Raw genomic sequence first — 54,662 nt, 5'->3', positions numbered from 1 at the left:
TCGCCAGCCTGCTTAGGGGTCACGGCCAGCCTGTCGATGCGGGGGAGCAGTTCCCGGTAGACCTGGCCGCCGGACTTGAGGTCGATCACCCAGATGATCAGGTCTGGGCAGTGGGCGTACAGCATGGCGATCAGCCGCATGAGGTTGCTCTTTGCTGAGCCGGTCATGCCGCCGAACGCGGCGTGCAGCCCGCCGTGTCCCTTCACGAAGGGGTTGAGGTAGAACGGCTGGTCCCCCTCGGTGTTGCCGAGCCATACCCGGTCGTATGCGGTGCGGGGCGTCTCGGGAGGGTCGAACGCGACCGTCTGCGCGGTGATCCTGGTCTCGTGCTGAATCAGGATGACGCGGGCGGCGGAGTTGTGGCGGGGGTCCTGCACGATCTCCTTGATGGAGCCTGCGGGCCAGTGCATGCCCGACTCGATCTCGGCGATCTTCTTCTCCAGGATGCGGCGGGTCACGCCGACCGGGAGCAGCAGCGGGTACTCCACGCGACCGCTGCCGGAGACTGTGGGGCTGCCCTTGACGATGATGCGCGGGAACCCTAGTTCGGAGAGCACCTTGGGCAGGGTTTTGACGGCGACGCGGACACGTTCGCGGATCTTGCGCCAGTGGCGGGCCCGCCGGTCGAACCCCCACCCGCACGTGGTGGCGAGGGTGAGCACGCCCCACGCGATGGCGGCCGGGCCGGTGAGGGGGTCGGTCTGGATGGCGGCGGCGGCCCACGTGGCGAGAGCGGCCGCGGCGCCGGTCGCCGTGGTGGTGGTGATGGGTAGGAGGTCGTGCTTGGTCAGGTAGCGGTGGATGCCGGTGACGGCGGCCGCGAGCACGGGCATGGTCGCCCACCACGGCACTTCGGCCACGTGGGCGATGGTGGCGGCGACGTAGGTGCCGGCGGCTGTCCACCACGGGGTGTGGAAGTCGCGGTGCCGCCACATCCGCTGAGCTTCTTTCGTGGCGGCCCAGCGGATCGGCGTCCACACGACGTGGTAGGCGACAGCTCGGACGGCGCGCTCCAGCAGCCCGCGGCGCGGCTTGGCGGGCGCCTGGGGTGCCTGCTCGGGAGCCGGGGGGAGCGCGGCGTGCTGCTTGCCGAACACGGGGCTGGTCCTTCCTGCGGTGGCGGGGGGTGGTGGTTAGGCGGGGTTGGTCTGGGTGGCGGCCTTGTCGGCCGGGGCCGCGTCAGCGTCGGGCTGGTCGTCGAGGTCGGCGGTCATCTGGGCGCGACGCTGGTGGATCTGTGCGCGCAGGGTGAGCGTGTCGCGCAGCGCGAGGATCGTGACCAGGGTGAGCCCGCCCGCCACGACGACGATCACGAGCAGGGGCAGGACCAGGGGGCCGACGTCGAGGGCGGGCCCCAGCGAGGTCATGCGGATGTCCACGTCCATGGCGGCGGGTGTCCTTTCAGGCGGTGGCGAGCTGGGGGGCGTTGGACGGTTCGGGGGTGGCGGTGAGCTGGTCGATGTGCCACACCAGCCACTTCGCGGCGATCCATAGGGCGGCGAGCAGGAGAATGGCGGCCTTGATCACGTGGGGGGTGAGCTTGAGCGCCATGTGGGCGAGCCCGGCGAGGATCCACGCGGCCAGGCGCAGCGCCCACCAGAGCGCCACGGCGCTGGTGCGGACGGTCGGCCAGGCCAGGAGGAACGCCCACCAGATGGTGTTGCCGTGGCTGGCGAGCGCGGTGAGCGAGACCTTGCGCGGGGTGATCTTGCGGGGGTGGGGGACGTGGCGGGTCCAGAACGATGCGAACGTCTCCTGCTGGAACCGCTTGTCGGGGCGGGCGGGAACGATCACCGACAGGGTGAGAAGTAGGGCGAGGGCCCCCAGTTCAGCCACGGCAACCGCCTCCGTTGCAGGTGCAGGGGGAGACCCGGTTCTCCAGCACAGACGGCGTGGTGCCGTCCGCGAGCTCGACGGTCACGAACGCGCCGTCGCGAGCCAGCTCTGTGGCTGGCTGCTGCCCGTCGACGCACACCCGGGACGGGCGAGGAGCCTGCTTGGGCTCGTCGCCGCGGCGGGGGCGGATCCGGATCATTTGCACTTCTCCCTCTTGGCCAACTTCTACCTAGAAGCTAACTTATAGGTAGAAGCCATGCAAGAGGAAGTTGTTGACGATGACTGTCATTGCCGATAGGTCTGTGCCAGCAGGGGGCGTGTCCGCGCTGCCTGCGTACGGTGCGGCGATTCGAGTGGGAGTGATGGGCGTGGTTGAGTCGATGCGGTATTTGGAGATCGCCGCCGCTCTACGCGATCGCATCGACTCCGGCCAGTACGCCCCCGGCGACCAGCTCCCATCGGAGGCAGAGCTACGGCAGGAGTTCGACGGAGCCTCCGCCAACACCGTGCGCCAGGCGCTGGCGGTGCTCACGAACGAGGGCCTGACCCGATCCGAGCGCGGCCGCGGCGTGTTCGTCCGCTCCTACGACCGGACGCCGGTCGACGTCGGCCCGGCCGGTGGAGAGCGGGAGTTCGGAGCGGAGGTGGAGGTGCAGATCATGCGCACCCCCGCGCACCTCGCCGATCTGCTGCCCGGCGTGGCCCGGGTCGTACGACGACGGGCGCTCGGCGGCGCGCTACGCGCCTCCTACTACCCGCGCGAGCTGGCCGACGTGGTGCCGGAGCTGGCAGAGCCGGAGCCGCTCCCCGAGCTTGATCACGTGTTGCTGACCCGGGCCGGCGCGGGCGTGAGCGAGGGGCAGACCGATGTGGTGGCGCGGATGCCGACCCCGCAGGAAGCGGCCGCGCTCGCCCTGCCGCCGGCCACGCCCGTGCTTGAGTACCTGGCGACGCTGGTCGACGCAGACGGCGCGGTCCGCGTGGTGCGTGAGGCGCTGTATGCGGGGGACCGGCACAAGCTGCGGATGCGGCTGCGCTGAGCTCGGTCGGGGAGAGTAGTGTTGGGGTGTAGTTGTGCTTACATGGCCGACTTCAGCAGGAAGCCCCGGGGTCTGGAGGCCAGCCGTCACCCGGGGTTCTGCTTACTGGATGATCACGGGCCTGGCCTCGTTAGAGGTTGGGCCCGTTCCGGTTGAGCAGCCAGTCGACCACGATGAGCGCCCCGCGCACGGCGAGCGCCGCCCAGTCCCAGAATTTCTGGCTCCTCTTCCCGTCGTCGTCATTGGGCATGTAGTCCTCCCCTGGTTGGGGCCCCCGTTGGTGATGTTGGGGGTGGGGGCTGTAGACCCCCATGGGTGGATCTACAGATCCCGGGGAGGAATCCCGTCGACGATGACGAGGACAAGCCTACGAGGCCCGGTCGTGCGCCGCGTGAGGACTCTGGCGGGCGTTGGGGGCCGTGAACGCAGGAAAACGTACGGTCATTTAGCGCCAGAATCGCAGCTAAGTACACGTGCAGTGCTCGGCTGGAGTGACCTCGGGCGATCGGCCCATCCGGTGTTCGCCGGGGAGATCGTTAGGCCGTTATCGGTGTGACGGGACGCGTCGGCAAAATCAAGATCCACAGACTCATGTCACGATTTCATAACGAACAAAGGGGCGTCGTTGCCCGCCTCCGAAGCCCGCGCCGCTGGCTAGCCTCACACCTCCCCGGGTACATTGCCGGTATGACCACCGAGACCCCCGACTCGCCTACCCCCGAGCAGGAGCAGCCGTATCCGGAGGAAGCGCGCGCCGCCGCGCTGGACTCGCTGCGCCGCATCATGGGGGAGCCGTCCGCCGAGATGCTCCAGGTCGTCGCCGCCCGCGACGAGGAGATCGTCGCGCGCCGGGCGCACGCCGCGTGATCGGACGGGTTCTCGACTCCAGCTCCCTGGTGGCCTGGGGACGGAGGACGTCCCCGTTCGTCGACGCCACGATCTGGGCGCGGGCAGAGCACGCCGGGTACGTCGTGCCGCTGGTGACCACGGGGCCGGCCGTGGCGGCGGCGCTCGCGCAGCTCCCCGAGTCGGCGGCGCCGGTCGTGGACGCGCTGCTGGGGATGGACGTGACCATCGTGGACGACCTTGGCCGGGAGAGCGCGCCCGGGGTGGCCGCGCTGCTGCGGCCGCAGCACGCGGCCTACGCCGAGCAGGGTGTCACCGCGGCGAGCGTCGTCCTGGCGGCCCGGCGGCGCGGCCTGCCGGTCGTGACCGCCAGTCCGCTGCCGCTTGTGGCGTTGTGGCCGGACGTCGAGATCGACCTCATTCCTTAGCTGGTCGGCGGGTCCGGCAGCAGGACCAGCTTGGCCAGGCGGAGCCCGGCGTCCTCCAGGTGCCTGACGGCGCCCCAGTACTCCCGCTCGCCCTCAGCCAAGTCGAGATCGGCGTAGCGGCCAGGGCTCATCCACCGTGCGGTCTCGGGCTGGCTGCTGGTGGCCACCACCACGTACCCGACAATCTCCTCCTCCGCGGCTGCCGTCTGGCTGGTCTCGTCGATGCTGGTCATAGAGTGTTTCCCTTTCAAGGGGCGGGGCCGACACCCCAACCTGCGGGGGTGCCGGCCAGACGGGTTAGGAGGCGGCGGGCACGCTTTCGCGCTGCAGCCGCTCGGTCAGGGTGGCGAGGACCTGCTTGCGCTGGCTGCGCCAATCGGCGGGCATGAACCCGGTGTCGGGGTCGACCAGCTCGGTCATCCGGTCGACCAGCCACGCGTACTCACATCGGTAGTCCTCGGTGAGCTCGTCGATGGCGCGGTTGGTGGCGTCGGCGAGCACCGTGTGGTGCCGCTGCGCGGCCAGGTGCTTGAGATCCCGCTGGAGATGCTGCTGCTCGATCCAGCGGGCGCGGACGCTGGCCAGGTAGCGGAGCTGGCGGAGCTTGCGCTCGGCAGTCTCGAGGTCGAGCGCGGCCAGGTTGAGCGACAGGATCGGGACTTCGTCGCCCGGGTCGACGTCGATGCCGAGCATGGCGCAGGTTTCGCGGTGGATCTGGGCGAGGGCCTGCCCCCACAGGTAGACGATGATGGGGTCGCGCAGGGTGCCGTCGATGCCGTCGTTGCTGCGTACGTCGACGCCGACCCGGTCGACGAAGTCTTCCCATTCGACGTCGAGCGTCCGGGCTGCGTCGTCGTACGTCGGGGTGAGCAGGCCGCGCCGCGTTGCCATGGCGAAGAACGCGTCGTCTCCAGTGGGGGTGCGGTCGGCGAGCTCGGCGCGGCCTTCGTCGGCCAGGAGCTGCCGGCGGATGTCGGTGACTTCCTTGCCGTGCAGGCCGGCGAGGGCCCACCGGGCGGCGCGGGTGACGGTGATCGGGGCGGGCGGTTGGTTCTCGGCCTGGCGGGCGGCGCGGCGCTCGCTGTCGGTGACGGCGCGGGCCACGATGAGGCGGTTGGAGACTTGGCGGGCCCGCTGCCAGGCGGCGCGTGCCTTGCTGCGGTGGCCGCGGATCTCTGCGCGGGCTGTGGCGACCCGTAGCATCCCTTCCAACGCGATCAAGGTATGGAGCCAGTCATCGGCCCAGTCGGCGCTCCTGAGGAGCTTTGAGGCGCTTGTGGGGGCTTTCCCAGCGGCGTCGGCCAGGACGACCGCGGCGAGGTTGGGCTGGCTGGCGTTCATGATCTCGACCATGCGCTCGGCGGGGGTGTCGGCGGGCATGGCGGCGATGTCCTTGGCAGTCACGTGCCCGGCGGCGGTGGCGGGGTCGACGGCGGTCACGGGTTCTCCTGCGGGGGCTGGTGGTGGAAGTCCATGTAGTGCTGGTGGAAGGTGCCGGTCGTTTGGCGGCGGCGGCGGAGCGGGCAGCGGGGGATGAGACACCGCCATCCGGCGCCGGTGGGCGTGGTGCGGGGGAGGCGGCGGGCGGTGCCGGGGGCGCGGGCGGCCGTGGCGGTCCCGCCGCGGCGGTGGCGGGTGCCGGGCCAGGGCCCATCTCGACCGACTGGCAGCGGTCAGCGCGCGGCCCGGAGCGGCGGCACACCCATGCGCGGCCGCCGGCCGGGGCCGGCTGGTAGAAGTACTCGACCGGGTAGCTGGTGAGCTTCGCCAAGGCCTCGACCTGCGCGGGGGTGGGGCGGCGTTTGCCCTCTTCCCATTCGTCGACCATCGGCTCTTGGCCGCCCAGCGCGATGTCGACCTCGGGCCCGACGAGCTTGCGGGAGTCGAGTGCGGTGGTGATCCAGTACGGGACGGGGACGGCGGTCCCGGCGGCGATCTCCTCGCGGAGTCGCTGCCGGGCCGCCGCCGCGTCGCGGGCGGTAGTCACCACGGTGTCGGCATCCGGTGCGACTCGCCGATTACGCGCACCACGGTGGCGTCGTGCATGATCCGGTGGACGATGCGGCCGCCGTACAGGTCGATCAGGTTCGGCTGGACGGGCCGCTGCTCGGCCGGGGTGTCGGCGAACCCGCGCTCGTCGTAGGGGAGGTTCGTCGTGATCACGGTCTTGCGTCGCTGGGGGTTGCGCACCCGGGCGTCGATGAGCTGGTACGTCTGCTTGCGCACCGCTTCGCTGACCTTCTCCGCGCCCATGTCGTCGTAGATGAGCAGATCGCACCGCTCGGCGTACTCATAGGCGCGGGGGTTGCCGCCGGGGCGGAGCGCGTCGTGGAAGTCGGCGACGTTCCAGGCGACCACCCACAGGTCGCGTTCGTGCGCGGCGTGGTTGCCGAGCGCGAACGCGGTGTGCGTCTTCCCGCGTGAGTTCTCGCCGACGAGGATCAGGGTGCGGGAGCCGGTGTCGAGCCAGTTCGACACCTTGCCGTCCGGGTCCTGGTTGGGGTGCAGCTCGGACAGGTCGGCGGCGACGTAGTCGGCGTAGTCCTCTTGCAGGCACCGCTGCCAGGCGTCTTTCCGGAACTGGCGCTGCAGGGCGAGCGTTCCGGCCCGGTGCTCCTCGCGCGCCTGCACGCAGGCGGGGCAGGTGCCGATGTTGCGCAGCAGGTAGTCCTTATCGCCGGGCCGGGGGCAGGTGCAGCCGGTGCTGAGCTGGCCGCGCAGGTGAATCACGTTGTCGTGCGCGCGTGCCAGGCCAGCGGTCGCCCTCTTGCGCACATCGGTGGGCAGGCTCTGCAGCCAGGCCGGGTTGCCCAGGTCAGCGGGAGGCGTGTCAAGGCTGTCCCGGTTGCGGTTGCGCGCCTGGGCGAGCAGCTGCTGGTCCTCGCGGTCGCCAGCGTTCGGGGCAGTGACGGTCATCCGAAGGCCCTCCGGTTCTGCTCGTGGGACTCGTCGTCGGAGTTGACGGGCAGGTGGTTGCCGGGCGTGCCGCCACGGGCGCCGCTCCCGCCGGGGGCGTACTTGAGGGTGTTGCGCATCCAGGTGCGCCATGCCGCCACCCAGTCCCGGAACTCGTTGTCCTTCGCCCGGTGGTGGTCCAGGAACTGAGCAGTCTCCATCACAAGATCGGCTGTGATGCCGTTCTCGCGCGCCCATTGGCGCATCGGGAGCGTGACCTCGATCCGGTCCGGCGCGGGCGTCATAGGGGCCCTACGGCGCTTCCCGGGAGTCTTCGACGACTTGGAGGCGGTGATCTCGCCTGTGCCGAACAGCGTGCCGTCGTCGTCGGCTGACGTCTCCGCGCCAGCGGCCGTGGCAACCGATGCCGCGTCAGCGACAGGGTCTCCTTCTGGTTTTTCTCCCTTCCCGTTCGTCTCATTCTGTTCATGTGCAGTTTTCTGCTCAGGGCTCGTGCAGTTTTCTGCCTGGGGCTCTGCGCAGTTTTCTGCCCGGTCCCCCTGCGCAGATTTCTGCTCGGGGTCCTGACCTGCGTTCTTGGGTGCGTCGGCTGCAGGGCGGGGCTGGCGCTGCTCCGGCAGGAGCGGCTGAGCAAAGAGCCGGTACAGGCTCGATCGGCGGCCGCCGTTGTCGTGATAGCGCGCGACCACCACGAGGAACCCGGCCGCGATGAGGCGGTTGATCGCGTCGTCGATCGTCCGTATGGACTTCTTGTGGATCTTCTTCGCGAGGGCCTTGCGCCCCGGGAATGCGCCGTTGCCTGAACGGGCGAACCACACGAGCGCGATGAACAGCCGGACGTCCACGTCCGAGAGCTCGGGATGGAAGGTGACAGCGTCGGGAACCTGCCGATAGGGCGGCTCCTCGTAGACGAGTTCGTCGCCGGCCTCGTGCTGGTCGTTCTTGGTGCTCACCGGGCCGCCCCAGCGGGCACCGTGAGCGGGGATGCAGCGTTACCGCGCGCAGCATTAGCTACGCTCATTGCGGCCTCCTCATGTTCAGTGCAAGGGATGAGCGAGGCAGCCGTGGGGCAGGGCGTTCCCGCGCCCTCCCGTTGGCCGCAACGGCGGCTCCGCAAGGGGTCGCCGTTGTCGAAAGCATGTTCGATTTGTTTACACTCTATCGCCTGATGATCAGCTGTGACGCTGCTGGTGGAGGGCTGTTTTCCGGCCTTGGCGATGATCAGCGTCACGGGTTGCTCCGTACTCGTCTCCGGGGTTCCTGCGCCCTATCCGGCGGGTCGGTCGCTGCCGTGGCGGCGGAAGCGGCCGGGCCCCTCGGATGAGGCGCGGGGAGACAAGCACGTGGGGGAGTTAACGTCTAACCAGCAAGATCATTTCGGTGGAGGGCCTTTCTCCGGATCCGGCGGCGCCGCTCCTCGCGCTGCTCGTCCGGCATCAGCCCGCCGTGCACACCCCACGTGTCGTTCGCACGCAGCGCCCAGTCCAGGCACTCCGTACGGACAGGGCAGGGATCGCACACAGCCCTTGCCCTGGCCTCGCTGAACGGGGGACGATTGCCGTCCTTGTCGGCGTCGGCCTCGTTGTCCGGGTACATCACGTACAGCGGCACGCCCTTGCAGACGGCCCGCTTGGGCCACTCGGCGAAGACGATCTCCATCCGGGCCCGATGGGTCTGGCGACGGAACTCCGCCCCTGAGGCAATCACCTGCACCTCGTTCACTGGTCGGGTCCTTCCTCAAGCTGGGGGGTGGGGGTGCTGGTGAGGATCTGTGCAAGGAGCGCCTGCAGTTCGCCGGACTCCCACGCCGCGCGCAGCACTTCGGTGGCGTCCTCAGCCGCCTCGAACGTGGGCGCTGGCTGGTCGAGCGTGACCGCCACACCGGGGATGTCGATCATCTCCCCGGTCCTGGGGTGGACCATCTTCAGGTCCTTGCGCGCCGCACCGCTGGAATCGGCGGCCTTCTTGAGCTTGTCGTGGAACGACTTCTGCACCCGGTCGACAGTCACCACTTCGGTGGGAAAGTGCTCCTTGGCCCACGCCGCGTACGCGTCGTCGTCGACGATCGTGATCCGCAGACGGCGCTTCGGCATGTGGATCGCTCCGAACCGGCGGCCGCCGACGTAGGCAGGCTCTCGCGCGTCCTCACCCATCACAGGGCGGCCGTTGGGCTGGGTGGCGAGGAGCTGAGCCTTGGCGTGGTCGTCCTGGGTCTTGATCGGACCCTTGGTAGATGTGAGCCAGCGCAGCAGGGCGAGCAGGTCGCACATCTTGGCGCGGTCGATGAGGGCCGCAGCCCCCTCGGAGGGGGCCGGGCTTTCATCGGGAGCGGTCACGTGTCCGCCCCCACACTGGTCGGCATCTCGGCCTGGTTCAGCTCGGCCATGCGCGCCTCGTACACGCCGCGCAGGCTGGTCTTCTCCGGGTCGCGCAGCTTCCCAGCGTCGATGGCGGCGATCATGTTCTCGCCGACGAGCTGGAGCGCGGCCACGGTGGGCGCCTGCCCGATGGCCTTGGTCACGTCGGCCACCACGCGCGGACTGGACTGGCCGCGCTGCAAGGCGGCCGCCTCCTTCCACCGGGCCCGGATCAGGTCGACCAGCGGGAGGATGCTGCCGTACTCGTCGACGACCGGCAGCGTGTGCATGCCGCGCTGCTCGGCCTCGGTCTTGACCGCCATCAGCTCGTCGGTGGTGACGTCCTCGGCCAGAACCCGCGTGCGGTAGTCGAGGATGGACGCCTGAGGGATGCCCTCGGCCAGCCACTTGCCGATCAACTCACCGAACTCCTCGCCTGGCAGGGGCACCTGCATGCCGACTGCGGCCTCGGGCACGTCGTGCAGCCGCGACTTGGTGATCGTCATCGTGTGGGACAGGTCCAGCGTCCCGGCGAGATCGAACTCCGACTCGAAGTTGTCGCGCTGGTCCGGCTTCAGCCCGATCTTGACGGGGGCGGGCCGGCCCTTGTCGTCCTCGCCGATCGTCCACTCCGTCTTCACGCGCAGCGTCATGATCAGGTGGCCGGGGTAGGACAGGAGCGCTTCGAGCATCTCCTGCTCGACTGGCCGCACCTGGTCCCAGCCGCCGAACGGGCCGGACTTCTTGGACTGGGAGACCCGGTCCAGCATGCCGCCCTTGCCGGACCAGAACAGGGAACCGGAGTCGACGATCAGGCAGTCGATGCCCTGGGCGGCGGCGGCCGCCGTGGCGGCGGTCAGCGCCTCGGGGGAGTAGTGCGTCACCTTGACGGTCTTGAAGGGAACGAACCGGGAGTACTTCGACGCCGAGCCGCGCTCGGTGTCGATCACGCCGATGATGCCGTCCGGGCCGACCAGCCCGCGAGCAATGCGCAGCGCGGTCATGGTCTTGCCTGAGCCGGAAAGGCCATCGAGCACGATCCGGGCCTTCTCCGACGCGGGGGTGGCGTCCTCGAATACGAAATGCATGGGAGCTCCGTCCTGGAATCTGCCCGGGTGAGGGCCGCAATCCCTCGCCCGGAGCCATGCGCCTGCCATGTCCCAGGAAGGGGTACGGCCGCGCAGCATAGGCCACACGCGCCGTAACTTCCTGGAATATTACAGGCTATTTATCTCCAGCCTAGTGGTAAGCCCACCGACCGGTCAACCCACACCCACCCCCACCCGGTCGCGACGCAACCACCCACCAAAAGCGCAGGTGAGAGCCCACCACCCATAACGTTTGCTGAATTCGCCCTTACGGACCCGCGTTGCGATCTCTAACCTTGGCTTGGAAGCGGGTACCCACCCGACCGCGAGAGCCGCACATGGCGAGCACCCGCCGCGAGCCAAGGAGCCTTCCCCCTCATGCCAGACCCAGAGATGCACGACCATGACGCCGAGAGCCCAAACGGCCACCTCAGCGCCGACGATTTGAACGGCGCCCAAGTAGGCAACATCGCCTACGCCGCCGTCCTGGCGCTCCTGGCCGACACCGCCACCATGCTCGTCCCCACCACCGTCCAACGACGACGCGGCACCGCCGGCCGCACCCGCGCCGCCGTCGAGCTCCGCCGCATCCTCAACGAGCTACTCGACCGCGCGATCACCGCCGACCGGCTCGACGGCGCCACCTGGCAAGAACTCGCCGCCGCGTTACGCCTCCCAGACCCGGACGTCGCCGCCATCCACTACGCACACCTCGACTGGCCGCACCTCGCCGACGACCCGCGCGGCGCATGGGAAGCCTTCCACCGGTCATGCCCCGAGCAACTACACGACTTCTGCCCCACCGACCCCGCGGCCGCCGCCCGCCATCTCGATGACTGGTACTACAACCATGCCGACCCGCGCGACCCCGCCCCACCGCCAACCCGAGCCGTCACCGCCGGCCTCTAACTCCGCAACGATGCGGGAAGGGCCCGCACCCTGAACGGGTGCGGGCCCTTCGCCATTTTGGAGTCTGGGGCGTGTGCGGGCGCCTGGCGGATCAGACGGGGATTGCGGCCCCTACCCGCTGGCGCCCGGCACACCACAGTCGGGACCAAGGTCCACGAGATTCCAGGAAGAATCGGCCCACCAAGGGGCTCACTGTGCCCCTATGATGACACGCCCTATACGGACCTGTAACCATCGCCCCGAGAATCGGCGTCGTACGGACCCCCGAACGACTCACCTGAGTCCGGGTCAGCCATACCCTCCGCGGCGGGCCCGCTGCCGTCCACCTCGCCTGGCTCGCTGTCGCTCCTGCGCGGAGCCACCAGGTTGTACACGTACGACACCACACCCGCCAGACTGGCCTGCGCGCCCGCCAGACCCAGCGTCTTCAGATCGGCTGTGCCGCCCTGGGCGACGACCGCGACGGCAGGAGCGCCGGCGACGATCGCCGCCGCCAGGATGTTCTGCCACACGCTGCGGCCCGCCCGGAACGTCGCCTCACCCAGCGCGCCCGCGGTGGCCGGCTTGAACCGGGTGTAGAGGAAGGCCAGCACCGCGGCGAGCCCGGCCTGCCCACCGGCCAGGCCGAGCGCGCCCATGTCGGCGGTGCCGCCCTGCGCGGCGGTGACGATGGCCGGGCCACCCGCGATGATCGCGACCGAGATCACGTTCTGGAGCAGGGACCGGCCAGCGCGTACCCACGCGTCCGGCACGAGCTTGTCGAGTCGATGAACCATGGTTCCCCCCATGGGTCGGAAATGGATATCCGCCCGCAGGGTGACGTGTTCGCCCGCTTACGTCCTGCCGCAGGTCAGCCCGGCAGCAGACGGTCCAGATTCGAGATGACCACGCCGAGCACCGACACGCAGATGGCCACCCACGTGGAGAACCGGCGGGCCCCTGCAGCCGTGGTCTCCGCTTTGGTCCGCTCCTGCGCCACCTCGGTCTGGAGCCCGTGGATCTGCTGCTCGTGCTCCTCCAGAATCTCCATCACCTTCTGGTGGTGCTCGCTCTCGACCTTGGCCAGCGCGTCATGCCGCTGCTCGGCCTGCTGCAACTGCAACGCGATCACGTCCAGGCGGCCGTTCGTCCGGGTGAATCCCACCTCGAGGAGGCGGATCACGTTGGCGAGCTGGCCAGTGAGCCCTGGTAGATCAAATTCCTCGGCCACACTGTCCCCCTGCTCATCCGGCCGTCCCCTTGTCGCCGCGCACGATAGGCGGTTCGCCCGGTTGCGTCCGGTTGTGAGCGGTCAGCGGTGCCAGCCGCCGAGCGCGACCGCGCTCACCGCCCCCGACCCGGACGGCCGGCGCGCCCGCACCTCGACCCGCTTGCGGTCACCGAAAGCCCACGTCTCCGGCAGGAACCCCGTCACGGTGACCGTGCCGGCGCCGGAGGAGGAGACGCTCGGCCCGAGCGGCACCCCGTCGACGGTCGCCTGCACCTCCAGCGCCCCGCCCACGTTCACATCCACCGCCAGCGAACTGCCAGAGCGGGGGAACACGGTGAACGCGACCGACTCGAACGCCGTGCCCGACACCGATGCGGCCAGCGGCGAGAACGTGATCGCTCTCATCCCGATCTGCAGCTCCAGCCGTTCGACCCGCGCCCGCAGGTCCTTGATCCACTGGACCAGGTGGACCTCGTTCAGGTTGCCCCTGTTGATCCGCGGCATCACGCCTCCCCGGTTACCGACGTGGACAGTTCGGCGGTGGTCACCGTCACCCGCTCGCCCGCCTCCGTGGCCGGCTCCACCTGAATGCTGATGATCTTCATGGGTCGGTCGAGCCCGGCCGACCCGTCCGGCTGCTCCGGGTACTTGTGGTCGGTGATGACGACCTGCGCCTCTGACCCGAGCTCCCACTCCCACCAGCGCGTGTCCGGTGAGATGTTCAGCTCGAACTCGAACACCTGCTTGGAGCCCCTGGTGGTCTCGGCGGCGCGCTGCGTCTCGGCGTTGAGCGCGGCCTGGCTCGTGAGTCCCTCGAACTGGAAAGCATCCTCGGTCTTGGGCCAGCCTTGCGCGTGCAAGTCGTCGTGGACCACCTTCCCCAGCAGCACCCCGCCGGAGGGGATGGCCAGCTTGCCGTACACCACGGTGGCCAGCCCGCGCCGGGTCGAGACCCGGAACTTGCGGACGTTGCCCGGAAACTCCAGCACCAGATCGCTCGAGGGCGGATCGTCTCGGTTCACCCGCCGCAGCTCCACCTGCGGACGGTCGTTCACGTTGTCCCAGTCCGGTTTGCCCCACCACTCGAACCCGCCCGGCGCCGCCGCGATGTCGGCCGCCGTGTCCAGCACCCGGGTGAAGTCCTCGCTGCGGTACTCGCGGTCGACCGCGATCGTGCCGGCCACCCCGCTGGTGCGCATCCAGCGTTTGTCCGCCGGCTGCGACGCGAGATCGAGCAGCCAATCGATCTCCGTATGCGCCAACGTCGCCGCGCGGGGCCCGGTGAACGACACGAACCGGCGGCTGTAGATCACCATGATCTCTTCGGCGGTGATCCGCTGCACCCCCGTCTCGCTGTCGTAGTCCTGCGGGTCGATCACCCGGCCGATCCACACCGGCCGCTCCCCGCGGTACACGACGACGATGGTTCGCTCCGTCAGGGTGGCCGCCTCCACCCGCCCCACCGAGTAGTTCTCGTCATACAGCGGGATCTCCGCGCCGAGCTGGCCGCTCCCGCCGAGCGTCAGCTCGAACGACACCCCCTGCAGGGGGAGGCTGTCGATGGGTTCGTGACTCATCCAGTCGTAGAACACGTACTCGAACGGCGGCGCGGCGCCGCTGTTGTCCGGCAGGGTGGTGGCCTGCACCACCTGCTTGGCGGACCGGTTGCCCAGCTCGTCCACCGCGTCCACCGCGAGCGGGTACATGATCCCGGCCGTGAGCCCGACGAACGTGAACACCTGGGAGGGCACGGTGGCCAGGAGCCGAGTCCCGAGCCACAGCCCATACCCGGCCAACCCGACGTTGTCGTCGGTCGAGGCGTCCCAGGCGAGGGTGACGGCGGTCTGCGACGTCGACACGATGCGGACGTTACCCGGCCGCGTGGGCGGCGTCGTGTCCACCTGGGCCTTGACGGTCTTGGTGCCGATCTGGCCGCGGTTGCCGAGCAGGTCGACCGCGTTGACCCCGACCGTGTAGAGGCCTCCCGGCGTGAGCCCTGAGAACGTCCGCGTCCTGGCGGTCTGGTCCGCGCCTTGCTTCTGCCCGTTCAGGTAGATGCCGTACGCGACGACGGTCGTTTCGTCGTACGGCTCATCCCACGCCACGCTGATCGTGCCCGCGCCGAGCGCGGTCACCCGAACGACCGGCGGCAGCGGCGGAGTGGTGTCATTGATCGGCGTGATCGTCAACGAGCTGGACTTCTCGGACCGGTTGCCCATGCCGTCGACGGCGTCGACCTCGAACACGTACGGCACGCCGCTGGTGAGCCCAGTGAACGTCTTCGACCGCCCGCTCTGGTCGCCGCCCTCCTGGACGCCGTTGCGATAGACCCCGTACCCGGCCACACCGGTCCCGGAGTCGGTGGACGCATCCCACGCGATCGTCACGCTCGTGGGAGTCATCCCGGTCAGCCGGACGTTGCCGGGCACACTAGGCGGTTCCTCGTCACGCGGCGGCCCCCAGATACCGCCGGCCCACGCGTACTGGCCGCCGCTGGCCAACCCGGTCACCAACTGCTTGCTGACGCTCAGGCTGCCGGACAGCCACTCCTGGCTAGAGGTCGAGGCCCACACCCGCTTGACCGCGCCGTCGTTCCAGTCCCTGAAGGTGTATCCGCGATGGCTGAACCCGGAAGGCCAGGACACGGCAGTGTTGTCGGTGCCCTGCACGTACACGGCCGCGCCGAGCAGCGCCACGCACCCGGCCGGCAGATCGCTTCCGGACAGGAACGCGCTGCCGGACGTCACCCCAGACGCCGACCCGTAAAACTCCTGCGCGCCGTCCAGCTCGTACATCCAGATGAAAAGCCGGTCAGTCGAGTCGGTCGTGGAGACGGTGACGGAGGAGTCGCCAGCGGAGATCTTGGACAGCATGCGCAGCCCGAGCGTGTTACGCGCCCACTCGTGCTCGACGTACCCGCCGGACACGCCGGACACGGACGAGTAACTGTTGACGAACAGCACGATCCTGTTGCCGGGCGTTGCCGTCCCGAACGAGTAGGAGTGGCTCGTCCTCGGTGTTTGCGTGGTGTACGGCGTCGCGAACCGGACAATCCCCATGACCCGCCCCCGGATGCTGCTGTCTGCTCAAACCGGGGCGGATCATGCCGTTTTGCTCCGCTAACGTCCCCCGGACAGGGTCAGGTCCAGGCGTCGTACGCCTCCAACGCCAACCGCGGCGTGCCCGGCTGACCCGGCACAGGGGCCCCCGCGACGGTGATGGTGTTGGTGCCGGGGATGAGCATCCACCACGCCGGCCGACCGGCCAGCGCGGACCGGCCAGGCCGCGGCTCCGGCCACACCTCTGGCGGGACGTGCGCCCACATCTGCCGCACCCCCAGGTCGATCGTGTACGAGTACGCGGTGTCGGCCGGGACGAACCCGCCAGGCTTCGCGCGCATCACCGTCCCGGACTCCTCATGGGTGATCGTCCAGTCCTTGATCGGCCCGAACAGGCGGAGCCGGGCGGGGATGGTGCGGTAGGTGCCTTCCATCGTGACCGTGATCTGGGCCTGCCCGGGCAGCGACCCGATGACCGCGGTCGCCCGCACCGGCGTGAGGGCGTACCGGCGCGGATCGGATGCCTTCACCGTGATCCGCCACGTGAACACGTTCGCGGACCGGTCAGTGATGGCGGGCGGGTCGTTGTCGAGCCTGACCCGCACCTGCCGGGCCATGCGCGCGTCGATCACCCGCAGCAGCGCCTGCTGGCGAGGATGCAGCAGCCCGACCAGCCGCTGCTTGGCCGCCAGCATCGCCATCCGGGACGGCGCGATCGCCGTTCCCTCCAGCACGATCAGGCGCTGCCCGTACCGGCCGGCGCCGTCCTTCTCCCCGTCCACGCCGCCGAGCGGCGCCGACGCTGGCGCGACCGGCGGCGACGACGACCAGCCCTGCACTCCCGTGACGACCCAATCCACCCCGAACAGGTCGCGGACGTTGCCCGCCCACCCCAAGATCCGGTACACGGGCGTCTCGATCGGCACGTACGGCAGCGCCGTCGTGGCCACCTGCTGGGTGTTGTCGAGGGACCGCTGCCCGATGGTGTCCACCGCGGCCACCCGCACCCCGTACGCCCGCCCGGGGGCGAGACCGGTGATGGTGTGCCGGCGGGTAATCACGCCGTCCACCGTGTAATCCACCCCAGGGGTGGTGTGTACGGTCTGCCCGTCCACCCGGATCTCGTACCCGACCACTCCGAAGTCGTCGCTGCTGGCGTTCCACGCCACCTCGATCGAATCCTCCCCGGCCGCCGCGGTGAGGACGGGCGCGGTGGGGTCGACGTCGTTGAGCGTGCGCACCGTCAACTGTGCCGGGGTGGGGGAGCGCTGGCCGAGCTGGTCGACCGCCCACACCCGCACCACGTGGTCGGTGTCGTCCGCCAGCTCGGATCGGGACACCTGCCGCACCGTGGTCCCGGTCGCTGCCGTTGTGCCGTCGATCGTCACGTCGTACCCCGTGACGGCCACGTCGTCGGCGGCCGCGTCCCACTCCACCGTGAACGAGGTGTAGGAGACGGCGGTGGCGCGCAGGTTCGGCGGCGTGCCAGGCGGCACATCCGGCGGAGTCATGTGGGTGAGCTGCGCCTGGCTGGACCGGTTGCCGGAGACATCTACCGCGTCCACGGCCACCTGGTAGGTGGTGGCCGCTGACAAACCAGAGAACACGTACGACAGGCCAGCCTGGTCGCCGCCCTGCTTGACGCCGTTGAGGTAGATGCCGTACCCGGTCAGCCCGCCCGGGTCGGTGGAGGCGTCCCACACCACGGTGAAGCCGTATGGGCCGCCGCCGGTGACGCGCGGGTTGCCCGGCACGGTCGGCGGCGTGGAATCGACCTCCGCCTGCACTTGGATGCTGGCCGCCTTCGCGGACCGGTTACCGGCCCCGTCGACCGCGTCCACCGCGATCGTGTATGTCTGGCCGGCCGTCAGCCCGGAGAACGTCCACCCCAGGCCCGGGTGCGCGGCCACCACCTGGGCGCCGTCCAGGTACACCCCGTACCCGGCGACCCCCGTCAGCGCGTCCGTGGACGCGTCCCACGCCACCGAGATCTGCGTCCCCGCGGCCGCGGTCGCGTGCAGGTTGCCGGGCACGGTGGGCGGGGTGCCGTCCGTCGTCACCACCAGCTGCGCCTTCGCGGACCGGTTGGCGGCCGCGTCGACGGCGTCCACCGCGACCGTGTACGCCTGGCCGGCCGTGAGCCCGAAGAACTTGCGCATCCCGCCGCTGGCAGGTTGGGCTGGCGTGGTCTGCGAGATCGCCGTCTGCGGGGATCGGTTGCCGCTGGCGTCGACGGCGTCGACGGCGAGCGTGTACGAGGTGTTGGGCGTCAGCCCGGTCACCTGCCCGGTCAGGGTGGTGACGTCGCCGCTGCGCTTGACCCCGCCGACGTAGATGCCGTATCCGGTCACGGCCACGTTGTCGGTGGCGGCGTCCCAGGCAAGGTTCATGTCGGTGGGCGAGGTGGAGGTGACACGCACGTTGGGTGGCGCGGTGGGCGGCGTCGCGTCGGTCGTGCCGTAGCCGACCACTGCGAGCGGGGTGGCGTTGGTCGCGTGCACCGGCAGGTTCGACACGGTCCAGGTGCGCGAGCCGGCGGCTGGCATGGCGCCGGAAGCGAAGGCCGAACTGGACGAGGCGGCCGTGGCCGTGTGGTTGGCGGCCATCCCCTGGTTGTAGGACAGGCCAGTCAGCGCATTGCCCGTGGGCGAGTTGACCACCAGGAAGACGCGGCCCGCCGCGCCCGCGGGGACCGTCCCGCTCGCCGACACAGTGTTGGCGTTCGTGGCCTGCCCCATGGCCGTGAACAGCCGGGTCGGGCAGTCGTCCCGCTCATACACCACGGCGTGGGTCTTGGCGTCGGTCGAGGCGGTGATGTCGACGGACGTCTCCGCCCCTGTCGCGATCCGGCTGTAGACGGCGACGTAGTTGTACGCCAGGAAGCTCGCATCCTGCGTCCACGCGACCCCGCCGGTCGCCGCGTTGGTGATGGAGGTGAAGCTGCTGATGACCACGATCAGCCGCGCCCCTGGCGTGGGCGCGGTGAAGGTCACCCGATGCGCGCTCCCGACGATGTTGCCGCCGCTGTAGGTCGCCGCGACCCGATTCGCCACCGTGCCCCCCGCATCCCCGACCAGCCCCTAGCAAGCGGGCATCTTGCCGAGTCGGGCGGCTACCGTCCCGTCACTGCCACGCGTCGCTCGTCTCGATTACCAGCCGCGGCCCGCTGGCCTGGCCCGCGACCACCCCGCCCGACAAGGTGATGGTGTTCGGGCCCGGTCCCAGAGCGAATCGTGCAGGGAACAAGCCCAGCAGTCGCCGGCCTGGCCGGGGCTCCGGCCACACCTCCGGCGGCACGATCGACCACACCACCCGCGACGCCAGGTCGATCGTCAGCTCGTACCGCGAATCCGGGAGCACCGTGCCGGGCCGGGCCCGGATCTCCAGCCCGAGCTGCTCCAGTCGGATCACCGGGTTGGCGACCGGTCCGATCAGCCGCATCTTGGCCGGGATGGTCGGGTAGTCGCCGGCCAGCGTGATCGTGGTGGAGCCGGTGGTCTGGCCTGGCGCGAATTCGACCTCGGCGTACATAGGCCGCACCGCATAGCGGCGTGGATCCGGCGCCTTCACCGTCAAAGCCCACGCGAAAGCCCGCGAACCCCGGTCGGTCACCTCAACGCCGCTCTCAAGCCGCACCCGCGCCTGCCGCGTCATGTGCGCCTCGACCACCCGCAAGACGGCGACCTCCTGCGGGGAGAGCGCCTGCGTCAGCCGCTCCTGCGCGGCCAGCATCGCCACCCTGCTCGGAGCGATCGCCACCCCCGACAGAATGACGATCCTGCCGCTGTACCGGCCCGGACCGGAGAAACCGCCGTCGTCGCTGTCGGAGTCCGCCGACAGCGCGATCGTCTGCGCGCCCGCCGACCAGCCCTCCTCATCCTCGACGACCCACTCCACCCCAGAGCTGTCGCGGGCGTTGCCGACCCAGCCGCCGAGCTCGAAGGTCGGGCTGGCCAGCGCCATCCAATCCGCCGACAACACCGTGACGCTGGTGGTCGAGGCGGGACCGCGCGCCGATCCGGTGTCGACCGCCCGCACCGCGACCTCGTACGTGGACCCGGCCTCGAGGTCCTCGATCACATACCCGAGCGCCGTCGTCGACGTCAGCACGCTCCCGTCAAGGAGGACCTCGTAGCGGGCGATCGGAAGCCCACCCGGGTCGGATGGCCCCCACGCCACGGTGATCTGCTCTCGGCCGGCCGTAGCGGTCAACCCGGGCGGCGCCGAAGGGTCCGCTCCGGCCAGCGTGGACGCCGTCAAGGACGCCTTGACTGACCGGTTCCCGGCAGCGTCGGCTGCGTCCACGGCGATGGTGTAGGCGTGGCCGCGAGCAAGCCGGGTCACCATGTAGCCCAGCTCGGCCTGATCGGGGCCCTGCGGTACTCCGTCCAACCAGACGCCGTACCCGGCGACGCCGACGTTGTCGGTGGAGGCGTCCCATGCCACCTGCAGAGAGGTGAGCGTCGCCGTCACCAGGCGAAGGTTGCCGGGCGTCGTGGGCGGGGTGACGTCCACCTCGGCCACCACGGTCAGTTGCGCCTTGGGGGAGCGGTTGCCGGCGGCGTCGGCCGCGTCCACCGCCAGCACATAGCTCTGCCCGGCGACCAGCCCCGCGAATGTGTAGGAGGTGGCGGTCTGGTCGGCTCCCTGCTTGACGCCGTTGCGGTACAGGCCGTACCCGGCCACCGCCTGGTTGTCGGTGGACGGGTCCCACTCCACGCTGATGGCCGTACCGGTGATGCTGGTGGTGCGCAGGTTCCCCGGTGTGGTGGGCGCCTGGCCGTCTGTTGAGCCGTACCCGACCACGGCCATCGACGCCTGGTTGGTGCTGACGACCAGGTTGCTGAGGGTGAAGACGCGTGAGCCCGCAGCGGGCATGGGGCCATGCGCGAACGCGGAGTTGGACGAGGAGGCGTCCACGTAGAAGTGCCTGACGAGCCCGTTGTTCCACGTCGCGTCGGATGCGCTGCCGTTCGGGTTGTTCACCGCCCCGAACACGCGGCCGCTGGCGGAGGCCGGGACCGTCACCGCCGGCCCGGACATCGACGATGTGGTGGTGCTGGCCTGCGTGGTGAACAGCTTGGCCGGGCAGTCGTCCCGCTCGTGTAGGACAGCGTGCAACCGGGCGTCGGTCATGGTCAGCGCGACCGACGTCTCCGCCCCAGTAGAGATCTTGGAGTAGACGTAGACGTGGTTGAACCCCAAGGCGTGATGGTCTTCGGTCCAACCGGCAGGTGCGGACATCGACAGCCACGATGTGACCACGAGGATCAGCCGGGCGCCCGGCGTGGCCGGGGTGAAGGTGATCGTGTGTTCGCCGTTGCCGGTCGCGCTGCCGCCGTCGTAGGTTGCCGCGATCCTGTTCGTCATGCTCCCCGAGCCCCTCTTGTGCCTTGTCTGCGTGGGCCGCGCACGTCAGGGACCGGCCACCTTGGCGCCGTCGAGGTACACGCCGTAGCCGGTCACGCCGATGTCGTCAGTCGATGGGTCCCAGGCGACCGTGAGGGTGGTGCCGGTCACTTCGGTCACCCGCAGGTTGCCGGGCACGGTGGGCGGGCCCGCGTCAGCGGCGAGGATCTCCAGGGCCGCCCACTCCCACGACGGTGTCTGAATCCCCGCGGGCGCGTCGGCGTTGAACGTCACCGACTGCCCGGCCGCGCCGACCGGCGCGGCCTTCCGGATCGCCAGCCCGGACCCCGCTGTGCCGTAGACGTCCTTCATCGAGAAGCCCTCGGCCACGTCGCTGCTGGTGGGCAACACGCCGGGATTCCCAGCGATGTTGTTCTCGTAGGCGGCGCAAAACCCGAGACTGCCGGACGCGGTGGACGAGTACCCGCTGATCGTCGTGGGGTCGGTTGAGGAGGCGCCGGTGTTGGACGCGCCGACCGGAGCAGCCAGCACCGCACCGGTCACCACCCACGCCTTCAACCCGCCATAGGCGAAGCCGGCAACTGACAGAGCCACCGTCATCCCGGTCTTTGCTGTCGGGCAGGGCGCGGTCCAGATCCGCGCATGCCCAGAGGAGTGCGCGGCACGCGACGTCCACGTCAGGCTGCCGCCGGCGATCGCCGGAGAGCTGGCTGACCCGCTCCACGCGGCCACCAGCAGAGACTGGGCAGGGGCGTTGAACGCGTCCGTGGTGATGGACGCGGCCGCGCCCGTCTTCAGCGCCGGGCTCGTGATGGTCTGGAGCGCCACTGCTACTCTCCCGCCCCGTGAAAGATCACACCTCTGGCGAGTCCGGGATGGTACGCGGGAACATCGCTAACGGCCCGGCGGCACCGGACAGCCCTGATCGGCTGCTCCAAAGCCCCGTGATCGTGCTGTCGCCGCCCCGCTCCGGCTCCACCCTCCTGAGAGCGATCCTGGGCAGCCACACCCGGATGCACGCCCCCCACGAACCCCTGCTCAGCCAGATCACCGTGACCGTGCCCCTCGGGCCCGCCGCCGCCGCCATGACCCTCCTCGGCCACGACCAGGAGGCGCTGCAGCATCTGCTGTGGGACCGGCTGCTGCACCTGGAGCTCACCCGATCCGGCAAACCCACCCTCGTCCTCAAAAGCCCCACCGACACGCTGGTCTGGCCGCGGCTGGCCGCGTGCTGGCCGGACGCACGATTCGTGTTCCTGCTACGCCACCCCGCCGCGATCCTCGCCTCCTGGCGCGAAGCCACCGGCCTGCCCGCCGAGCCCAGCACCCACCTGCTCGGCCAGTTCACGCGCGCCGTCGACGAAGCCCGTCAGGAGCTGCCCGGCACCACCGTCCGCTACGAGCAGCTCGTCGCCGACCCCGCCACCGTCATGGCCGGCGTGTGCGAGCGGCTCGGCGTCGCGTACGAGCCGGGCATGCTTCACTACGGCCACCACGTGACCGGCCCGTTCGTGCGCGGCGTCGGCGACTGGCTCGACAAGATCCACACCGGCCGCATCCAGCCAGCCCGCCCCACCCCGGCCGCCGAGCTGCCGGAGCCGCTCGCCGGCATCGTCGCCGCCTGGGACTACACGTAGCCCCAGGCGGATTAGGACACCTCGGAGCCGAGCCGCCGCCCCGCGGCCCGCCCGATCGCGAATTCGCTTTGCCCCGGCTGCGGGTACACGTTCACGATCCGATCCCCGCCGCCGTCGCTACGGCGAGGTGACACCTGCACGGCCCGCGCCGAGCTGCGCCCCGCCCGGTACAAGCCGGACACGCCGCCCTCGTTCAGCGCCTGCACCGCGCGCGGCCCGCCGAGCGCCGCCACCGCGCCGGGCGTCAACACCCACTCGTCTTTCCCGGTGGCGTTCAGGACGCGGGAGCGGCCCGGCGGCAGGACGCCACCCCGGTCCCGGTTCAACTCCTGGTCCTTCTTGTCGAACCGCGCGATCACCTTGTCGATCAGCGACGCGGGGAGCTTGCCCATGAGCTGCTGCACCTGCGTCTTGGTGCCGATCGCTGACGTGATCGCGTTCTTCACCGGAGTGAGCACCTTCCTGGCTCCGGCGCCGAGTCCCTTCGAGAACATGCTCCGCACCGACGCCGACACCGTGGCGAGGATCTTCTCCAGCGGCGTCTGCTCCTTCTTCTTCCCGCCGGCGCTGCCCTTCGCCGTCGACCCGGACCCGCCGCCGGGCACGCGGCCGCCGCTGGCGAAGGCGAGCCCGCCGGACAGGAACCGGGCCGCGCCCGGGACGCCACCGACGCGGGCCGCCCGGTTGGCGCCGTCGATGAACCCGGGGCCCAGCGCCCGCGCCAGCTCCGGCCTCAGCCACGCCTCCCCGGGCGACACCGCGGCCAGCATCGTGTCCCGGCCTGGGCTGTAGCCGGGCTGCACCCCGTACGCCCCGGCGGGCACCACGCCGCCCGCGGCGAAGCGCAGCTTCGGCAGTTCGGGGAAATTGACCGCGCGGGCGATCGAGTTCCACACCTGCTCGATCTTGCCGTACGCGGTGTTGACGATCCACGCCAGCGGCGTGCGCAGCGAGTCCGGCAGAGCACCCCAGATCTTCGCGATGCCGGACTTCGCGGTGCCGAAGGCCTTCTCCATGGCGGACGTCGCCTCGGAGACCTTCTTCTTGGCGGGCGCCAGCCCGGGGTCGACCCCGGCGGCGATGTCTGACCACGTCTTCTTCGTGGTCGCTGGGGCGTCCTTGGACAACTTGAGGAAGGAGCCGCCGCCGGCCTTGATGAACGCGTCGATCTTGGCCTGGCTGGGCTGCTTTCCGGCGTCGATGTCGCGTTGGATGTCCGCCCACATCGAGCGGATGTTCTTGGGGGCGTCCGTGCGGATCCGCAGGAACTTGCCGTTCCCATCTGTGACGAACTGGCCCAGCTTCAGGCTCGCCTGCGCGAGGCCGGTGCCGAGATCGCGGTTGATGTCGGAGAGCGCGTCCCGGATGGCCTGCGGGGTGTCCTTCCTCAGCTTGAGGAAGGAGGCGCCGCCGCGCGCGATGAAGTCGTCGATCTCCTTCTGCGAGATCGGTTTCCCGGCTGCGATCTTGGCCTGGATGTCCGACCACATGGACTGGACATGCGACGGTGCGTCCTTCTTGAGCTGCAAGAATTTGCCTGACGCGCTGTTCACAAACCCGCTCAACTTGTTGGCCGCGACCCCGGTGAAGGTGTCCAAACCAAGGTTGACCTGTCGCCACCCCTCTCGCAGGTCCGCAGGCGCGTCCTTCGACAGCTTGAGGAACGCGCCACCCCCGGCCCGAATGAACGCGTCGATCTTCTCCTGGCTTGGGGAGATCCCCGCGTCAAGATCCTTCTTGATGGACGCCCACATGGCCTGCACGTTCTTCGGCGCGTCCTTCGCCAGCGACACGAACTTGCCGCCCGCCACGTCGAGGAAGCCGCCCAACCGTGACGACAGCCCGGCCGAGCCGCTCTCGGTGCCCTTGTCCAGGCCGCGCCACAGGTTCGCCCACTGCTCCGTGATGGAGGCTCCGGCGCCGCCGAACAGCTTCTGCGCCTGCTTGAGCGCGTAGGCGATCCCGTCCAGCGAGAACGCGTTCTTCACCCCGGCCCCGGTGATTCTCTCGCCGAAAAATCCGGCGATGCCGCCCTTGATCCCGCCCAGGGCGGCTCCGATCGCGCCCCCCAGCGCGGTGCCGATTACGGGCACGACGCTGCCGACGAGCGCCCCGATGCTCGCCCCGGCGGTGCCCTCCTTGAGCGCCTGGCCGAGCGCGCTCTCCAAGCCCTTGTTGTTGCCGCCCGCGATCGCATCGCCGATCGGATCGGCCAGAAGAGCGGCGATCGTGCCGATGATGCCGCCCTTGCCGACCTTCCCGAGCACGGAGCCGATCTTGCTGCCGGCCCCGGACGCCTTGAATTCCTTGCCCCAGTCGATGTTGCTCAAGAGCTCGATACTGGCGTCGCCGATGAAGTTGGCGAGACCGCTGCCGAGCCCCCTGCCGCCGGTCTTCTTGGTTCGCTTGCCGCCCTTCGTCTCCGGCGGGTTGGGCACGTTCCGTGCGCTGGTCTTGCCCTGCCTGCCGCTGCGGCCGTCGTCGTCGAGGTTGACCTTGTCCGCGTCGATGTTGACCGTGTCGACGTTGGCGGCAGGGCCGCCGTCCTTGCCGTCCTTGCCTCCGCCGAACAGCTTGGACAGGCCGGCCAGCTTGGACAGCCCCTTGGCCGCCTTCCCGAGCAGCTTCAGCCCGCTGATCAACCCGCTGATCTTCTGCGTGATCAGCCCGATCGCCGTGGCGGCGAGCGCGAAGATGGCCAGCCATTTGGCGACTTCCCCGACCACGGGGTTGTCCAGCAGGTCCGACATCCAGTTGACGACGTTGCGCAGCCACCCCAGGAAGTCGGTCAGGGTGCCGTCCACGACGATCGCCTCAACGAGCTTGCCCAGGAACCGCACCACGGCGCCGATCAAGCTGCCCGCCGTACGCATCAGCGGCACCAGCTCGTCGAAGAACTTTTTGAACCGGGCCTGGACCTCGGGCTTGTCCAGCCACTTGTTCAGGTCCTCGGCTCCTTGGGCGAGGTCTTCCAGCAGCGTCGCCCCGGACGGCAGCGCCAGCTTGGACACCTTGAAGATCGCTTCGCCGACGTTGGAGAGGACTCGCCACAGCCGATCAGCCGCCGCCCAGGCGTTCTGGAAGAACTGGTCGAGGCTGCCGTCGCTGCTGGCCCGCTTGCTCCACTTGTCGAACCGGTCCGCCAGGCCGGCGACCCGGTCGGCGAACTTGACGACGTACGGCATGGACACGTCGACGACCCGCGTGATCCCAGAGAACGCGGAGATCCCGGCCCGGCCGAACAGCGCGATGGCCTGGTTGTTGCGGCCCATGATCCGGCTGACGTAGCCGGAGAATGCTTTGCTGCCGATCAGCTCGCCGAAGTCGCGGGCCAGGTCGCCGATGACGTCGCCTGTGGATGACAGCCCTTGCTTGAGCGTGCCCAGCAGCGGCATCGCCGCCTCGACCCCGTCACGCAGCCCAGGCGCGAGCGCCTCCTGGGTCGCGACACGGATGTCCTTCAGCGCCGGCCGTACCGTGTTGTGCAGGTAGAGCACAAACTTGCGCATCTCGGGCGACAGGTTCGCGAGCGCCTGCGCGGCCGGATCGATCCCACCGCCGCCGGTCTGCCCGGCCTTGGCTGCGTCGCGCTTGGCCTTGGCCAGCTCCTTCTGCGCGTCCTTGAGCCGCTCGACTGAGAGCATCTGATCCCACAACGCCTCACGAAGATCGCGAGCCGCTCTGATCTGATCCTTCTGGGCGCGTTTGACGTCCTCCTGCGCGTCCTTGACGCCCTTCAGCGCATCCGCGACACCCTTCTGCGCTTCAGCGATGGCCTTCGCCCCGTCAACGGCCGCCTTCGCCGCGTCCTTACGGGCTTCGGCGAGGTCGTATTCGGCGTCCTTCTCCGCCTGGATGGCGTCGGAGACCCGCTCCTTGGCAGCCTCGACTTCCTTGGATCCCTCGACTCCGCGGGCGTTGGCGTCGGCGGACTCTTCGGCCAGGTCGCCGTTGCGCTCGCGGACCTCCTTCAACCTCTGCAGGGCCTGCCGGTACGCGAGATCGGCCTCGCGTTTGTCGAGGTCCTTGGCGAACGGGTCCTTCGTGACCGCTTCGAGCCGTTCCTTGGCCCGCTCGATTGCGAGCTGCGCCGACTCCTCGTCCAGTGCCCCGCCCGACACCGCGAGCGCAAGATCCTCCAGGCGTTCCTTGGCCTGCTTGCGCGCCTCGTTCAGATCGTCCTGCGCCCGCTTCGTGGCGCGCTGCGTCTCCGCCACCCGCCGCTCGGCCATCTCGACCTGCCGGGCGGCCTGAGCCTGACGCTCCGCTGCAGCCTCGGCCGCCTCAGCGACTCGCGCCCGCGCCTCCGCGACCCGGGCGACCGCCTCACGGACGCGTTCCTCCGCCGCCTGGACGGCCTTGGCCGCCTCCACCACGCCGTCCCGGGCGTCCTGCACTCGCTCATCGGCCAGCATCCGGGCGTGCGCCGCGTCGCGGATGGCCCGCTCAGCCTGCTTGATCCGCTCGGCCGCCGCCTCGCGAGCGGCGGCCGCCGACGCCGCCGAACCGGCCGACGCCTTGTCCGCCTGCGACAGCGCACCCAGCGCCGTCCCCACCCCGGACATGCCCACGAACAGGGCCGCCAGCCCCTGCACCGCGGCGCCGGCGATGCCGGGCAGCAGCGCCAGCACACCGACCGCCTGCGACGCGGACGCGGCCATGCCGAGCAGCCCCGACCCGGCGACGCCGGCCGCCACCGCCAACGCGCCGTACTTCAACGTCAGCAGGCCCACCGTGGTGGCGAGCTGCCGAAGCTTCGCCTCGACCGGCTGCAGGAACTTGTCGTCGACCTTGACGGCGAGGTTGATCAGCCAGCCACGCCCCCCGCCGCCGCCGCCGCTTTTGCCGCCGCCCGCGACAAACTGGCCCAGCGCGTTCCTGGCGGGCAGCGTGTTCGCTTTCACGTCCACGGTGGCCGGCGACGCCTTGGCCGCCCTGGCGACCTCCTGCCGCATCTGCGCGGCGTCAACCTCCGGCGTGACCTTGACCGTGGTCGACTGTCCGGACACGCTCGCGAGAGCTTCCTTCAGCTCCCGCGACAGCGTCGACCGGTCAACCCTGACCTTGATCGTGGCCGCCCGCTCCGCGGCCTGCGCGGCCGCGCGCGTCTCGGTCGCCAACCGGCGGGCGTCCACCTCAGCCTGGATGCGCGCCTTGATGGCGGCGACTCGCCGCTCAACCTCCCGCTTCAGCTTCCGCTCGAACGTCGCTGGTACATCGGCGACGACCTCGAGTTCGATCTGCCCGCCGTCAACCGCCTCTTCGGCCATACGCCTGCACCCCCGGCGGGGGAGGGTTCCGGAAATGGCCGCTTACGTCCCCGCAGCACGAGAAAGGGGCCGGGCGAGGATCACCCCGCCCGGCCCCTTCTCCGCGGGTCAGCCGATCGTCTTGGACGACGCCATCAGCACGTTGAACGCTCGATCGATCGCCGCCTGCGGCCCGCCCTTCGACTTCGTCACCCACGCCGGCCGCTTGACCTTGATCGGCTTCGGGAGACGCCACTTCTCCGTCGCGACCACGCTCGTGGTTTCGATCTGCTGCGCGAGCAGCTCATCCGTGGCCGTCCACGGGTTGGCCCGCTCCTCCGCCGTCGTGTTTACGAGAGCGGAGGGTGGGAGCCGCTCACAGTAGGCAAGGAATCGGCGTAGCCCGATGAAGCCGGGTTCGCCAGGATCGGCCCAGACGCCGTAGATGTCGAGCCCTCCGAGATGGTCTCGGAAGTCGGAATCGAGGTCATCCCACCGGGCGAGCCATCGGCGGGCGAGCTCGATTCCCCCAGGACATCACCGGCGTCCCCCCACCCGTACTTGCTGAACAGGAACGTCACGAACGCGGCCACGTCCTCCCGGGACGGCCGCTGCGCGATGAACGCGTCATACCCGCCCGGGCCGATCAGCCGGCGCAGCATCTCCTTGGCCGCCGTCAGCAGCTCGGCCGGAAGCTGCGGATTCATGACGATCATGTCCACAGCCATGGACGCCACCGCGGCCCCCGACTCCTGGCCGTCCTGCCCCTGGATGGCGTCGAGAATGGTCCGCGCCAGCATGGCCATGTTCACGTTCACGCCGCTGATCAGCGGTTCCAGCACATCCAGCGGAAACTCCGCAGGCAGGACCGCGATCTCTCTCCCGCCGAACACGAGCGGTTCCGGGCCGCCCTTCGTCGCCTCTCTGGCCCTGCGCGCTGCGTCGAGATCCATGCCTACCCCCGTGATCCGCGTGTGGTCGCGGCGGAACGTAGCCGAGCGCAGCGCTTACGTCCCCGCCCCCGGGCCGGGCATGGGAAAGGGCTCCCGGCGAGATGCCGAGAGCCCTCCCGAAGCCCCGTCTCAGGTCAGGGGGTCGACTCGAACGCGGCCCAGGTCCCCGAGATGAGGTCGTAGTAGGGTGCGCCGACGTCGCCGCCGAGCACGGACAGCCGCAGGGGCAGCGTGGACGGTGCGGCCCGGTCGAACCCCTGCTCCACACCCTCCGCCTGCTCGCAGCGCGGGATGATCCGCCGGAGCCGCTTGGTGCCGTCGCCGAGCTCCACGCACGCCGACACCTCCGTGCGAGAGCCGATGGCTGGCGGCGTGAACTTGAAGTACGCGGGCGGAGCCGGGTCGCCGGTCGGCGTGATCTTCTCGATCACGCCACCGCCGTACACGGCCTGGAACGACTTCAGGGTCCACTCCATCAGGTCGACTTCGAGCGTGGCCGCGTCTTCGGTCTGCCAGCGCCTCACCGGGTAGTTCGACTGCGCGGCGCGCGCCTCCTCGAACTGCGGGTCGGTGCTCCAGTTGAGCGAGTCCGGGGTGAAAAGGCCGATGTCGTACCAGCCGCTCGGCATGACGCCGGTGGGGCCGGTAGGCGCGGCCGTACCGACCGGCGCCAGCCAGACCCGCTGTACCTGTGGGACAAAAACGTTCTCGGCACCCACGTGGGCCCCCTCCAACGTCCGCCAGCGCCTCCCTCAGCGAGGGGGCGCGGTGATGGGTTGGGGACCCGAACGCGCAGAGTAGGGAGATCGCAGGCTTACGTCCTGCCGGGCTGGCCTGGCGAGACGTAAGCGCCCAGATGGGTTACACACCGCCCCTGTGACGACTCACCCCAACTCGCGGGGGCGGCCGTGACCGGGCAGTGGCCGGCGCTCCTGGTGACGGGCGCCGCGCTGACCCTGGTCGTGCTTCTGGCGCTGCTGTGCGATGCCCGCCGACACGCCCGACACGAGCACGGCGAGAACCTCCGCCTGCGCGCTCGCCTGGCCACGTTCACGCGCATCCTCGCGCCGCTCCCGGAGGCCGTACGCGCCGACCGCGCCGCCGTCATTCCGCCTCACGACCTGGTGGTGCTCGCCCTCCTGATTGAGCAGGAAGGCCCGGACGGCGACGAAATCGCCGGGCTGGAACGCCTTTTGCACCAGCCGCCGGACACGCTGGACATCAGAGATAAATAGACTGTAATATTTGGCTATCGAGTTAGGGGATTGCGGCCCCTCGCTCGGTGAGACCAGGAGGAATTCACGTGGACTTGCGGTACAAGAACCGGCTCGCCAACGAGCTGGCAGAGATCGGCTTCCCCGAGGGAAAGCGCGACATCGAGCAGACCGGCAGCATCAGCGACTTACTCGTCCGCACCACCCGCCACAACGGCGTGCAGGTACAGGTCAACGAGGACAGCGGCGCGGTCACCGTCTCCGCCCACGGCGCGGACGACCCCCTCTTCCTGTTCGGCCACCTGTGGGAGACGACGTTCACCCCGGGCGCGCCCGCCGACGTGATCATCGCCACCATCCGGCAATCCATGCTCGACGCCAACCTGCACCGCGCCGACGAGCGCATCGCCGCATCCCGCTTCTTCGCCTAACTCCCTGATCTGCCTCCCGCCCCTGCGAACCCCCGGGGGCGGGACGGCCCCACTCCCTTCGGAGCACGCCCATGAGCACCGACAAGCCCGTACGCCACCGCGCGCCCGTCCTCCCCCTCCACAAGGACGGCAGCGAGTGCAAGCACCGACAGAAGCCCGTCGACCCCGAATGCCCCGGCCGCACCGGCTACAGCACCACCTGCAGCGCCGGCGACTTCACCCTCACCAACGGCATCCGCGCCTACGTCGAGGAACAGGCCCGCCACCACGTCCACACAAACGACCCGAAAAAGGTGACCCGATGACCGTGACACTCGACCGCCCGACCGTGAAGGGCATGACCCCCGACCACGCCCGCGCGCTCGTCCTGCTCGTCGACGGCAAGACCGCCCAGGAAGCCGCGCGCGAGACCGGTGTCCCGCTCGGCCGCCTCGCCCAGCTCGTCCGCCTCCAACGCGGGCACATCCACCCCACCACCGGGAAGGTCCGCAACACGGACGACCCGAACGAGCCGCTGACGCTCGACCCCCAGGTGCGCGCTCTGGCCGACCGGTTCACCCCGCCCGAGCCCGAGCAGGCCCCGGCATGCGACAGCCCGGAGGGGATCGCCGAACTGCTCCGCGAGGCCGCCACCTACGAGTCGACCGACAGCAAGATCCAGCGCGCGCTGGAGAGGGTGCATGGTGCCGCCGACCGGCTGCGCGACCTGGTTTACACGGCCGCCGAGCGCGCCGAGACCGCCCGCCAGGAGGCCGAAGCCGCCGCGCAGAAGACCGCCGACCGGGAAGCGGCCAACGCGCGCGTCGCGAACCTGAAGAGGCAGCTCGCCGAAGCCCTCAATGAGGCCAACCAGCTCAAGGAGACCACGCGCCGGGCACGCGGCAGCGACTCGGAGCCCTCCGAGTCCTCCAAGATCCGCGCCTGGGCAAAGGCGAACGGCTACCAGGTCAGCGAGCGCGGCCGCATCCCCGCCAAGGTCATCGCCGCCTACAACGCCGCATGAACACCACCGACAACAGGTCCGCGCCAGCCTGCGCGGGCGCCGACCCGGAACTGTTCTTCCCCATCACGGACAACGAGGACGGGCCCGCCTTCCTCCAGATCCAGGAGGCCAAGGCCATCTGCGCCGGCTGCCCCATCCGCGAATCCTGCCTCGAAGACGGCATGGACGAGCCGTACGGCGTTTTCGGCGGGACCACCCCCAAGGAGCGGCGCCGGCTGCGCTTCAAGCGGGGCCAGGCCAGCGCTGGCCAGTTCCTGCCCTGGGCGTACGCCTGACGCCGCCCCTGCAGGCCCGGCCGCGCACCCGCGCGGCTGGGCCACCACCCCTCAACGTCTCGCCGCGGCGCAGCCCGGCCACCTCACCACAGAAGGAACCCCCCGATGCCGCGTATCTGCTACGTCGAAAAGTCGTTCAACGACGAGCACCTGAGCAAGCACGGCCGCTCCTCGTGGGAGCTGGACGCGCTCGACCCGGCCACGCTGGACGCGCTCATCCAGGCGCAGATCGACCAGTGGCGCGACGACAGCCTGTGGGCCGCCGACACCACAGTGATGGAACAGCAGCGGAGCTTGCTCACGGCCGTGTCGGAGCAGTGGGACGACGTCGCCGCGTTCGTGGGCGAATCGGAGTAGATGGCCCCTCTTGCGGATTACTAAATAGACTGTAATATGGATCTTGCGCGAGGGATTGCGGCCCTTGTGCAAGATCCAGGAGGACCAGTGACCACGCTCGCCACCCCCACCACCGTCGTGATCATCCCGTGCGGAGGACGCAAGGCCGACACCGACACCCCCGTCCCCGCGGGCGAGCTGTACACCGGCAGCTACCACCGCGCCGCACGCCGCGCCGCCGACACCCTCGCCGGGACCACCGGCCGCGTCCTGATCCTCAGCGCCCTGCACGGGCTCGTCACCCTCGACACGATGCTCGCGCCGTACGAGCTGCGAGCCGGACAGCCCGGCACCGTCACCGCCGACACCCTCCGCGCCCAGGCCGCCGCCCTCTGCATCACCAACGCCGCCGTCACCGTCCTCGGCGGCCGCGCCTACGTCGAACTCGCCCGCCAGGTCTGGCCCACCCTCACTGCGCCCCTGGCCGGGACGCGCGGCATCGGCGAGCAGCTTGCCCGCCTCGCCGCCATCTACAAGCCCGCCCCCGCCCCGGCCCCGGTGTTCGACGCTGAGGCCGCCCGCCAGCGCATCGAGGCCCGCCACGCCGAGCAGGCCGCCCGCGAAGCACGCCGCCGCGCCGCCTACGTCACCGCCGACACCATCCGCGTGGACCGCCACGGCCGCGCCACCGTCGCCTTCACCTTCCCCTCCGGCACCGGCAAGGCCAAAGTTGAGGCCCGCATCCGCGCCGCCCGCCGCTTCGCCGCCGCCAACGGCGTGACGACCACCCAGCCCGACGCCCTCACCCTCGCCGCGCACGGCACCCCCGAGCGAGTCGCCCGCTTCGCCTCCGCGCTGCCCCGCCTGATCGAGCTGGTCGAGAACTACACCATGATCACCGTCAAGCACTACGGCCGCTGGGAGAACCACTCCACCAACCAGCACCACATGGACGGCCTGGACGCCACCGAGCGCCGCGCCCGCCTCCGCCGCTTCCGCGCCGAAGCGTTCGACGCCATCGTGGACACCCTGCTCCGCCCGGCCAACGAGCCCGCCCCTCGCATCGACGAGAACGTCACGATCTGGGAGCAGGCCGCCGCCGTCGCCGCCAACTACGCCGAGTACGGATGGTTCGACGTCACCGCCAAGGCCGACCGCGACGAGGCCGCCGCCCTGCTGGCCGCCGCGATCGTCGAGACCAGCCCGGCCCTCGCGACCGTCACCCCGATTGGCCCGCGCGTCCTGGCTCGCCCGGCCCGTCGCCCGGCGGCGCGAGGCGTGGCCGCCGCCCGGCCCGCGTTCGATCAGCTCACCCTATTCGCCGCATAGGCCGCTGACCTCGCCTTTTCCGCTCTCCGGCCCGCCACCCGGGTGGGAGAGCTGGCCGACGTATGCCCGACCCGCCCGGAACGACGTGCGACCATATGTCGCGTGGACCTCGCACGCGCACCGATCAACCCGCCCCCCGGCGTCACCGACGTCACCACCTGGTCGCGCGCATGCGCTGTCGGCGAGCACCGCGCCTGCAAAGGCGTGCGAATCAACCCCGACCAGGAAGCGCCGGCGGACAAGACCGCCCTGCCGTGTGAGTGCACCGTCTGCCAGCACCAGCCGAAGCGGCGCGGCCGCCCCCCAAAGGCCAAGAGCTGACCTGGCGATGATGGCCGCGACCAGCGCGGAGACGTAAGCCCCGCATCCTGCTACACCCCGGGTCATGGACACACCGATCTATGACCAGCTCGCCGCCGAGCTCGCCAACCGCACGGTCGCCACCGCGGCGGCGACCACCACCCCGACCCCGCCCGCGCTGCCGAAGCGCACGCCTGCCCGCGCGGCCCGGCCCGAGACACGCGACTGGTTCACCCCGGCCGCCCAGGGCGCCGCCGCATGACCGCGCCCGCCCCGGCCGTCCGCGCGGCCGCCCGCGCGGCCACGCGCGCCCTCATCGAACCGGCCCGCCAGGTCCTCGAAGGGATCGGCATCCCGGCCAGCCCGGACACGGCACGCCGCTACCTCAACACGCTCATGGAGCTCACCGCAGGCGCCCGCACCGACCCTGACCGGCACCTCGCCAACCCTGCCCCCATCACGGACGAGCTCGCCGCCGGGCTCGTCACGGTGGCCGGCATCTCGATCGCCGGCCTGTGCGACCAGCACGCCATGCCGTACGCCGGTACGGCGCTGGTCGCCTACGTGCCCGCCGCCGCTCGCGTCCCCACTGCCAAGCTGGCCAGGCTCGCTCAGGAGTACGCCGCCCGCCCGACCAGCCAAGACGAGATCACCCGCGAGATCGTCGGCGCCATCATGCGGCATCTACGACCCGTCGGGGCGGCCGCCATCCTGACCGCCACCCACACGTGCATGACTCTGCGCGGCGCCTGCGCCACCGGCGCGACCGTCACCACCAGCCACGTCCGCGGCGATCTGGCCACCGACCCGACCCTGCACGCCGAACTCATCGCGACCTGGAGCCGCTCATGAGCAACCCCAACGACGACGCCACCATCCACCGGGAGCACGAGCCCAGCCCGGTGGGGGAGCTGCTCGACAAGCTCGGCGTGACGGCATGCATCCACGACGGCGACTTCGTCAGCGACGCGGTCGTCGTCTTCAAGGTGCTCGACTCGAACGGCGTGATCAAGCTCGGGATGGCCACCAGCAAGGACATCCAGTCCTACGACGTGGAAGCGATGCTCCGCATGATGAGCGACCATGTCCGATTCGGGAGCAAGCGCTGATGACCGCAGACGAGCCGCGTCGGCCCGGCCGTCCCACCAAGCTCACCCCCGAGCTCGCTGAGCAGCTGTGCGCGCACGTCCGCGCCGGCAACTATCTGACCACCGCCTGCGATCTGGTCGGCGTGCACGAGGCGACCGTCTACCGGTGGCTGGAGCGCGGCGAGGAGGTCGACCAGCGCGACGAAGGCGCCGACGTCACCGGCGAGGAGGAGGCGTCGGCCGACTTCTACCGCGCCTTCAAACGGGCCCGCGCTGAAGCCGAGAGGATGTTTGTCGAGGTCCTGGTGGAAGACGCCAAGGGTGGCGTGGTCGTCAAGGAGACTACGCGTACCGCAGACGGCAGCGTGGAGGAAACCACCCGCACCCCACCCAACTACAAGGCCGCCCTGGAGTGGCTGGCCCGCACCAAGAACGACCGATGGGGTTCCCGTAAGGCGCTGGAGGTGTCCGGCCCGGACGGCGGCCCGGTCACGCTCAACCACCAGTCCGACATCGTGGAACACCTCAGCCAGCGGATCGCCGCCGTCAAGGCCAAACGCGAAGCCGAGCAGGCTCGACCCGTCAAGGGCGGCGAGCGTGGTTAGCGACCACCAGACTACGGAGCGGAACCTGACCGGCCGCGCCACCGCCACCTACCCGTGGCTCGTTGACGGCCTTGGCCGGGAGCTGCCGCGCCCGTTCGACTGGCCGGCCCTGCCCGTTCTGCGCGACCTGCTGCGCAGCGAGGTCGCCGCCGAGCTGCGCGAGCTGGCCACCCCGTGCCCCGACCACGGCACCACGATCGACGTGCGATGCCCGGCCTGCGTGCAGTTCGGCATCACCCTTCGGTGCGCGTCCATCGCCGCCGGCGACACCAGCAGCATGCCGCCCATGCCGCCGGCCAGCGTGCTGGAGGCGTACGATCGCGAGGTCGGCGACGTCGACCAGCCGCGGCCGTCGTTGCTCCGCCGAGCGCTCAACCGCGTCAGGAGCGCCCCGACCGCCTGACCCCGGACACGCGAACGGGCCGCCCCCGACCCGCACACCAGGAGGAGGGTGTACGGCCGGGGACGGCCCAGAGTGCTGGATTGCGGCCAGTGGTCTCAGCGGCGGGCAGGGTCCTCGTAGGCGCCGGCCAGGAGGGTCACCGTGCCAGGGGGCAGACCCGGCTGCCACATGTAGATCTCCCCCCGGCTGCAGCGAAGCGCCCAGCCCATCCCCTTCGGCAGCTCCTCGACCGGGACGAGGACCTCATAGACCCAGGCCACGCCGAGCGTGCCGACGCCGCGCCAGTCGATCCACCGGTCGACCACGAGGTTCCCCGGCCGCGCCTCGATCGCCTTGACGGTCTCTGCGGTGACCGTGCGCCCGTGGCAGATGACGGTCACGCTCCACCTCCGGCGGCTTGGGCGAGCTGCTCCAGCTCGGCAGCCTCGGCGAGGATCAGAGTCTCCATCTCGCCGTCGTACAGGTACGGCAGGTGGGAGACGGAACGACCCTGGGCGCGGCGCTCCAGGCTCCGCAGGAGCACGCTCGCCGCCCAGTTCTCCCCACGCTCCCGCAGAAGCCGCTTGAGCTCGGCCACCACGTCCGGGTCCACGAACCGGCACTTCGCTGCCTGCGCTCGCCCTTCGGCGTGCAGCTCGGCGAGCCGCTCCGGTGACAGAGTCGTCTGCATCACTCCGCCTCACCGGCCAGGCGGCGCAGCGCACCCTTCACCATGTCCCGGCGGCGCTCCCCGAACCCGGGCACCTGCTCCAGCTCGACCTCGGAGAGGTTCTTCAGCGCGCCGAAGGTCTTGATCTCTGCGTTCTCCAGCGGCTTGGTGGCGTGCCACGTCACCCCGGCCGCCTTCAGTTGGGGGATCAGCTCGGCGGAGTCCGCGAGCCCCGCCCGCTCCATGAGGAGGGCGGCGAGGGACTGGATGGTGTCCTGCGTCGTGTCTTGCGTGGTCAATGCTGGTCCTTCCGTGAGAGGGGATTGGTTCTCGCCGCGCACCGCGGCGAGGAAGTCCACAACGTGCTGGTGGTAGGCGTAGTCCTCGGCGCGGATCTCCTGCCCGAGCGCGATCGTGTCGGCCACCTCGGCGAGCTCCCGCAGCCGGTCGGCCACCGCGCGGGCGTGGACCGCGTTCGCCCGCAGGAATCCCGCGACGTCGCCGTTACCGCCCGCCATGGACGTCCACGGCCGATCCTCCGGGCGCAGGCGACGCCACAACCGGGTGACCATGTTCGCGAGGCTGTCGCGGTCGTCCCGGGCGGTGAGCGCGTCCGCCAGCTCGCCCGCCTGCTCCACCAGCGCCTGGTCGAGAGCGTCGCTGTGGATGCTGTTGCGGTCACGCCGGTAGCCGTCCAGCTCCAGGCGGCGGCGCTCGCCGGCGGCGATGGCGGTGGGGGACAGGTGGGTCATCAGCTTGCGCCAGACCGCGATCGGGACGATGCGCTTTCTGCTGAAGTTCATGATCTGCCTCCGGGGGAGGGGGCCCGGGCGCGGCGGCCAGGGCCCGGGGCGGTCAGGCGGCGGGCCGGTAGGCGAGCCGGGCAGCGATACCCACGCACGTGGCGCACACCTCGGCCTTGCCGGGGCCGTCCAGGTGGGCGTGGCGGCCGCATGCCTCCCCGCAGAGGCTCAGGGTCGCGCAGGTGGCGTCTTCGATGTGGGGGACACCGTCCTTCATCAGGTAGGCGATGGTGGGCGTCTGGGCGGTGGTGGCGATGGCCATGGATTCCTCCTGTCGAACGCCGCGAGGGCCGCAATCCCTCCCGAGCAACTCAAATAATACAGGCTATTTAGCTTCGTGGGAAGGGGATCCAACGAGCGGCCCCCCAGGGTGTCCGCGCCCCCGATAGCGGACACCCTGAGGGCGGCCACGCCTCACTCCCCGGTAGGCTCGTCGCCGGTGACGTCCGCGTGGCGCTCGCCGCCCAGCTCGGCCACGATCACGGTCACGTTGTCCCGGCCGCCGGCCTCCAACGCGGCGGCGACCAGCGCGTCACACGCCTCGTGGGCCGACTCCGCGCCCGCCAGGATCTGCTCGATCACCTCGTGGTCGACGTAGCCGTCGAGCCCGTCCGAGCACAGCAGCAGCCGCCTGCCGGGCTCCAAGAACAGCTCGATCAGCTCGTGGTCGGGCTCGCCGTACGTCACGGTCCGCAGCACGACGTGCGGGTCGTCTTCCGGGTTGTGCGGCGTGGTGAGCCGCACCATCGGCATGGTCTCGTCCGCCAGGAGCAGCCACGCACTGCTGTCGCCCAGCCAGGCCAGGTCCACCCACGACACCGCGCCGTCCTGGCGAGCCGAGTGGTTGGACAGCACGGCCACGGTCAGGGTCGACGTCGCCGAGCTCGGGTCATCGTCGAAGTTGCCGAGCACCGCGACCCGCGCGGCCTCGCACGCAACGTGGGCCATCCCGGTCTGCGCGGCCACCGTGGCGGCCACCTCCGCGCCGATCCGCGCGGCCACGCCCGCATCCTGTCGGGTGCCCACCCCGTCCGCGACCACGAGCGCGGTGAAACTCGGCCCGACCCTGACCACGACGTGGTCGTTGTTGCTGCGCCTGCGCCGCCCGATGTGGGTGGCGCAGGCGATGTACCCGGCCGGGCCCGCCATCGTGGCGCGCAAGTCAGCCGGGGGGATCTGCGGGGCGAGGGCGGGCATCGGGCCGGTCGGCGTCGAGCTGGTCATGCTGCTGCCTCCAAGGGCGGTAAGAACGGGTTGGGGGAGTGAGGGCCGCCACCCCTGCCCTGAGCAAGGATGGCGGCAGGCCGGTCAGGGGCGGAGCGGGACGCATTCGCCGCTGGCGACGGACGGGATCAGGTCGGCCACGTCGCCGCACAGCGCGACGGCCACCTTCGCCTCGCCCTCGCCGTCGACCTCGCCGAGCGGGTCGTCAGACAGCCCCTCGGCCGCGTACGCCGCGCCAAGCGCCCGGCTGGCGGCCCCTCGTGCCTCGTCGATGTCCACGCCGGAGGCCACGACGACCTCCTGCGTGAACTCGTCGTACGGCTCGAAGAAGTCGATGACGAACGTGTACGGGCGCGGCCCGGTGTCGTCCTCGGAGTCCTCGTTGCCGTGCTGCATCGAGTCGTGCTCGCTCGGCAGGCTCTCCTCGGGCACATCCAGCCCGCCCGCGTACAGGGCCAGCCGCTTGGCCAAGCCCTCTCCGAAACGCTCCTCGACCGCGTCCCGCAGGGCGATGCACAGGACCCGCAGCCAGTTCCGTTCAGGCAAGCCGAGCAGCAGGTCCGTGATGATGTCGCCCGTGGTCGTCTCGCGGCTGCCCTGCCCGCCGAACTGGGCCCGGTACGTGCCGGTTATCAGGCGGGCCCGCCGCCGCTGGGCGTGGTTCTTGTTGCGCTCGCGCGCCATGTCGGTGTTCCTCCGTGGTGGGGGCCGTGCCCGCCCGGTGCTACGGGCGGGCACGGCGGGATCGTGCCGGTTATTGCGGGTTGCGTCCCGCGCGCTGGCGGCGGTAGATGAGCCACCAGACGAGCCCGCCGATCGCGGCGAGCGGGGCGAGCACGGTCACGACCGCGCCGACCACCGTCCCGAAGCTGGGACCTGCCGGGGTCTGCTCCTGCCTGGCGAGCTGGTAGGCCAGCCAGGCGGGAATCTCGTCACGGTCCTGCTCCGCGACCTGCGGCGCGGGAACCTGGCTGGCAGCCGGAACCTTGACGTCGCTGTCAGACGCGGGCGTGGGCAACGGCTGCGGGACAACCGGCAGCCCCTGCTGCGGGAGCGCCTGCGGGGCTGGCTGCACCGCAGGGGTGGACGTGACCTTGACCGTCCGCGTCCGCGTGACCGTGGGCGTCGCCTTGGGCTTGGCCGTGACGGTCTTGGTCGCGGTGGGGGTGGCGGTGGCCGTCGTGGTGACGGTGGGCGTCGGGGTGTTCGCCTCAGCCGTGTGGGTCACCGTGACGGTGGGGGTCGGAAGCGGAGTCGTGGGCGGGTTCACCGCCGAGACTTCGACCTCCGCGAGCGCATCGCCCTTCGCGGTGACGAGGGCGATCGTGTGCTTGCCGGGACGCTCCGGCACGTAGCCGCCGCTGAAGGAGACCGGGCCGCACATGGGGCCCGGGTTCCCGGTCACGACGAGCACGGATTCCCCGGCGGGGGGCTGCACCGTGAGGGATGGGGCGCATGCCCCGTCCGTCTCGGCGGAGACCGTGACGGTCTCGCCGACCGTGGCGGAGATGCCTACCGCCGGGGTGGTGATGGTTCCCACAGGGGCGCTGGCCTGCGCTCCCGTGGCCACGGTCACGACGGTGGCCACCGCCGCGACCGTCAGGGCGATTGCCCTGGTGATGATTCCCATTGAGGATTCCTCCTGGATCCGGCGAGGGCCGCAATCCCTCGCACGGATCAAATACTACAGGTCATTTACTTAGATCTCAACCCGAACCCCAGGACCCGCCCCGCGCGGCCCCCCGAGAAGCCGCTTCACCCCTGTGGCCAGAGCATCCGCCTGCGCGACGCAAGCGCCAGGGGGCCACAGAATGCCCCCGTTCCCCAAGGGGTTCACATCGAACTAAAAAGCCTGTAGTATTTGATTTGTCCGAAGGGGATTGCGGCCCCAACGAACTCCAGGAGGAACCATGATCTACACCACCCAGGGTCTGATGACCCCCGCCGACCTCGCCGACCTGCGCGACGGGCGCACCACCACCGAGAGCCTGTTCGACGCCCCCACCGGGCTCTACGACGAGTACGAAATCTTCTAGTGGCCATCGCCACCCTGCCGGGCGAGGCGGCCCCCCGCCTCGCCCCCGGCGCGCAGCCCGTCTGCACCACGTGCGGTGACACCGACCCGGAGATCCTCGAAGACGAGCGCACCGCCTGCTGCAACGCCGACGTCTACGCCCGCCAGTGCCGCCGCTGCCACGGCTGGATGTTCTTCCTCGCCAACGGCGACGAGTCTCCCTACTGCCCGTACCACTGACCCCCAGGCCGGGGGCAACCGCCCCCGGCTCCACCCCCTCAGGAGGAACCGCATCAACGCCATCGCCCCCGCCGGCCACGCCGTACGCCGCGCCGCCGGCACCATCGAGCCGTACGCCTCCCTGAACGCCGCCTACTACCGCTCCGCAGAGCCGGAGCTGCACCACGAGACCGTCGCCATCCTGGCGCGCAACGGCGACGACTGGGCCGTGATCGACACCGTTCACGCCTGGTGTGCCCCCAGCTCCGACGCCGATCACGCGGACTGCCCCCGCGCCGCCGCGTACGCCCAACTGGCCCCCCACGCCTGGACCCTGCACTTCGAGGGCGGGCGGGGCTTGGACGAACACACCTTCCCCACCGCCGGGGACGCGCGTAAGGCACTGGCGATCGAGGCGCGCGAGGGCTGGCAGGGCGTCCGCGACCTGGGCCGTCCGGACCTGCTCGCCGACCCGCCCGCCGACGACGCCGAAGCGATCCGCATCTTCACCACGGCGCTGGATCTCGTCTACAGCCTGGACGTGACGGATGCCGTCACGCCCACCTACTACCGGCACCGCAACGACGACTACGAGGACGAGATCGTCGTCCGCGCCTGGCTGCGCGGCGCAGGCACCATGTGGGGCTTCACCGTGACCGGCGACACCGGCGGAATCGACCCGTGCGTGACCGTGTCCGTCCGCACCGACCAGGCCGCCGCCCACACCGCGTTCCGGCCGTTCTTCGAGGCGTTCAGCACACGCAGGCCCAGCACGCTGGACGAGGTCGCCGCCCTCCTGAACGAGCTGGGCGCGTTCGACGACACCCCCGGGCACCAGCAGCGGCGCGCGGAGACGGACGCCGCGCTGTCCCGCGAGCTGTACGGCGACAACGAGCCGCCCCTGTAGCCCAGGCCGCCAGCCGGTTGGCCGCGACAGGAAAGCCGTCGCGGCCAACCGGCCCCGAACAACTCGCTCTGCACCAAAGGACACCCCATGAACAGCGACACCCTGTTCGACCCGCCCCCGGCCCCCGAGACGCCCAGACCCGCACGAGGCTGGATGACCGTCAACCGCAAGAGGGTGACGGTGACCGTCGAAGACGAGTTCGCCGCCGCCGAGGCCGTCATCCGGCCCGGCCAGCGCGACTTCTTCCCCCGCAACGCCATCTACCGGTGGGTGTGGACATCCGAGCACGGATGGACACTCAGCCTGTACGAGGTGAACGGGCCGAACCGGAAGGCGGACGGCTCGGTCGGCCTGATGACCGTGACCGAACGGCGTCACGGAGCCGTCCCAGAGTCGTGGGCCCACTTGCCGGACTGGCTGTACCTGGCCATGGTCGCCAGCCGCCCCGACTGGGAGCCGCCCGCCGCACAGCTGCAGCCGGCCGACGGCGCGGTTGAAGCCCTCCTGGAGGACGTGGCCAACGACGAGCACGCCGGTAGCGTCCGCGCGGACGACGACCTCGAGAGGGGACGGCCGTGGTGAGCCCCGGCCGTGGTGGCTAGCCACCTCCACCAGCGGAACCCGCCCCCCGGGGAGCCCCTTCCCTCTGAGATAAATAGGCTGTATTATTGGATCAGACGCTGGGGGATTGCGGCTCCCGGTATTGGATTTCAGGAGGATTCATGCAGTACACCCCCGCCGAACTGGTCGCCGCCTGGCAGGACGCCAAGACGTCGCACGAGCAGGCCCGCACTCTCGCCGACACCCTCTCTGGCGAGCCCGCCGCCTGCGCCCCCCTGCGCATCGCCGCCGCTGCCGCCCGCGACGCCTACGCCACGTGGACCGCCGCGTTCGACGACGCCGACGCCACCCGCGAGGAGATCCGCGACCTCGGCCGCATCGTCTACCGCTACCTCAACAGCCTGCCCGACCAGGCCATCCGCGCCTTGGCGGTCCGCTTCGGCTTCCCCGTCTCCACGGCTGGCTACGTCTCCGCCAGCAGCCTGCGCTTCTGGCTCAACACCGCCTACGCCGACGACCACCCGCGCAAGACGCACGTCGCGGACGTCGCCCACGAGCGCGCCGACCACGACCCCGACGCCGTCGTTGCCCGCTTCGTCGTGGTCTTCACCAGCGTCTAGCCCCCACCCTCGGCCCCCGCGCCCGCCGCGCGGGGGCCACCCCAAGCATCGAAAGAGGTACGCCACCAATGGCGGACAACCACACGCTCTACACCCCCGCGAGCATGCTCGACTTCCTCACCCACGTGGAGCAGCGTGAGGGCGAAGCACACGGCTGGGGCAACCTCCCCATGCTCTACGACATCACCCTTGACGTGGCCCCCTCCCCGGCGCGCCTGACCTTCACGGAGATCGGCCCGTGGCAGTGGACGCCGTTCTTCTTCGGCATCGGCCCGGAGGGGGCGACCGGCGACGTCAACCACGACCTGGGCCTGTACGCCGACCGCGCTGAGCCGCTGCCCCACTTCCTCGCCGCCGTGTTCAGGTACGAGACCCCCGCCACCGACGACAGCAAGGCCCGCCGCGTCCTCCTGGCGGTCGACGAGCGCGCCCGCCTCTACCGCGTCACCCGCGTCGAGGGCGACGCGACCGCGACCGCCGAGCAACTGAGCCACCTCGACGAGGACGAGCACCTGCTTGCCCTCAACAAGATCGCCGACGCGCTACGCGGCGGCCCGGCCATCCACGAGTACGCGTTCGACGCGAAGCTGATGGCCGTCGTCCGCGTCAAGGCCACCAGCGAGCAGGCCGCCCGCGAGCTGATCGGCGACACGTGCGACATCGAGGTCGGCACCATCGCCCCCAACGTCGAGATCAGCAGTGCGGACTTCGACGGCGAGTACGACCTGTTCGAGGTCGACGGCGACGACCCGGCCTGACACCATCCCCGCCCCGGCTTCCCCCGGGGCGGGCCCTCACCCGAAGACCGCCCGTGACCGACACCACCGAAACCCCAAGGGGGCGACCGATGACCATCAGCGACGCCGAGAACCGCGCCTGGCACCAGGGCGCGGACCGTGCCGCCCAGGCCGCCCGTACCCGCATCCTCGACCAGCTCGACGGCGTCTCTCTCGACCAGAACGACCGGACGTTCATCGCCCGCGTAGCCCGACACGGGGACCCGAACGGCTTGGCCGCCCTGCTGGCCAAGCTCCGCGCCAGCCTCGCCCCGCCGACCGGCGTTGCTACCCAGGGACGCGTCTGTTCCCACGCGGCCGACGCCGTGAAATGGCGAAGCGTGGAGGCTTCCATCCAGCGCGCGGCCGATCACGGCAACCCTGTGGACGCTGACGAACTGCTCGAACTCGCTGGCGGCAACACCGACACCCAACCCGCCTGCGAGACCGGCCCGCCGCTGCCGACCGGCGTCACCATCGACCGCTACCGGGTGGACAACAGCGAGCCGACCATCTGGCGAGAGGTGTGGGTCGAGCGGCACCACCACACCGGCCTGTTCTTCATCGCCAAGGGCACCTGGTCCGACGCGGAGTTGTGGAACTTCACCCTCGGCGACTGGCACAACCCGTGGCGGGACGATAGCTACGACGCCGCCCACTACGAGCGGCCAGAGCGGGAAGCCATCGACAAGGCCCGCCAGATCGTCGGCCTCGACTAGCCAGCCCGGCCCGCAACCGGGCACCTCGAAGGGGCGCAACCGCCGCACCCGCCCTCCTCCTGAGGGTGCGGCAGGTCGCGCCCCTTCCCCATGCGCCCGCCGCCGCGCCGAGACGTAAGCGGCGAAACCCGCAATCCTCCCTCCCGGTCAACCACCCCGGGGGGAAACCATGAAGACTGTCCTGTCACCGAACAGGTACGAGGGCCGCGTCGTACCGATCCGCCTCATAGTGATCCACACAATGGAGACGGGCGAATCGCCGAACGTCGCCGAGAACGTCGCGAACTACTTCGCCAGGCGGTCGACGAAGGCCAGCGCGCATCTGTGCGTCGACAACGACAGCGCCGTCCGCACCGTGCCGGACAGCGACACCGCGTGGGCCGCCCCCGGAGCCAACTCGGACGGCCTGCAGATGGAGCTGGCCGGCCGCGCCGGGCAGGGCGCCGCCGGCTGGCGCGACGCCTACAGCAAGGCCCTGCTCCGCAACGCGGCCCGGCACGCGGCCGTCTGGTGCAAGAAGTACGGCATCCCCGCCAAGAAGCTGTCCCGCGCCGAGCTCCGCGCCGGCCGGAAGGGGTTCATCGGCCACGTCGACGCCTCCGCGGTCTACAAGCGCTCCGACCACTCCGATCCGGGCTCCGCGTTCCCGTGGGATGAGTTCCTCGCCCTGGTGCGCGCCGAGCTCGACGGCGGCGAGCCGGACACCGACGACACCAAGGTGTTCCCTAAGCCCCCGACCGCGCCGCGCTGGCCCGGCCGGATGCTCCACTATGACCCGCGCCGACCGCTCATGACCGGCCACGACGTCGAGCAGTGGCAGGCCCGCCTCGAGGCCCTGCGCTACACGATCACCGTCGACGGCACGTTCGGTCCCATGACCAGCGCCGCCACGAAGGTCCTCCAGCGTGACCGGCACGTCGCGGATGACGGCGTGGTCGGCCCCAAAACGTGGGCCGCCGCCTGGTGACCCTCTCGGCCGAGCCCGCGCTCGGGGCGGGCACGGCAATCCTTCCTTCCCCTTCCCAACCCGATTGGAGATCCCCTCATGTCCCCACTGCGGATGCTGGCCGCCGTCCTCGTTCTCGTGTCGCCGCTCGCGGCGGTGTTCCTCCTTCCCATCGCCGTGGCGGGCCTGGTCACGCCCGGCAATATCTACGCCATGGCCGTGGCCGTACTGGTCGGACTCGCCTGGGCGTGGGCAGTCGGGCGGGCGTTCCTCACCGTCGTCCGCGCGTACGACGAGACCGAACAGGCCGCCGCCGCCGAGCTCGCCCAGGAGACGCAGGCGTGACCGGCCGCCAGGTCTTCGCCGCGTTCATGCACGGCACCGCGCTCGTGTTCCTGGCGCTCGCCCCCATGCTGCTCGCCTCGTGCGCGTGGCCTCACACACCCCTGCCCGGCCTCGCCGGTCTCGGGATCGGCCTGCTGCTCGCCATGGCCTACACCGCCGCCATGACGCCGCCCAAGCGCAAGCCGAAGCCACCCGCCGAGCCTGCCGAGCTGGTGACGGTGAAGTGGGGCGACCTGACCGTCCGGTTCGACCCGGCCACCGCCGAGCGGACCGGCCTGCAACTCGTCCAGAGCGCCGCAGCGGCCCGCGCCGCAACCACCCAAGAGGAGCCCGCCTCATGATCACGAGCCGCGTCAACATGATCGCCTGGCCTGCCGACAACGGCATAGGCCGCCTTCCCGACCTCATCCAGGTACGGCAGCGCCGCGTCACGGGAGACGACTGGGACGGCTACACGTGGCAGCTCACGATCGACGGCCACACCTTCCCGTATCACCTGCTGCCCGATGCCGCCGTCCCGATCACCCCGTACAAGACCGCCAGCCTCGGCGTCAGCCTGTACGCCGACGCCATCCAGATCGACAACGACCCCCGCTTCCACCAGGACCTCGACGGCAAGCCGCAGCCACAGCACATCGAGAGCCCGTCCCGGTGGAACATCCCCACCAGCCCCGACCCCACCCCGCCGGCCGACCCGGCACGCTGGCCGGAGCTGAGCCCGCGCATGGCGGGCCTCGTGCAGGTCCGCCGGATCGGCTCCGGCCGCTCCTGGTGGGAGCTGCTCGTCGACGGGCAGGCGTTCCCGTACCGGCTCGGCCCCACCTGCACTGTGCCCGTGACCGTCATGGACGATCCGGACTTCATGCCGCGCATGCACATCACCCTGCTCGCCCGTCGTATCGAACTCGACCTCGAGGGCCCCGTCGGTGGAAACGGCTCGGCCGTGAGCGCCGCCAGCGGCCGACTGTCCCGGGCCACTGCGGAGCTGGCCCGCGCTCAGGCCGACCTGGACGACGCGCGCCGCGCGGCCGCGACCTTCGCTCAGACCGCGGGGGAGCAGTGAGCAGGCCGCACGAGCACCCCGCCCCGACCGGCCCATCAACCCACCCCACCACGACAGGAGCGGACGTGCTGTCCTTCGGCGAAGCCCTCGAACTCCTCAAGTCCGGCGAGCGTCTCACCCGCGCCGGCTGGAACGGCCGCGGCATGTGGCTCTTCCTCGTACCCGGCTCTACCCTCACCGTTCAGGCCGGGCGCCCTCTCGGCGAGGCCGCGCCCGACTTGGTTGGGCAGACTGTCGAGTACCGGCCGCACATCGACATGAAGACCGTTGACGGGCAGATCGTGCCCTGGGTCGCTTCCCAGTCCGACCTCCTCGCCGACGACTGGCTGATCGTGGTCGACCTGGAGCACGCCAGCGTCATCCACACCATCGAGTCAGCCCAGTGACGGGACCCCACGGGCACGTCACCCCCCGCCCGGACGACAAGAAGGCGCGGTGCGGCGGCCCGCGCCTGTGCCGGAAGTGCGCCGACGAGTTGGCCGCCGTGGAGGCGGCCGCGCCCGAGCAGATCGCCCGCGCCTTCCACGAGACGTACGAACGGCTTGCCCCCTCTCACGGCTACCAGACCCGCCCAGAGTCGTCGGTGCCGTGGGAGGCGGTACCGGAGGCGAACCGGACGCTGATGGTCGCAGTCGCCACCGAACTGCTCGCCGCCGGCGTCATCCGGCCCGGCAACCCGACCGAGACGGGTCCGACTACGGAACGTGTATCAGTCAGATCTCTCGACAGTAGATCCATTTAACCTTTGTGATCTTGAATAGGATCGGTTGACAGCCTCGCCATCCTAGACAGGCCAGGAAAAATACGCGTATTCTCTCCTCGCTGAAACGTAACGGATGTTGATTCCATTTAAGTGATCAAACGCTAGGCGGCTACGCACTGAAACCGCAGCGTGGAGGGAAACACGAGACGGTGAGTGCAGACGCCCGGGAAGTAGGCGCGCGTCAACTGGTCGGCGCACGCCTTCGCCAACTACGACTCCATGCCAACCGCACCCAGAAGGAGGCCGCCACCGCGATCGAAGCCAGCATCGCCAAGATCAGCCAGATGGAGAACGGCCGCGTCCCCTTCAGACGCCGAGACCTGATCGACCTCCTGATGCTGTACGGGGTCACCGACCCCTACCAGCAAGAAACGATCATCTCCGTAGCGCTGGGCAAACGAGACCCCGACTGGTGGGACAGCCAGGACGTCCCCATTGAGGAAACCGTCCTGTGGGCTCATGAGCAGGCCGCGACCCTCATCCGCACCTACCAGCCGCACCTCGTGCCCGATCTGCTGCGCACTCAGGAGTACGCCGCAGCCGCTCACCGGGCCAGCCACTACCCAGCTCCTTCCGCCACGGCGACCGCCGCCACTGTGAAAAACGTGCAGCGCCGGCAACAGGCACTCAGCGCCTCCCTGTGGGTTGTCATCGACGAGCCGGTCCTGTGGCGGCCGCTCGGCGGTGACATCGCCGCTCACCTCCGGCAACTCGACGCGCTGACCGATGCCAGCCAGACCCAGGGCATCACGATCCAGGTCAACCCACTGTCCTCACCTTTCCTGCCTGCCTGCGAGCCCTTCACGGTTTTCCGGTTCGCTGACCGACCGCAACTCCTGGCCATACACCGGCTCACCGGCGACGAGATCAGCGCCCTGCGAGACGCCGAGCGCTACGGCATGGTCTTCGAGGAACTGATCGCCGTGGCCGCAGCTTCGAGGTCCACCCCGCAGATCATCGCCCGGATCCGCGACCACCTGCACGAGACCGCCGCAGACCACAGCGGTCCTTAACCCTCGAAAGGACCTCCTCTTGGCCCCCGACTCCAGCCCTATCGGCAGTTCGACGCCGAGCAGTGCCCGCATCTACAACTACTTCCTCGGCGGCGAAGACAACTTCGCCGTAGACCGCGAAGCCGCGGAGACATTCATGGCGATGTTCTCCACGGTGCTGCCTGCCGCGAGGGCCAACAGGGGCTTCGTGCTGCGTGCCGCCCGCGCCATGGCGGAAGCCGGCGTGCGGCAGTTCCTCGACATCGGCTGCGGCCTGCCGCTTGAGCCGAATGTGCACGACATCGCCCTCAGCGTTCATGTCGACGCCCGCGTGGTGTATGTGGACAACGACCCGAGCGTGGTCGCGAGCAGCCAGGCCCAGCTGGACCGGCCCGGCCAAGTCGTCACCATCGCTGGCGACCTCCGCGACCCCGCCACGATCATCGCTAATCCCGACGTTGCCCAACTTCTCGACTTCACCAAGCCGGTCGGCCTACTCACCGTCGCGATCCTGCATTTCATCCCCGAAGATGCAATCGGCGAATACCTCGCGCACCTGCGTAGGGCCCTGGCCCCTGGCAGCCAGTTCGCTCTCACCCACGTGTGCCCAGACAACATTCCCGCGTCCGAAGTGGAAGCTGGGCAGGCGCTCTACCAGCAGACCACCAACCCCGTGCGGCCTCGTACTCGCGCCGAAATCCTTGCCCTGTTCGACGGATGGACACTCCTGGAGCCCGGCCTGTGCCCCGCCGCCGACTGGCGGCCGGTCGACGGCGATCCCTACCCCGAGCAAGCGCCCGAGTCCTTCGCCGGCGTTGGGATTCTGCCACTCCACTAACCACCGGCCGGGCGGAAAGCCCGGCCACCCTTATGGAGCGTTCCTTGTCAGACCTACCCAGCTTCCCAAACGACAGCCACGCGGAGCTGCTGCTCGACATCTACCTGGAAGCGGCCCATCGGCCCGACGACCCTTACGCGGTCCTTCGGGCGATCCGCCAGAGGCAGGAGGCCACAGCCAACGAGCAGCGCATCCTGGAGCACCTGCACGACCTGGAGGTGGCCAGGCTGCACGAGCTACGCTCGGCCACGGGTGAGCGACTCCTCCACATGAAGAACATCGCCGCCCAGCTCGGCGTGTCCATCGGCCAAGTGTCCAAGATCAAAAAGAGGGCGTCGGCCGATGAGCTGGCACATGCGATCGCTGACGAAACCCACCGCCTCCACCTCGTTGCCAAAGACCCCAACGTAACCGCCAAGACGCGCCTCAAGGCCCAGGTCCGCGCAGTCATGCTGGGCAAAGCCCTGCAGAGACTGACAAGCCACATCGCCGGCGCCGCGGCCGCGCTCGGCGCGTTATGGGCAGGCACCAGGATCGCCGCCGCCCTCAAGGGCAGCATGGGCGCCGGCACCATCGCCGCCGGAGGCGCGCCGGTAGCAGCATCGGGCCTCGCTGCAGGAGTCACCGCCACCGGGGGAGGCCTCACGACGCTCGTCTCATCAGCGCCTGCCCTGGTCTCCGCCAGCGTGCTAGCCGTAGGCACGTACGCGGTCGGCGCCCCCGTGGTCAAGATGGTCGCGCCACCCCCGAACCCGGTCGTGATCAACGTCGCCGACGACGGTCAGCGTCCCCTGCACGTCCCTGACCAGTTCGCGTCATCCGATGACGACCAGCAGCCGCAGCACGCCATTGCTACCCCGCCACCGGCTGAAACGGTCGCCACCGATCCGGAGCAGGACCCGGAGATCAGCCCGAGTGAGGCCACGCCCACCGGCACGAGCGCGCCCGCCACAGCGCAGCCGATCCACAGCGTGACGCCCACGCCCACGTCGTCACCCATCACCGCGGCCGCGCCGACACCCAGGCACACGAAGACCAGCACCGCGTCATCCACGCCGCCGGCCACGGGAGCGCCAGCGACGCCCACCACAGGCGCGTCCAGTTCGCCCACCCCGACGACCGTGCAGGCCCCGCAGACCACCCCCACCCCCGCGGAGCCGCCCAACTCCACGCCGACGCCCGCGGTCACGCCGACGCCGGAAGAGACCGGATCCGACCAACCCACCAGCACGCCCACGCCGACACCATCCAGTTCGCCCACCGACGAGCCGACTCGGGAAGGCGAAGCCACCGCCCCGCCGAGCGAGCAGGAGCCGGACCGCCGGGACCCGGCGGCCCCCGAGCCGCCCCTGTCCAGCGCGAACCCGGCTCCCGCCCAGGGCGAACCACTCGGGCTGGCCGAAGTCGCGGTAGTCCCCGTGACCGCCATCGTTCCCGCGCCTGACCTGGCCCTGGCCGGGAGGGACTAGTGAACGCTTCCTTCACCATCGAGCACGCCCCCGAACGCGATCTGGACCCCGTCTCATCCGCGCTGGCCGGCGTCGACGTGCACTACGCCCGATGCCGCTGCGGCGGGCTCGACGGCCCGGAAGTACGCGACGGCGCCGACCTACGGCGCGCGTTCGCCAGCCACATGCGCGACGTACAGGCCGCAGCCCGCTCCGTCACCGCATAACAGGCTCCTACGTCCCCGCCCTCTCGGGTTACAGACCCTGCTTGGCGGCGAAGGCGGGGACGTAGGGCACACCCACCATCATGGCTGCCGGTACTGCTCCATCTCCGCCAGCTCGTCCTCGCTCACCAGGCGCAGATACCACCAGGAGCCTGGTGGCCGTTGATGCAGCAGCACCCGCTGCATCGGCTCCAGCTCCCACTCCGGCGGGAAGTCCGCGTCCAGGTCGACCAGGTAGGCGCGCAACGCGAACGGCTGCACCACGACGTCGATCTTCTGATCGACGATCGGCTCGTACCGGCGCACCGTACGCCGCGGCGCCACGTACCGGGCGTGCACTCGGGTGACCACCCACCACCCGATCCGCTCAGCACCATACGGGACGACCCATCCGCCCGCGCCGCGATCGTGCGGCCAGTTGGCCAGGTCGACACGACGGAGCTCACCAGGTTCCACACTGCCAGTATCGAACACGCGATCTAAACGGCGCGACCCTACTCCACGTCCAGGGTCGTCTGCTGCAGCCGAGAGAGATCCTTCTCCAGTCGATCGATCAGCTTCGCATCCCTGTTGGCCGCCTTGGTCAGCGCGTTCATCTCCGCCTTGTGCGCTCGCTCCAGCCGCGTCAGCTCGGCCTTGTGGTCCTCCCGCAGCCGCGCCAGCTCGCCCCGGACCCGCTCGGCGTCAGCTCGGCCGTCCGCCGCTGCCTGCTGCGCGACCGCCTCCCGCCGCTCAGCCGTCTCCGCCCGCTCCACCGCGGCCCGCACCTGCGCGGCCGTTTCCTCCCGGATCTGCTGGATTTTGGCTTGGCTGTCCCGCTCGACTTCGGCCCTGCGCTGCACGGTCGCAGAGACCTTCTCGTCCGCTTCCATCCGCGCCTGCTCGGCCCGTTCATCCGCAGCCGCCACGGCGGCCGCCGCATCATCCTGGGCCTGTTGAATCTCGGCCCGGGTGCGCGCCTCGACCTCGTCGATCCGCTCGCGCGCCTGCTGATTGGCCGTCTCGACCTCGCGCAGCGCCTCCTCGCGGACTTGGGCTGTCTCCGTTCGCGCCTGCGCTGCGTCGAGCTCGGCGCGCTCGGCTGCCGACACCGCCTCATCGGCCGCCTCGCGGGCCAGGTCGCGCTCCTCCTCGGCCTCCTCCTGGGCGCGCTCGGCCGTCAGCCGTGCCCGATCGGACTCCCCGGCTTCCTGCCGGGCTTCGGCGATCTGCCGCTCGGCGTCGGCCGCGATCGTCTCCAGCTCGGCCTCCACCGCCGCCGGATCCCCGAGATTCTTGAGGCTCTCCACCACGGCGGCGAACTCATCGGCGGCGTTCCTGATGGACGCCACGGCGTTCTCGCCGGCGAACCGGGCGCCGTCGACCAGGCCGCGCGCCCGCACCCGTGACGTGGCCACGGGCCGGCCGGGCACCTCCTCCGGCGTCGGCTCGTCTACCGCGAGCCGCCCGGAGTTGCGGGCGGCGTATGCGTTGCGCGCGTTGTGGATCGTGCGGGTTTCCGGGTCGGGCTGCTCGCAGTACTCCTTGCGCCGCCCGCTCCCGGCCACCTTGCCCTCTGCCGGCGGCCGCGGGCAGCCCTTCCATTTGCACTTGGTGCCGCGGCCGGGCTGCTGCTGGCCGTCCGGCTCGTCGAGCGCGGGCTGATTCATGGGGCCCGTTCTACACCACCGTCACCCGAGATCACGAGGGGTTCCGTGCATCGGATGGAAGATTAGACGAAATAGATAGAAAGATAGACGGAATGAAAGAAAGAAAAATAGATGAATAGATGGAAGGAAAGAAAGCTGACATGGACAGGCTCGAATTTTGGCGCGCTGTAGGAGCCGCTGCCGGGCGAACGCGTCATCCCGGAGGGCATCGGCACCGAACGGGGGGTCAAGGCCTCTCCGGCGCTCTCAGCGCCACGCCGCGAACCCGGGCTTCTACGGCAACAGAATGGGGGCCGCGTCTCACACATCGGCGAGACGACGGCCCCGACATCGATAGGGGAGCGGATCAGCTACCGGCGGCTCCCCTCCGCTGCGCCGCGGCCGCTCGCACGGCAGCCACGTCATCGCGCGTGCAAAGGAAATCGACCGCCACGGCGTACTCAACCATGTCACGGCTAAGCCGGTGGTGCTCCATCACGTCCAAGGGCCCCAGGTCCTCGAACGGAACCAAATAGAGCCGGTGATGCACGTCGCGGTGGTCATAACCGAGCGTCCTGAGATTGTGCTCAGTCTCCGGCGGAATGATCCACTCGCTCAGATCGCCGGGATCTGCCCACTCGGCAGGCGCCTCCGGGTGCGGGAACTCGTGGTGGGTGACGAGGATCACGGACATCGTCTCGGTCAGGGCGTAGGCGTCGCCGTCCTGGGCGACTATCTGAGTAGCCATAATGCATTCAGGCTGCCCGGACTAGATCTTCAAGTGGTAATGATGTACCAACTCGCCCCCGCCGAAGTTATCAAATCGTTACAAATCTGACCATGCGGGTGCGGGGCACTTGGAGGTGCATGCCTTGCCCCGCGGTTGGCATTGGTAACGGGAATGGCCCTTCCTGGAACTGCTCGCTGCCGTGGCGCTCACGGAGCCGGGAGTGTCTCGCCGTTCTTGTGTGCGTCACGGCGCTGCTTGCGCGCCTGGCGCATCGCGGCCTTCTTCGCTGGCGCGACGTAGAGCGCCTCCGTCATCTCGACGATCAGCTCGGCGACGTCGGCGACCTCCTCGGGGGAGTAGGCCAATCCATCGTGCACGCCGTCGTTGCCCAGCATGCGGGTCTCGTGGAGATCAACGATCAGGTCGTCATCGAGCTGGCCCCGCAGCTCTTCGATCTTGTCGTACAGCTTGTACTTGGTGGCACCACGGTCCTTGCACAGTTCCTCCACGGCCGCGCGGTACATCGCAGCCGCTCCCCGATACGCTGCTGCCCCCTCGCACCGCGAGCCCTCCTGGAACCGATCGCGGATCGGCTCGGGCACCTCCCGCGCCAGCTCCCGAGCGGTGCGCCCCGGCCAAAGCTGGATGATCTGCTCGACCTTCCTGCTGCCTGAGCCGGACCGGGCCGCACCGCAGGTGATGACCTCGATGGTCACCTGCTTGCAGTAGTCGCAGCTCCACGTCTTTTCGAATATCCCCGCTTCGGCGTCCAAGGTGTCCATGTACACGGGGAAGATTCGGCGGACACCGCGGCTTGTCTGGGTGGTGCCCACAGCGCAGTTGGAGTGAGCGCAGATCATCTGTCGGATGGGGATTTCCAGGCGCAGGAAGCCGGTCGACGTGACGTCATAGGACACGAGTAGTGGGTTCACCATGGTTCGTAAGTGAAGCGTATGGAACGACCGCTCGGCACCGAATTTCGTCCTTTGTCTCGGCTCATCGAATCTGATGCATGAGCATGGCGCTGACCTGGAGTGCATCAGTTGTGCTGATTCGCGAACAAGCCATGTGGCTCATCGAATCTGATGCGCGCAGAAGATGAGCTGTGGGTAGCGAGGTTTCTGATCCATTCACTGAGAGGGTCTTTGAACTTGGGCTCGACGGACCGGCTCACCGAGCCGGCGGCGGGCTGACCGGGGCAGCCTTTGCTTCGTGGGCCGAAGCGGGAGCACCCGGTCCACCACGCCTATCGATGATCGCAATCAGCTCCTCCGAGCTGACGTGGTCACCCTCATTCTTGATGATCTCCGC

General features: G+C 70.0%; 68 protein-coding genes (1 of these 68 running past the window's edge). 35 read left to right on the top strand and 33 right to left on the bottom strand.

What is annotated here, in order from left to right:
- The 4 genes in view from ABZS69_RS47875 to ABZS69_RS47860 are tightly spaced (at most 36 nt apart) and all read right to left on the bottom strand, a layout consistent with a single transcriptional unit that may run on beyond the window.
- A protein-coding gene (locus ABZS69_RS47875) for a hypothetical protein (protein WP_355385635.1) crosses the window boundary here: on the bottom strand, positions 1–1,097 show its 5' portion. Its footprint begins 1,033 nt before the window's first position; the window shows 1,097 of its 2,130 coding nt (coding positions 1–1,097); the start codon lies at positions 1,095–1,097; its stop codon lies off the left edge, out of view.
- Positions 1,098–1,133: 36 nt separating this feature from the next.
- Positions 1,134–1,385: a hypothetical protein gene (locus ABZS69_RS47870; protein ID WP_355385632.1), complete on the bottom strand. Its 252-nt coding sequence runs from the start codon at positions 1,383–1,385 to the stop codon at positions 1,134–1,136.
- Between the two features lie 16 nt (positions 1,386–1,401).
- The gene (locus tag ABZS69_RS47865) at positions 1,402–1,836 is read right to left on the bottom strand and encodes a hypothetical protein (RefSeq protein ID WP_355385629.1); all 435 of its coding nucleotides are present in this window, start codon (positions 1,834–1,836) and stop codon (positions 1,402–1,404) included.
- Complete coding sequence (locus ABZS69_RS47860) at positions 1,829–2,035, bottom strand: hypothetical protein (RefSeq protein WP_355385626.1); 207 nt, start codon at positions 2,033–2,035, stop codon at positions 1,829–1,831. The genes ABZS69_RS47865 and ABZS69_RS47860 overlap by 8 nt, the downstream gene beginning before the upstream one ends.
- A gap of 181 nt (positions 2,036–2,216) precedes the next feature.
- Here ABZS69_RS47860 and ABZS69_RS47855 point away from each other — a divergent pair, with 181 nt between their 5' ends.
- From ABZS69_RS47855 to ABZS69_RS47845, 3 genes are all read left to right on the top strand, one after another.
- Positions 2,217–2,876 carry a GntR family transcriptional regulator gene (locus tag ABZS69_RS47855; protein ID WP_355385623.1) on the top strand — a complete coding sequence of 220 codons (660 nt, stop codon included), beginning with the start codon at positions 2,217–2,219 and terminating at the stop codon, positions 2,874–2,876.
- A gap of 687 nt (positions 2,877–3,563) precedes the next feature.
- On the top strand, positions 3,564–3,743 hold the full coding sequence (locus ABZS69_RS47850; protein ID WP_355385620.1) for a hypothetical protein: 180 nt from the start codon (positions 3,564–3,566) through the stop codon (positions 3,741–3,743).
- Complete coding sequence (locus tag ABZS69_RS47845) at positions 3,740–4,150, top strand: hypothetical protein (protein ID WP_355385617.1); 411 nt, start codon at positions 3,740–3,742, stop codon at positions 4,148–4,150. The genes ABZS69_RS47850 and ABZS69_RS47845 overlap by 4 nt, the downstream gene beginning before the upstream one ends.
- Here the strand turns inward: ABZS69_RS47845 and ABZS69_RS47840 are convergent.
- From ABZS69_RS47840 to ABZS69_RS47810, 7 genes are all read right to left on the bottom strand, one after another.
- Positions 4,147–4,383 carry a hypothetical protein gene (locus ABZS69_RS47840; protein WP_355385614.1) on the bottom strand — a complete coding sequence of 79 codons (237 nt, stop codon included), beginning with the start codon at positions 4,381–4,383 and terminating at the stop codon, positions 4,147–4,149. The genes ABZS69_RS47845 and ABZS69_RS47840 overlap by 4 nt on opposite strands.
- A gap of 64 nt (positions 4,384–4,447) precedes the next feature.
- Positions 4,448–5,590, bottom strand: a complete 1,143-nt coding sequence (locus ABZS69_RS47835; RefSeq protein WP_355385611.1) for a hypothetical protein — start codon at positions 5,588–5,590, stop codon at positions 4,448–4,450.
- Positions 5,591–6,133: 543 nt separating this feature from the next.
- The gene (locus tag ABZS69_RS47830) at positions 6,134–7,066 is read right to left on the bottom strand and encodes an ATP-binding protein (protein ID WP_355385608.1); all 933 of its coding nucleotides are present in this window, start codon (positions 7,064–7,066) and stop codon (positions 6,134–6,136) included.
- Positions 7,063–8,019, bottom strand: coding sequence for a helix-turn-helix domain-containing protein (locus ABZS69_RS47825; RefSeq protein ID WP_355385605.1), 957 nt, complete (start codon positions 8,017–8,019; stop codon positions 7,063–7,065). Before ABZS69_RS47825 ends, ABZS69_RS47830 begins: the two co-directional genes overlap by 4 nt.
- A 406-nt stretch (positions 8,020–8,425) precedes the next feature.
- Positions 8,426–8,788, bottom strand: coding sequence for a WhiB family transcriptional regulator (locus ABZS69_RS47820; protein WP_355385602.1), 363 nt, complete (start codon positions 8,786–8,788; stop codon positions 8,426–8,428).
- Positions 8,785–9,402, bottom strand: a complete 618-nt coding sequence (locus tag ABZS69_RS47815) for a hypothetical protein (protein WP_355385599.1) — start codon at positions 9,400–9,402, stop codon at positions 8,785–8,787. The genes ABZS69_RS47820 and ABZS69_RS47815 overlap by 4 nt, the downstream gene beginning before the upstream one ends.
- A complete protein-coding gene (locus ABZS69_RS47810; RefSeq protein WP_355385596.1) occupies positions 9,399–10,511 on the bottom strand; it encodes an AAA family ATPase in 1,113 nt (370 codons plus the stop codon). The genes ABZS69_RS47815 and ABZS69_RS47810 overlap by 4 nt, the downstream gene beginning before the upstream one ends.
- Positions 10,512–10,889: 378 nt before the next feature.
- On the opposite strand from ABZS69_RS47810, the gene ABZS69_RS47805 reads away from it, so the two are divergent.
- Positions 10,890–11,420 carry a hypothetical protein gene (locus tag ABZS69_RS47805; RefSeq protein WP_355385593.1) on the top strand — a complete coding sequence of 177 codons (531 nt, stop codon included), beginning with the start codon at positions 10,890–10,892 and terminating at the stop codon, positions 11,418–11,420.
- A gap of 215 nt (positions 11,421–11,635) precedes the next feature.
- Here the strand turns inward: ABZS69_RS47805 and ABZS69_RS47800 are convergent, their stop codons facing one another.
- The 7 genes from ABZS69_RS47800 to ABZS69_RS47770 form a co-directional block, all read right to left on the bottom strand.
- Entirely contained in the window at positions 11,636–12,196 is a 561-nt protein-coding gene (locus ABZS69_RS47800; RefSeq protein WP_355385590.1) for a hypothetical protein, read from the bottom strand.
- 74 nt (positions 12,197–12,270) lie between these two features.
- Positions 12,271–12,630: a hypothetical protein gene (locus ABZS69_RS47795; RefSeq protein ID WP_355385587.1), complete on the bottom strand. Its 360-nt coding sequence runs from the start codon at positions 12,628–12,630 to the stop codon at positions 12,271–12,273.
- An 81-nt stretch (positions 12,631–12,711) separates the two neighbouring features.
- Positions 12,712–13,134: a hypothetical protein gene (locus ABZS69_RS47790; protein WP_355385584.1), complete on the bottom strand. Its 423-nt coding sequence runs from the start codon at positions 13,132–13,134 to the stop codon at positions 12,712–12,714.
- Positions 13,134–15,689 (bottom strand): fibronectin type III domain-containing protein, encoded by a 2,556-nt coding sequence (locus ABZS69_RS47785; protein ID WP_355385581.1) that lies wholly within the window; start codon positions 15,687–15,689, stop codon positions 13,134–13,136. The genes ABZS69_RS47790 and ABZS69_RS47785 overlap by 1 nt, the downstream gene beginning before the upstream one ends.
- A gap of 80 nt (positions 15,690–15,769) precedes the next feature.
- Entirely contained in the window at positions 15,770–18,742 is a 2,973-nt protein-coding gene (locus ABZS69_RS47780; RefSeq protein ID WP_355385577.1) for a fibronectin type III domain-containing protein, read from the bottom strand.
- Positions 18,743–18,812: 70 nt separating this feature from the next.
- On the bottom strand, positions 18,813–21,059 hold the full coding sequence (locus ABZS69_RS47775; RefSeq protein WP_355385574.1) for a fibronectin type III domain-containing protein: 2,247 nt from the start codon (positions 21,057–21,059) through the stop codon (positions 18,813–18,815).
- A 45-nt stretch (positions 21,060–21,104) separates the two neighbouring features.
- Positions 21,105–21,887, bottom strand: a complete 783-nt coding sequence (locus ABZS69_RS47770; protein WP_355385571.1) for a fibronectin type III domain-containing protein — start codon at positions 21,885–21,887, stop codon at positions 21,105–21,107.
- Between the two features lie 17 nt (positions 21,888–21,904).
- Between ABZS69_RS47770 and ABZS69_RS47765 the strand changes: the two genes are divergently transcribed.
- Entirely contained in the window at positions 21,905–22,696 is a 792-nt protein-coding gene (locus tag ABZS69_RS47765) for a sulfotransferase (RefSeq protein WP_355385568.1), read from the top strand.
- Between the two features lie 11 nt (positions 22,697–22,707).
- Here ABZS69_RS47765 and ABZS69_RS47760 read toward each other — a convergent pair whose 3' ends face one another.
- The 4 genes from ABZS69_RS47760 to ABZS69_RS47745 form a co-directional block, all read right to left on the bottom strand.
- Positions 22,708–27,966, bottom strand: a complete 5,259-nt coding sequence (locus tag ABZS69_RS47760; RefSeq protein WP_355385565.1) for a hypothetical protein — start codon at positions 27,964–27,966, stop codon at positions 22,708–22,710.
- A 108-nt stretch (positions 27,967–28,074) separates the two neighbouring features.
- Positions 28,075–28,218 (bottom strand): hypothetical protein, encoded by a 144-nt coding sequence (locus ABZS69_RS47755; RefSeq protein WP_355385562.1) that lies wholly within the window; start codon positions 28,216–28,218, stop codon positions 28,075–28,077.
- A 77-nt stretch (positions 28,219–28,295) separates the two neighbouring features.
- The gene (locus ABZS69_RS47750; protein ID WP_355385559.1) at positions 28,296–28,898 is read right to left on the bottom strand and encodes a hypothetical protein; all 603 of its coding nucleotides are present in this window, start codon (positions 28,896–28,898) and stop codon (positions 28,296–28,298) included.
- A gap of 134 nt (positions 28,899–29,032) precedes the next feature.
- Complete coding sequence (locus ABZS69_RS47745; protein ID WP_355385556.1) at positions 29,033–29,617, bottom strand: hypothetical protein; 585 nt, start codon at positions 29,615–29,617, stop codon at positions 29,033–29,035.
- A 189-nt stretch (positions 29,618–29,806) separates the two neighbouring features.
- Here ABZS69_RS47745 and ABZS69_RS47740 point away from each other — a divergent pair, with 189 nt between their 5' ends.
- The 13 genes from ABZS69_RS47740 (at position 29,807) to ABZS69_RS47680 (ending at position 35,882) form a co-directional block, all read left to right on the top strand.
- Positions 29,807–30,133, top strand: coding sequence for a hypothetical protein (locus ABZS69_RS47740; RefSeq protein WP_355385553.1), 327 nt, complete (start codon positions 29,807–29,809; stop codon positions 30,131–30,133).
- Between the two features lie 68 nt (positions 30,134–30,201).
- A complete protein-coding gene (locus ABZS69_RS47735) occupies positions 30,202–30,543 on the top strand; it encodes a hypothetical protein (RefSeq protein ID WP_355385550.1) in 342 nt (113 codons plus the stop codon).
- 71 nt (positions 30,544–30,614) lie between these two features.
- On the top strand, positions 30,615–30,848 hold the full coding sequence (locus tag ABZS69_RS47730; protein WP_355385547.1) for a hypothetical protein: 234 nt from the start codon (positions 30,615–30,617) through the stop codon (positions 30,846–30,848).
- Complete coding sequence (locus tag ABZS69_RS47725; RefSeq protein WP_355385544.1) at positions 30,845–31,546, top strand: histone-like nucleoid-structuring protein Lsr2; 702 nt, start codon at positions 30,845–30,847, stop codon at positions 31,544–31,546. Before ABZS69_RS47730 ends, ABZS69_RS47725 begins: the two co-directional genes overlap by 4 nt.
- A complete protein-coding gene (locus ABZS69_RS47720; RefSeq protein ID WP_355385541.1) occupies positions 31,543–31,821 on the top strand; it encodes a WhiB family transcriptional regulator in 279 nt (92 codons plus the stop codon). Before ABZS69_RS47725 ends, ABZS69_RS47720 begins: the two co-directional genes overlap by 4 nt.
- Before the next feature lie 105 nt (positions 31,822–31,926).
- Positions 31,927–32,178 carry a hypothetical protein gene (locus ABZS69_RS47715; protein ID WP_355385539.1) on the top strand — a complete coding sequence of 84 codons (252 nt, stop codon included), beginning with the start codon at positions 31,927–31,929 and terminating at the stop codon, positions 32,176–32,178.
- Between the two features lie 87 nt (positions 32,179–32,265).
- Positions 32,266–33,486, top strand: coding sequence for a DUF6884 domain-containing protein (locus ABZS69_RS47710; RefSeq protein WP_355385536.1), 1,221 nt, complete (start codon positions 32,266–32,268; stop codon positions 33,484–33,486).
- A 102-nt stretch (positions 33,487–33,588) separates the two neighbouring features.
- Positions 33,589–33,807 (top strand): hypothetical protein, encoded by a 219-nt coding sequence (locus ABZS69_RS47705; RefSeq protein WP_355385533.1) that lies wholly within the window; start codon positions 33,589–33,591, stop codon positions 33,805–33,807.
- A gap of 64 nt (positions 33,808–33,871) precedes the next feature.
- A complete protein-coding gene (locus ABZS69_RS47700; protein WP_355385530.1) occupies positions 33,872–34,048 on the top strand; it encodes a hypothetical protein in 177 nt (58 codons plus the stop codon).
- Entirely contained in the window at positions 34,045–34,638 is a 594-nt protein-coding gene (locus ABZS69_RS47695) for a GTP cyclohydrolase I (protein WP_355385527.1), read from the top strand. The genes ABZS69_RS47700 and ABZS69_RS47695 overlap by 4 nt, the downstream gene beginning before the upstream one ends.
- Positions 34,635–34,895, top strand: coding sequence for a hypothetical protein (locus ABZS69_RS47690; protein WP_355385524.1), 261 nt, complete (start codon positions 34,635–34,637; stop codon positions 34,893–34,895). Before ABZS69_RS47695 ends, ABZS69_RS47690 begins: the two co-directional genes overlap by 4 nt.
- Positions 34,895–35,479 carry a hypothetical protein gene (locus tag ABZS69_RS47685; protein ID WP_355385521.1) on the top strand — a complete coding sequence of 195 codons (585 nt, stop codon included), beginning with the start codon at positions 34,895–34,897 and terminating at the stop codon, positions 35,477–35,479. Before ABZS69_RS47690 ends, ABZS69_RS47685 begins: the two co-directional genes overlap by 1 nt.
- The gene (locus ABZS69_RS47680; RefSeq protein ID WP_355385518.1) at positions 35,472–35,882 is read left to right on the top strand and encodes a hypothetical protein; all 411 of its coding nucleotides are present in this window, start codon (positions 35,472–35,474) and stop codon (positions 35,880–35,882) included. Before ABZS69_RS47685 ends, ABZS69_RS47680 begins: the two co-directional genes overlap by 8 nt.
- Before the next feature lie 95 nt (positions 35,883–35,977).
- Here ABZS69_RS47680 and ABZS69_RS47675 read toward each other — a convergent pair whose 3' ends face one another.
- The 7 genes from ABZS69_RS47675 to ABZS69_RS47645 form a co-directional block, all read right to left on the bottom strand.
- Positions 35,978–36,262 (bottom strand): hypothetical protein, encoded by a 285-nt coding sequence (locus ABZS69_RS47675; RefSeq protein WP_355385515.1) that lies wholly within the window; start codon positions 36,260–36,262, stop codon positions 35,978–35,980.
- Positions 36,259–36,552, bottom strand: coding sequence for a hypothetical protein (locus tag ABZS69_RS47670; protein WP_355385512.1), 294 nt, complete (start codon positions 36,550–36,552; stop codon positions 36,259–36,261). Before ABZS69_RS47670 ends, ABZS69_RS47675 begins: the two co-directional genes overlap by 4 nt.
- Positions 36,552–37,334, bottom strand: coding sequence for a hypothetical protein (locus ABZS69_RS47665; RefSeq protein ID WP_355385509.1), 783 nt, complete (start codon positions 37,332–37,334; stop codon positions 36,552–36,554). Before ABZS69_RS47665 ends, ABZS69_RS47670 begins: the two co-directional genes overlap by 1 nt.
- Before the next feature lie 52 nt (positions 37,335–37,386).
- The gene (locus ABZS69_RS47660) at positions 37,387–37,596 is read right to left on the bottom strand and encodes a hypothetical protein (RefSeq protein ID WP_355385506.1); all 210 of its coding nucleotides are present in this window, start codon (positions 37,594–37,596) and stop codon (positions 37,387–37,389) included.
- 152 nt (positions 37,597–37,748) lie between these two features.
- A complete protein-coding gene (locus ABZS69_RS47655) occupies positions 37,749–38,558 on the bottom strand; it encodes a protein phosphatase 2C domain-containing protein (protein WP_355385504.1) in 810 nt (269 codons plus the stop codon).
- A gap of 84 nt (positions 38,559–38,642) precedes the next feature.
- Positions 38,643–39,242: a hypothetical protein gene (locus tag ABZS69_RS47650; protein WP_355385501.1), complete on the bottom strand. Its 600-nt coding sequence runs from the start codon at positions 39,240–39,242 to the stop codon at positions 38,643–38,645.
- A gap of 70 nt (positions 39,243–39,312) precedes the next feature.
- Entirely contained in the window at positions 39,313–40,188 is an 876-nt protein-coding gene (locus ABZS69_RS47645) for a hypothetical protein (RefSeq protein WP_355385498.1), read from the bottom strand.
- 280 nt (positions 40,189–40,468) lie between these two features.
- On the opposite strand from ABZS69_RS47645, the gene ABZS69_RS47640 reads away from it, so the two are divergent.
- From ABZS69_RS47640 to ABZS69_RS47560, 17 genes are all read left to right on the top strand, one after another.
- Positions 40,469–40,594, top strand: coding sequence for a hypothetical protein (locus ABZS69_RS47640; RefSeq protein WP_355385495.1), 126 nt, complete (start codon positions 40,469–40,471; stop codon positions 40,592–40,594).
- Complete coding sequence (locus ABZS69_RS47635) at positions 40,594–40,812, top strand: hypothetical protein (protein ID WP_355385493.1); 219 nt, start codon at positions 40,594–40,596, stop codon at positions 40,810–40,812. The genes ABZS69_RS47640 and ABZS69_RS47635 overlap by 1 nt, the downstream gene beginning before the upstream one ends.
- Before the next feature lie 208 nt (positions 40,813–41,020).
- Positions 41,021–41,698: a hypothetical protein gene (locus ABZS69_RS47630; RefSeq protein ID WP_355385490.1), complete on the top strand. Its 678-nt coding sequence runs from the start codon at positions 41,021–41,023 to the stop codon at positions 41,696–41,698.
- Between the two features lie 87 nt (positions 41,699–41,785).
- Positions 41,786–42,280 (top strand): hypothetical protein, encoded by a 495-nt coding sequence (locus tag ABZS69_RS47625; protein WP_355385487.1) that lies wholly within the window; start codon positions 41,786–41,788, stop codon positions 42,278–42,280.
- Positions 42,281–42,420: 140 nt separating this feature from the next.
- Complete coding sequence (locus tag ABZS69_RS47620) at positions 42,421–42,879, top strand: hypothetical protein (protein WP_355385484.1); 459 nt, start codon at positions 42,421–42,423, stop codon at positions 42,877–42,879.
- Between the two features lie 68 nt (positions 42,880–42,947).
- Positions 42,948–43,637, top strand: a complete 690-nt coding sequence (locus ABZS69_RS47615; protein ID WP_355385481.1) for a hypothetical protein — start codon at positions 42,948–42,950, stop codon at positions 43,635–43,637.
- A gap of 89 nt (positions 43,638–43,726) precedes the next feature.
- The gene (locus ABZS69_RS47610) at positions 43,727–44,374 is read left to right on the top strand and encodes a hypothetical protein (RefSeq protein WP_355385478.1); all 648 of its coding nucleotides are present in this window, start codon (positions 43,727–43,729) and stop codon (positions 44,372–44,374) included.
- 169 nt (positions 44,375–44,543) lie between these two features.
- Positions 44,544–45,341, top strand: coding sequence for an N-acetylmuramoyl-L-alanine amidase (locus ABZS69_RS47605; RefSeq protein ID WP_355385475.1), 798 nt, complete (start codon positions 44,544–44,546; stop codon positions 45,339–45,341).
- A 78-nt stretch (positions 45,342–45,419) separates the two neighbouring features.
- Positions 45,420–45,665 carry a hypothetical protein gene (locus ABZS69_RS47600; RefSeq protein ID WP_355385472.1) on the top strand — a complete coding sequence of 82 codons (246 nt, stop codon included), beginning with the start codon at positions 45,420–45,422 and terminating at the stop codon, positions 45,663–45,665.
- On the top strand, positions 45,662–46,006 hold the full coding sequence (locus ABZS69_RS47595) for a hypothetical protein (RefSeq protein ID WP_355385469.1): 345 nt from the start codon (positions 45,662–45,664) through the stop codon (positions 46,004–46,006). Before ABZS69_RS47600 ends, ABZS69_RS47595 begins: the two co-directional genes overlap by 4 nt.
- Entirely contained in the window at positions 46,003–46,728 is a 726-nt protein-coding gene (locus ABZS69_RS47590) for a hypothetical protein (protein WP_355385466.1), read from the top strand. The genes ABZS69_RS47595 and ABZS69_RS47590 overlap by 4 nt, the downstream gene beginning before the upstream one ends.
- Positions 46,725–47,114 carry a DUF2829 domain-containing protein gene (locus ABZS69_RS47585; protein WP_355385463.1) on the top strand — a complete coding sequence of 130 codons (390 nt, stop codon included), beginning with the start codon at positions 46,725–46,727 and terminating at the stop codon, positions 47,112–47,114. Before ABZS69_RS47590 ends, ABZS69_RS47585 begins: the two co-directional genes overlap by 4 nt.
- Positions 47,111–47,470: a hypothetical protein gene (locus ABZS69_RS47580; protein WP_355385460.1), complete on the top strand. Its 360-nt coding sequence runs from the start codon at positions 47,111–47,113 to the stop codon at positions 47,468–47,470. The genes ABZS69_RS47585 and ABZS69_RS47580 overlap by 4 nt, the downstream gene beginning before the upstream one ends.
- Positions 47,471–47,640: 170 nt before the next feature.
- Complete coding sequence (locus ABZS69_RS47575; RefSeq protein WP_355385458.1) at positions 47,641–48,504, top strand: helix-turn-helix transcriptional regulator; 864 nt, start codon at positions 47,641–47,643, stop codon at positions 48,502–48,504.
- Positions 48,505–48,523: 19 nt separating this feature from the next.
- Positions 48,524–49,321 carry an SAM-dependent methyltransferase gene (locus tag ABZS69_RS47570; protein ID WP_355385455.1) on the top strand — a complete coding sequence of 266 codons (798 nt, stop codon included), beginning with the start codon at positions 48,524–48,526 and terminating at the stop codon, positions 49,319–49,321.
- Positions 49,322–49,365: 44 nt separating this feature from the next.
- A complete protein-coding gene (locus ABZS69_RS47565; RefSeq protein WP_355385452.1) occupies positions 49,366–50,790 on the top strand; it encodes a hypothetical protein in 1,425 nt (474 codons plus the stop codon).
- Entirely contained in the window at positions 50,790–50,996 is a 207-nt protein-coding gene (locus ABZS69_RS47560; RefSeq protein WP_355385449.1) for a hypothetical protein, read from the top strand. Before ABZS69_RS47565 ends, ABZS69_RS47560 begins: the two co-directional genes overlap by 1 nt.
- Before the next feature lie 78 nt (positions 50,997–51,074).
- Here the strand turns inward: ABZS69_RS47560 and ABZS69_RS47555 are convergent, their stop codons facing one another.
- The 4 genes from ABZS69_RS47555 to ABZS69_RS47540 form a co-directional block, all read right to left on the bottom strand.
- Positions 51,075–51,449, bottom strand: coding sequence for a hypothetical protein (locus tag ABZS69_RS47555; RefSeq protein ID WP_355385446.1), 375 nt, complete (start codon positions 51,447–51,449; stop codon positions 51,075–51,077).
- 38 nt (positions 51,450–51,487) lie between these two features.
- Entirely contained in the window at positions 51,488–52,642 is a 1,155-nt protein-coding gene (locus ABZS69_RS47550) for a hypothetical protein (protein ID WP_355385443.1), read from the bottom strand.
- Between the two features lie 346 nt (positions 52,643–52,988).
- Entirely contained in the window at positions 52,989–53,369 is a 381-nt protein-coding gene (locus tag ABZS69_RS47545; protein ID WP_355385440.1) for a hypothetical protein, read from the bottom strand.
- 188 nt (positions 53,370–53,557) lie between these two features.
- The gene (locus ABZS69_RS47540) at positions 53,558–54,268 is read right to left on the bottom strand and encodes a DUF4145 domain-containing protein (RefSeq protein WP_355385437.1); all 711 of its coding nucleotides are present in this window, start codon (positions 54,266–54,268) and stop codon (positions 53,558–53,560) included.
- Positions 54,269–54,662: the final 394 nt, after the last annotated feature.

This window comes from Nonomuraea sp. NPDC005650 (assembly GCF_040605375.1).
In the GTDB taxonomy this organism is placed as follows: Bacteria; Actinomycetota; Actinomycetes; order Streptosporangiales; family Streptosporangiaceae; genus Nonomuraea.
This window is presented reverse-complemented; position numbering and strand designations above follow the sequence as displayed.

Excerpts from the sequence above, each read along its gene's own strand:
- ABZS69_RS47720 (WP_355385541.1), top strand. The coding sequence starts at position 31,543 with ATGAACACCACCGACAACAGGTCCGCGCCAGCCTGCGCGGGCGCCGAC.
- ABZS69_RS47785 (WP_355385581.1), bottom strand. The coding sequence starts at position 15,689 with ATGGGGATTGTCCGGTTCGCGACGCCGTACACCACGCAAACACCGAGG.
- ABZS69_RS47655 (WP_355385504.1), bottom strand. The coding sequence starts at position 38,558 with ATGACCAGCTCGACGCCGACCGGCCCGATGCCCGCCCTCGCCCCGCAG.
- ABZS69_RS47690 (WP_355385524.1), top strand. The coding sequence starts at position 34,635 with ATGAGCAACCCCAACGACGACGCCACCATCCACCGGGAGCACGAGCCC.
- ABZS69_RS47810 (WP_355385596.1), bottom strand. The coding sequence starts at position 10,511 with ATGCATTTCGTATTCGAGGACGCCACCCCCGCGTCGGAGAAGGCCCGG.
- ABZS69_RS47800 (WP_355385590.1), bottom strand. The coding sequence starts at position 12,196 with ATGGTTCATCGACTCGACAAGCTCGTGCCGGACGCGTGGGTACGCGCT.
- ABZS69_RS47750 (WP_355385559.1), bottom strand. The coding sequence starts at position 28,898 with ATGGATCTCGACGCAGCGCGCAGGGCCAGAGAGGCGACGAAGGGCGGC.
- ABZS69_RS47790 (WP_355385584.1), bottom strand. The coding sequence starts at position 13,134 with ATGCCGCGGATCAACAGGGGCAACCTGAACGAGGTCCACCTGGTCCAG.
- ABZS69_RS47730 (WP_355385547.1), top strand. The coding sequence starts at position 30,615 with ATGAGCACCGACAAGCCCGTACGCCACCGCGCGCCCGTCCTCCCCCTC.
- ABZS69_RS47805 (WP_355385593.1), top strand. The coding sequence starts at position 10,890 with ATGCCAGACCCAGAGATGCACGACCATGACGCCGAGAGCCCAAACGGC.
- ABZS69_RS47870 (WP_355385632.1), bottom strand. The coding sequence starts at position 1,385 with ATGGACGTGGACATCCGCATGACCTCGCTGGGGCCCGCCCTCGACGTC.
- ABZS69_RS47545 (WP_355385440.1), bottom strand. The coding sequence starts at position 53,369 with ATGGCTACTCAGATAGTCGCCCAGGACGGCGACGCCTACGCCCTGACC.
- ABZS69_RS47850 (WP_355385620.1), top strand. The coding sequence starts at position 3,564 with ATGACCACCGAGACCCCCGACTCGCCTACCCCCGAGCAGGAGCAGCCG.
- ABZS69_RS47665 (WP_355385509.1), bottom strand. The coding sequence starts at position 37,334 with ATGAACTTCAGCAGAAAGCGCATCGTCCCGATCGCGGTCTGGCGCAAG.
- ABZS69_RS47640 (WP_355385495.1), top strand. The coding sequence starts at position 40,469 with ATGATCTACACCACCCAGGGTCTGATGACCCCCGCCGACCTCGCCGAC.
- ABZS69_RS47550 (WP_355385443.1), bottom strand. The coding sequence starts at position 52,642 with ATGAATCAGCCCGCGCTCGACGAGCCGGACGGCCAGCAGCAGCCCGGC.
- ABZS69_RS47775 (WP_355385574.1), bottom strand. The coding sequence starts at position 21,059 with ATGACGAACAGGATCGCGGCAACCTACGACGGCGGCAGCGCGACCGGC.
- ABZS69_RS47590 (WP_355385466.1), top strand. The coding sequence starts at position 46,003 with ATGATCACGAGCCGCGTCAACATGATCGCCTGGCCTGCCGACAACGGC.
- ABZS69_RS47760 (WP_355385565.1), bottom strand. The coding sequence starts at position 27,966 with ATGGCCGAAGAGGCGGTTGACGGCGGGCAGATCGAACTCGAGGTCGTC.
- ABZS69_RS47695 (WP_355385527.1), top strand. The coding sequence starts at position 34,045 with ATGACCGCGCCCGCCCCGGCCGTCCGCGCGGCCGCCCGCGCGGCCACG.
- ABZS69_RS47855 (WP_355385623.1), top strand. The coding sequence starts at position 2,217 with ATGCGGTATTTGGAGATCGCCGCCGCTCTACGCGATCGCATCGACTCC.
- ABZS69_RS47645 (WP_355385498.1), bottom strand. The coding sequence starts at position 40,188 with ATGGGAATCATCACCAGGGCAATCGCCCTGACGGTCGCGGCGGTGGCC.
- ABZS69_RS47700 (WP_355385530.1), top strand. The coding sequence starts at position 33,872 with ATGGACACACCGATCTATGACCAGCTCGCCGCCGAGCTCGCCAACCGC.
- ABZS69_RS47605 (WP_355385475.1), top strand. The coding sequence starts at position 44,544 with ATGAAGACTGTCCTGTCACCGAACAGGTACGAGGGCCGCGTCGTACCG.
- ABZS69_RS47840 (WP_355385614.1), bottom strand. The coding sequence starts at position 4,383 with ATGACCAGCATCGACGAGACCAGCCAGACGGCAGCCGCGGAGGAGGAG.
- ABZS69_RS47660 (WP_355385506.1), bottom strand. The coding sequence starts at position 37,596 with ATGGCCATCGCCACCACCGCCCAGACGCCCACCATCGCCTACCTGATG.
- ABZS69_RS47610 (WP_355385478.1), top strand. The coding sequence starts at position 43,727 with ATGACCATCAGCGACGCCGAGAACCGCGCCTGGCACCAGGGCGCGGAC.
- ABZS69_RS47650 (WP_355385501.1), bottom strand. The coding sequence starts at position 39,242 with ATGGCGCGCGAGCGCAACAAGAACCACGCCCAGCGGCGGCGGGCCCGC.
- ABZS69_RS47625 (WP_355385487.1), top strand. The coding sequence starts at position 41,786 with ATGAACAGCGACACCCTGTTCGACCCGCCCCCGGCCCCCGAGACGCCC.
- ABZS69_RS47685 (WP_355385521.1), top strand. The coding sequence starts at position 34,895 with ATGACCGCAGACGAGCCGCGTCGGCCCGGCCGTCCCACCAAGCTCACC.
- ABZS69_RS47615 (WP_355385481.1), top strand. The coding sequence starts at position 42,948 with ATGGCGGACAACCACACGCTCTACACCCCCGCGAGCATGCTCGACTTC.
- ABZS69_RS47725 (WP_355385544.1), top strand. The coding sequence starts at position 30,845 with ATGACCGTGACACTCGACCGCCCGACCGTGAAGGGCATGACCCCCGAC.
- ABZS69_RS47860 (WP_355385626.1), bottom strand. The coding sequence starts at position 2,035 with ATGATCCGGATCCGCCCCCGCCGCGGCGACGAGCCCAAGCAGGCTCCT.
- ABZS69_RS47670 (WP_355385512.1), bottom strand. The coding sequence starts at position 36,552 with ATGCAGACGACTCTGTCACCGGAGCGGCTCGCCGAGCTGCACGCCGAA.
- ABZS69_RS47620 (WP_355385484.1), top strand. The coding sequence starts at position 42,421 with ATGCAGTACACCCCCGCCGAACTGGTCGCCGCCTGGCAGGACGCCAAG.
- ABZS69_RS47830 (WP_355385608.1), bottom strand. The coding sequence starts at position 7,066 with ATGACCGTCACTGCCCCGAACGCTGGCGACCGCGAGGACCAGCAGCTG.
- ABZS69_RS47715 (WP_355385539.1), top strand. The coding sequence starts at position 31,927 with ATGCCGCGTATCTGCTACGTCGAAAAGTCGTTCAACGACGAGCACCTG.
- ABZS69_RS47600 (WP_355385472.1), top strand. The coding sequence starts at position 45,420 with ATGTCCCCACTGCGGATGCTGGCCGCCGTCCTCGTTCTCGTGTCGCCG.